Source organism: Desulfomicrobium escambiense DSM 10707 (genome assembly GCF_000428825.1).
Classification (GTDB): domain Bacteria; phylum Desulfobacterota; class Desulfovibrionia; order Desulfovibrionales; family Desulfomicrobiaceae; genus Desulfomicrobium; species Desulfomicrobium escambiense.
Genome location: NZ_AUAR01000015.1, coordinates 57,672 through 115,342 on the forward strand (window position 1 = coordinate 57,672; position 57,671 = coordinate 115,342).

The window sequence follows — 57,671 nt, forward strand, 5'->3', positions numbered from 1 at the left end:
GTCACCACAAGTGAACCGTCATCGCGAGCGCAGCGCGGCCTGGTCGGGCAACGCGCGAGATCCATCCTCGACGTGCGCTGGAATACAACCGGAAAAGATCTTGAAAAACTGGATTGCCGCGTCGAAGACTCCTCGCAATGACTGGCTTCCACATTGATTCATCCTGCTTGAACGCGGCCAGAGTTGACCTGTCGCGGCTCACAAGCTCATGGACGCTCAAACCCGGAAGAGCCTTTTCTTTTCCCCGCTTTTCCCGCACAGTCCCCGCGAACATTCTCCGCACCCCGAGACCGACATGGCCCCACGCACGTCCACCAATCCCGCCCCCGGCGGCAAGCCCCACAGGCAGGCCTTCGCCCTGCCCTGGCCCCTGCCGGCGCTGCTGACCTGGTCCGCGTGCTGGACGCTCTTCCTGATCCTGCACGACCTGCAGCTGCCAATGGGATGGTCCGCCGCCGGCGCCACGGTCGTGGGCGTCACGTCCGGCGCCTTTGCCCGCTCCTCGTGGCGCCGGCTGTTCATCGCCGCAGGCTTTCCCCTGTCCCTGGCCGCGTCGGGACTGGGCGCGGGTCTCCCGGCCTGGGGCTGGCTCCTGGCCCTTGGTCTGCTCGCGCTGCTCTATCCCATGAAGACGTGGCGCGACGCCCCACTTTTCCCGACCCCGCACGGCAGCCTCGCGGGCCTCGACACAGTCGCGCGTCTGCCCGCCGGGGGCCGCATCCTCGACGCGGGCTGCGGCCTGGGCGCCGGGCTGGCCGAACTGCGCGGCGTCTTTCCCGACGCGCAGCTCACGGGACTGGAGTGGAGTTGGCCCCTGCGCCTGGCCTGCGGCCTGCGTTGCCCCTACGCCCGCGTCCGGCGTGGCGACATCTGGAAGGAGGACTGGTCGGGCTACGACCTGGTCTACATGTTCCAGCGGCCCGAAAGCATGGGCCCGGCGGCGGACAAGGCGCGCCGGGAACTGCGACCCGGCGCGTGGCTGGTCAGCCTGGAATTCGAGGCCCCGTCCCTGCGCCCAGAGGCCGTGCTGCGCAACGTCCACGGCAAGCCCGCCTGGGTGTACCGCATGAAGTGAGCACTGTGGTGCTCGGGAAACGCGAATCGCGGGACGGAAAATGCCTGGATTCCCGCCTTCGCGGAAATGACGCATGCCCTTTTGCGCGAACAGTGCCCCTGAACAGACTTGCGCCCGGCGAGCAGCGTCGCGCAAGGCTGCATCGCGCAGGCGCAAAAAAACCCCATCACGGTCACGTGACGGGGTTTTGGCTGTTTTTGCGTCCGATCAGGGCGGAATCACTGCCGGCTGGCGACCTCGTGTCCCTTGTGCAGGGCCTTGGACAGGGGGATGATGTCGGAGGCGGAGCAGAACAGGCTTTCCCTGGTCGCGCCTTTCAGGGCCTCGCACAGCACGTCGTCCATGTTCTCGACGAGGACGATCTCCAGGTCCTTGAGCACGGCCTTGGGCACTTCCTTGAGGTCCCGCTCGTTCTCCTTGGGCAGCAGCACGCGGGTGATGAGCCCGCGGTGGGCGGCCAGGAGCTTCTCGCGCACCCCGCCGATGGGCAGGACGCGGCCGCGCAGGGTGATTTCGCCCGTCATGGCCACGTCGTTGCGGACAGGTATGTCCAGCAGGGCCGAGGCCAGGCAGGTGGCCAGGGTGATGCCGGCCGAAGGCCCGTCCTTGGGCGTGGCGCCCTCGGGCACGTGGATGTGGATGTCCACTTCCTTGTAGAAATCCCGGCGCAGGCCGAAGAACTCGGACCGCGAACGGATGTAGCTGATGGCCGCCTTGGCCGACTCCTGCATGACGTCGCCGAGCTTGCCCGTGATCTCGATCTTGCCGCCGCCGGGCATCAGCGCCACCTCGACGAAAAGGAGCTCGCCCCCGACCTGGGTCCAGGCCAGGCCCGTGGCCACGCCGACCTGGGCCTCTTCCTCGCGCTGGTCGTGACGGACCTTGGGAATGCCCAGGTAGGTGCCGATCATGGACTTGGACACGGTCACGGTCTTGTCCATGTCTCCGTCCTCAACCAAAGCGCGCGCCACCTTGCGGCAGATGGAGGCCAGTTCGCGCTCCATGTTGCGCACCCCGGCCTCGCGCGTGTAGCGGCGGATGATCTCGAGGACGGCGCCCTTGGACAGGCTCAGGTTCTCAGGCTTAAGGCCGTGCTGCTCCATCTGCTTGGGCAGAAGGAAGTCCGTGGCGATGCGCTCCTTCTCCGTCTCCAGGTAGCCGGGGATGTTGATGATCTCCATGCGGTCCTGCAGCGGCAGCGGGATGGTCTGCAGGGAGTTGGCCGTGGTGATGAAAAACACCTGCGACAGGTCGTAGTCCATGTCCAGGTAGTGGTCGTTGAAGGCGCTGTTCTGCTCCGGGTCCAGGACCTCCAGCAGGGCCGCCGAGGGGTCGCCCCGGAAGTCCATGCTCATCTTGTCCACTTCGTCCAGGCAGAAGACCGGGTTGTTGGAGGACACGCGCTTCAGGGACTGGATGATCTTGCCCGGCAGGGCCCCGACGTAGGTCCGGCGGTGGCCGCGGATCTCGGCCTCGTCGCGCACGCCGCCCAGGGACAGGCGCACGAACTCGCGCCCCGTGGCCCGGGCGATGGACTTGGCCAGCGACGTCTTGCCCACGCCGGGAGGGCCGACCAGGCAGAGGATGGGCCCGCGCAGCTTCTTCACCAGGGCCTGCACGGCCAGATATTCGAGGATGCGCTCCTTGGGCTTCTCCAGCCCATAGTGATCGTCGTCGAGGGTCTTCTGGGCCTGCTTGATATCGATGTCCACGTCGCGGAGCACGTTCCAGGGCAGGGCCAGGATCCAGTCCACGTAGTTGCGCAGCACCGCGTACTCGGCCGAGGACGGCGGGGTCTGGCGCAGCTTCTTCATCTCGGCCATGGCCTTGGCGCGTGCGTCCTCGGGCATGTCCTTGGTCTTGAGCTGGCTCTCCAGGTCGTCGACGTCGGCCTTGGGGTCGAAATCCCGGCCCATCTCCTTGTGGATGGCCTTCAGCTGCTCGCCCAGATAATAGTCCTTCTGGTTCTCCTCCATCTGCTTCTTGACGCGGCCCTTGATCTTCTTCTCCAGGGAGAAGACCTCGACCTCCTCCTGAATCAGCTCGTAGACCCGTTCCAGACGGCGCACCGGGTCGCGCAGTTCGAGCACGCCCTGCTTGCGGTCATAGGTGGCCTTGAGGTGCGGCGCGATGCTGTCGGCCAGGCGGCCGGGCTGGTTCACGCTGGTGATGGCCAGGACCGTCTCCTTGGCCAGCTTGCGGTTGACCTGGGCGTACTCCTCGACGGACTCGTGGGCGGCGCGCACCAGGGCCTCGCCCTCCACGGGGTTGCCGTCGACGTCGGGCAGGGCCGTGACACGCACCATCTGGATCTCGTCCTGGACCACCAGGCCGTAGGCCTGGTCCCAGGAGGCGCGGTACAGGCCCTCGAAGAGAACCTTGATGGTCCCGTCGGGTAGCCGCAGCATCTGCAGGACCTTGCTGACCGTGCCGACGTCATAGAGGCCGTCCACGTCGGGCCGTTCCTGGCTCGGGTCCTTCTGGGCCACGAGGAAGATGCGCTTGTCGTAGGTGTCCAGGGCCCGTTCGATAGCCTTGATGGAGGAATCGCGGCCCACGAAAAGCGGCACGATGGATTTGGGGAACATGACCACTTCACGCAGGGACATGACCGGCAGGGTCAGGCTCCCGGGGTGGTTCTTCTCGAAAATGATGGCATCGGACATGGCTGGTCTCGCTGGTTGCGCCCGAACGGGGTCAGGCGCTCTTGGCCTCGGGCTTGAAGAGGATGAGGGGTTCCTTGCCCTCCTCCACCACGGCCCTGTTGATGACGCACTCCGTCACGTCCTTCATGGACGGGATGGTGTACATGATGTCAAGCATGATGGATTCCATGACGGAGCGAAGGCCGCGGGCGCCCGTCTCGAGCTTGATGGCCCTGGCGGCCAGGGCCTTCAGGGCGTTGGTCGTGAACTTGAGCTCCACGTTCTCCAACTCGAACATCTTCTGGTACTGCTTGACCAGGGCGTTCTTGGGCTCCTGCAGGATGCGCATGAGGTCGTCCTCGTTCAGCTCCGTCAGGGATGTGATGACCGAGATGCGGCCCGTGAACTCCGGGATGAGACCGTATCGGATGAGGTCCATGGGGTGCACCTGGCGCAGGAGACTGCCGGTCGTGGTCTCCTCCTTGCGGCGGACCTTGGCCCCGAAGCCCATGCTCGAACCCTGCACGCGCTGCTTGACGATGTCCTCCAGGCCGATGAAGGCCCCGCCCACGATGAAGAGGATGTTGGAGGTGTCGAGGCGGATGAACTCCTGCTGCGGGTGCTTGCGGCCGCCCTTGGGGGGGATGTTGGCCACGGTGCCCTCGATGATCTTCAGCAGGGCCTGCTGCACGCCCTCGCCCGACACGTCGCGGGTGATGGAGGGGCTGTCGGACTTGCGGGAGATCTTGTCGATCTCGTCGACGTAGATGATACCCTTGGCAGCGGCCTCCAGGTCGTAGTCGGCGTTCTGCACGAGCTGGACCAGGATGTTCTCCACGTCCTCGCCCACGTAGCCGGCCTCGGTCAGGGTCGTGGCGTCGGCGATGGCGAAGGGCACCTTGAGGATGCGCGCCAGGGTCTGGGCCAGAAGCGTCTTGCCCGAACCCGTGGGTCCGATCAGGAGGATGTTGCTCTTGTCCAGCTCCACGTCGTCCTTGACCCGGGCATGGTACTTGATGCGCTTGTAGTGGTTGTACACCGCGACCGAAAGGATCTTCTTGGCGTCGTCCTGCCCGACCACGTAGTCGTCGAGGGCGGCCTTGATCTCCTGGGGCAAGGGGATGTCCGAGGAGTCCAGGTCTTCCTTGCGGTTGTCGTTTTTCAGAATGTCGTCGCACAGGGCGATGCACTCGTTGCAGATGTACACTTCGGGACCGGCGATGAGGCGCTGCACCTCGTCCTGGCCCTTGCCGCAGAAGGAGCAGCTCAAATCCTTGCCCGTCCTCTTCTTTCTTTCCGCCATGGGATACCTCGTAAAAACTCGATCAAACCTATTATTCCAGTTCCTTGCGCGAAGCCAGGACCTGATCGATGAGCCCGTATGTGCAGGCTTCCTCGCCGCTCATGAAATAGTCTCGCTCCGTGTCCTGCTCCACCTTCTCCAGGGACTGCCCCGTGTGGTTGGCCAGGATGCCGTTCAGCTCGCCGCGCAGGCGGATGATCTCCTTGGCCTGGATGGCGATGTCCGTGGCCTGGCCCTGGAACCCGCCCATGGGCTGGTGGATCATGATGCGCGAGTGCGGCAGGGAGTAGCGCATGCCCTTGGCGCCGGCGGCCAGGAGCACGGCGCCCATGCTCGCGGCCTGGCCGATGCACAGGGTGGCCACGGGCGCGGAGATGTACTGCATGGTGTCGTAGATGGCCATGCCGGCCGTCACGGAGCCGCCGGGGGAGTTGATGTACATGTTGATCTGCTTCTCCGGGCTCTCGGATTCCAGGAAAAGCAGCTGGGCGCAGATGGAGTTGGCGACGTGATCGTCGATGGGCGTGCCCAGGAGCACGATGCGGTCCTTGAGCAGGCGCGAATAGATGTCGTACATCCGCTCGCCGCGGCCGGTGTTCTCGATGACGAATACGGAATTGCTGACCATGAAAGCTCCTGAAACAAACGGGTGAATGCTGGTACCAAAGATTTGAAAAATAACGATCCGGGGCAGGGTGTCAAGGGCTGGGCGGAAGAGGACGCGGCCGTCCGGTGTCTGCCCGCGCATGGCCTGCCGGGACCGGACGCCGCACCGTAAGGAAAGGGCCGGGACAAGACCCGGCCCTTCGTGAGCTTATGCGTCCTGAGCGTCCTGGGCCGCCGGGGGGACCGGCGTGACCTTGGCGTTCTCGTAGATGAGGTCCATGGCCTTGTCCGCCAGAACCCGATCCTTGAGGGGGATCATCAGGTTGTGCTGTTCGTAGTAGTCCTTGATGGAGTGGAAGTCCTGGCCCGTGGAGGCGGCCATCTTCTGCAGGACCATGTCCACTTCCTGCGGCTCCACCGTCAGGCCCTCGGCCGTGGCGATGGCCAGCAGCACCAGGGAGGACTTGACCACGTCCTCGGCCGCGGGGCGGTTTTCGGCGCGCATTTCGGCGGGCGTCTTGCCCAGGGAGTCGAGGCTCTTGCCCTGGCGTTCCAGGCGGCCCTGCAGCTCCACGATCTGCTTGTCGATCTGCTCCTCGACGATGCTCTGGGGCAGCTCGAAGCTGACCTGTGCCTTGATGCCGTCCAGGAGCTTCTTCTGGGCGTCGCCCTTGACCAGCTGCTTGCGGGTCGAGAGGTAGGACTTCTCGATGGCGTCGCGCAGGTCCTGGACCGAGGAGTAGCCGCCGGCCAGCTCGGCGAAGTCGGCGTCGACCTCGGGCAGCTTGCGTTCCTTGATGGCGTGCAGGGTGACCTTCATGGTCACGGTCTGGCCGGCCAGCTTGTCGTTGATGAAGTCGGCCGGGAAGGTCAGTTCCTTCTCCACGGTCTCGCCCGGGGTCATGCCGATGACGATGTCCTCGAACTCGGGCAGGGAGTTGCCCTCGCCCAGGGGCAGCTCGAACTTGTTGGCCGCGATGCCTTCCATGTCCACGCCGTCCTGCATGGCCTGGAAGTCGATGACGGCGATGTCGCCGCTGACGACCTGGCGCTCTTCCCTGATGATCACGGTCTTGGCCATGTTCTGGCGGATGCGCTCGATGACGTCGTCAACCTGCTTGGGATCGACGGCCACCTCTTCCTCCTCGACTTCGAGGCCCTTGTACTCGGGCAGGTCGAAGGCCGGGGCGATCTCGAAGGAGAAGCTGTAGGAGAACTTCTCGTCGCGCTCCATCTCCTTGGCGTCCACGTCGATGCGCGACAGGGGGGAAAGCTTGGTTTCGCCCAGGATCTCGTTGATGTGGTAGTTGATGAGGTCCGTGGTGGCCTCGCCGTAAATCTGCTTGCGGAACTTGGCCTCGATCACGGACGACGGGACCTTGCCCTTGCGGAACCCCTTGATGTCCGCGCCTTTGCGGTACAGGGCCACGGTGGCGGACAGGGCGGCATGCACTTCCTCGACATCCACCTCGACGGTCACCTTGCGCTTGACCGGGGACAGTTCTTCGACTTTGTATTCCATGACTCCACTCCTTGATGATGGGCGCACCCTCGGGGGCCCGGATAGTCTTCTCTGGTGCGGGCGATAGGATTCGAACCTACAAGCTTTTGGCGCCAGCTCCTAAGGCTGGTGCGTTTACCGTTCCGCCACACCCGCAATCCGCAAAAGAGGGTCCATAGACGAGCCTTTGCGGGCCTGTCAACGCATCCATTGGGCGCAAAAGTCAGTTCTCGCCCCTCTTTCGCCCGTCTTTCCGGCCTGTTGAGCTATGTTTGGCTCTCTTTGGCCAGGCGCACGGCCAGGGACGTGTGGCGCAGCCGGCCGCGCTCGTTGCCCAGACCCATGTGCATGGCCCGGCGCGAACCCATGAGCACGGCCAGCTTCCGCGCCCGGGTCAGGCCGGTGTAGATGAGGTTTCTCTGCAGGAGCATGTAGTGCTGCGTGACCACGGGCATCACCACGGCCGGGTATTCGCTGCCCTGACTCTTGTGCACGCTGATGGCGTAGGCCAGGCCGATCTCGTCCAGCTCGTCGAAACCGTACTCCACCTCGCGGCCGTCGAACTCGGCCGTCAGCACCTCGTCCTGGGTGTCGATGCCGGTGATGCGGCCCAGGTCGCCGTTGAAGACGTCCTTGTCGTAGTTGTTCCTGAGCTGCAGGATGCGGTCCCCTTCCCGGTACGTCCGCTGCCCGCGCACGAGTTCCCGGCCGTCGGGGTTGAGGCGCTCCTGCAGGAGGCGGTTCAGGACGACGGTACCGACCTCTCCCTTGTGCATGGGCGTGAGCACCTGCACCTCGGTCATGGGGTCCAGTCCGTAGGCCTCGGGGATGCGTTCGCAGACCATGCGCAGGATAAGTGCCTGCAGCTCGGAAAGGTCCTCCTTCTCGACCCAGAAAAAATCGGCCTTAGGCGGCGCGTGGGGGCTGCCCTGCGGAAATTCGCCCTCGTTGATGCGGTGAGCGTTGACCACGATCATGCTCTCGCGGGCCTGGCGGTAGATGTGCGTCAGGCGCACGGCCGGGATGGTCCCGCTTTCGAGCATGTCGCCCAGGACGTTGCCCGCGCCGACCGACGGCAGCTGGTTCTCGTCGCCGACGAAGACCAGCCGGCAGGTCAGGGGCAGGGCCCGCAGCAGGGCCAGGCACAGCCCGCAGTCGAGCATGGAGACCTCGTCCACGACCATGACGTCGGCCGGGAGCTTCTTGTCCTCGTTGAACTCGAAGCCCGAGGCCGGCTGGTAGCGCAGCAGCCGGTGCAGGGTCACGGCCGTGAAGCCCGTGGCCTCGGACAGGCGCTTGGCCGCGCGGCCCGTGGGCGCGGCCAGGGAGATGCGCAGGCCCAGGGCCTTGAGCGCCCGCACCACCACCCGCGTGATGGTCGTCTTGCCCGTGCCGGGGCCGCCGGTGATGATGGACACCTTGTGTCCGCAGGCCGACTCCACGGCCAGGCGCTGCTCGTCGGACAGGGTCAGGGACTGCCGCTGCTCCTCGCGCTCCACGGCGGCGGAGATCTTCTTCGGGTCCATGCGGATGGCGTGGTCCAGCAGGGCCCGCAGGCGGGAGGCGATCTCGCGCTCTGTCTTGTAGAAATACGTCAGGTACACGGCCTCGGCCACGCCCTTCTCGGGCAGGGGCTCGATGACCAGACGCTTGCGCTCGACCAGGGCGTCGATCTGCTCCTCGATGAGCTCCAGGTCGTGGCAGCCCAGCAGCCGGGCCGCCTCCTCCGCCAGGACGGGCCGGGGCAGGAAGACGTGCCCGGCCCCTTCGGAGGTCTGGCGCAGGCAGTACTCGACGCCGGCCTCCAGACGCTGGGGCGCGTCCTCGGCGAAACCGAGCTTCAAAGCCATCTCGTCGGCCGTGCGGAAGCCGATGCCGTGGATGTCGTAGGCCAGGTCGTAGGGGTTGGCGCGCAGGCGCTGCACCGCGCCGGCGCCGTACTGCCGGAAGATGCGGTGGGCGAAGGTCGTGGCCACGCCGTGGGTCTGCAGGAAGAGCATGAGCCCGCGCACCTCGCGCTTCTCCTGCCAGGACACGACGATGCCCTTGAGCTTGGCCGGTCCGATGCCCTCGATCTCCAGCAGCCGCTCGGGGTCCGAATCGAGAATGTCGAGGATCTGGCTGCCAAAGCGGGCCACGAGCCGGTCCGCCATCTTCTCGCCGATGCCCTTGACCGCGCCCGAGGCCAGGAAGCGCCGGATGCCGCTCAGGGTGGCGGGCATGACGTGCTCGCAGCCCTCGGCCTTGAACTGCCGGCCGAACTTGGGGTGCTCGACCCACTCCCCCGTCAGGCGCAGGGACTCGCCCGGCGCGATGTCGCCCAGGGTGCCCACCACCGTGACCTGGCCCGGCCCGGCCGGGGAATCCAGCCGGGCGATGACGTACCCGTTCTCGGGGTTGTGGTAAACGACGGTGACGACTTCGCCCTGGACGGTGTACATGATCCTAGAGCGACTGCCGGTACTTGAGGGACTGTTTGAGGGTTTCGCGGTCCACGTACTTGATCTCGGAGCCCAGCGGGATGCCCTGGGCCAGGCGCGTCACGGAGACCTGGGGGAAGCCGCGCGTGACCAGGCCGTGCAGGTAGGTGCTCGTGGCCTCGGCCTCCATGGTCGAGCCAAGGGCCAGTATGACCTCCCGCACCTCCCCTTCGCGCAGGATGGATTCCAGCCGCGAGATCTCCAGGGAGCGGGCGTCGACCCCGTCCAGGGGCGAGAGCAGGCCGCCAAGGATGAGGTAACGCCCCTTGAATATCCCGGACTCCTCCATGACCACGAGGCTGTCCCATTCCGAGACCAGGCAAAGCTGTTCGCGGCTGCGCTTGGGGTCGGCGCAGATGTGGCAGGGGTCCGTGTCGGCCAGGGAGCAGCAGCGCGAGCAGATGTGCAGGGCGCTGCGCAGGTTCTCGATGTCCCGGCCGAAGGCGCGCACGGACTCCTCGGGCCACTTGAGCAGCGTCATGGCCATGCGCAGGGCGCTCTTGGGCCCCACTCCGGGCAGGGCCGAGAACTGGTCCACGATCTTTTGCAGGGGTGCGGGAAGTCGCTGCACGAGGGGGTTCCTAGAACAGGCCCGGGATCTTCATGCCGCCGGTGATCTGCGACATCTCGGCCTGCACCGTGTCCTTGCCCTTCTTGATGACCTCGTTGACGGCCGAGAGGATGAGGTCCTGCAGCATTTCCACGTCCTCGAGGACCGCAGGGTCGATCTTCACGGACAGAAGTTCGCCCGCGCAGGTGGCCTTGACCGTGACCATGCCGCCGCCGACGCTCGTCTCGATCTCCTTCTTGCCGGTCTCTTCCTGGGCCTTCAGCATCTTCTTCTGCATGAGCTGGGCCTGCCTGATCAGTTCGTTCATATCTCGTTCTCCTGTGCTTTTCCGTTGATCGGGGGCCGGACCTCGACGATCCTGGCCTGAAATTTCTCCTGGGCCTGCCGCACCACGGGGTCGGCCTGGGCCATCTCCTTGAGCTCGGCGCGGGTCTTGCGCACCTCGGCCACGGGCGTCTCCACCCGCACGTTCACGCCCGGGCCGTAGTAGGCCCGGGCCAGGTCCGTCAGCACGGGCAGGCCGGCCCGCAGGCGGTCGCAGAGGAAGGCGTGGGGGCTCGTCAGCACGAGATTCGCCCCGTTCAGCTCGCCGCGGGCCTTGTCCAGGGCGGGCAGGGGGCGGCTCCCGTCGGGCCGCGCGGCGCAGAAGGCCACGAAACCTGGCCAGGTGCGCGGCCCGGCCGGGGGCGCGGGCATGGACGGGCCGGCCTCGGGACGGGCGCCGAAAGCCGCGCCGTTCTCGCGGACCATGGTCGCCGGGGCCGCAGGCTCGCGCACGTCGCGCGGGGCCGCGGCGGCCTGGCGAGGCGGCGCCTGGACCTGCGGCTGGGCGGGCTGCTGGGCGGCGGGGCGCGGCGTGGGCGCAGGCCGTTGCGGCGCAGCGGTGGGACCGCGCGAAAACCCGTCGGCACGCGGCGCAGGGGACGGGGACGGAGTCTGCGCGGCGCGCGGCGGCGCGGCCTGGCCGGCGGACGCACCCTGGCCGGGCGCGGCGGAGCCCAAGGCCAGCAGGTCCGGCAGGCAGGCCAGGTTCAGAAGCAGAAGCTCCAGGGCCAGGGCCGGCTCCATGCTGGTCAGGACCTTGCGCTGGCTGTCCATGGTCATCTGCCAGGCCGCGTGCAGGTGCCCCAGGCTGAAGCGCGGCGCGAACTCCGCCCAGACGTCGATCTCCTCGGCCGGCAGGTCCATGAGGCCGCGCGCGGCGTCGCCCATCTGGTTCAGCAGAAAGAGGTTGCGCCAGCACCCGGCCAATTCCCGCAGGAAGAAGCCCAGGTCCGCGCCCTGGTCCAGGACCTCGGTCAGCAGGGCGTGGAGGCCCCGCAGGTCGCGGCCGTGCACGCACGCAACGAGGCGCGCGAAGATCTCGCCGCCGGCCAGCCCCAGAACCTCGCGCACGTCGGCCAGGGTCAGGCTTTCCGAGCCCAGGGCCAGCACCTGGCCCAGAAGCGACATGCTGTCGCGCACCGAACCCGCCCCGCGACGGGCGATGAGGGTCACGGCCGAAGGCTCGGCCGCAATGGCCTCGCGCTCCAGCACGCCGCCCAGGTGGCGCACCAGGTCGGCCTGGGGCAGACGCTTGAAGACGAAATGCTGGCAGCGGCTGACGATGGTCTGGGGAAATTTCTCGGGCTCGGTGGTGGCCATGATGAAAGTCACGTGCCCGGGCGGCTCCTCCAGGGTCTTGAGGAGCGCGTTGAAGGCCGCCTTGGAGAGCATGTGCGCTTCGTCGATGATGATGACCTTGTAGCGGCACTCCAGGGGCGCGTAGCCCACGTCCTCCTTGAGGCGGCGAACGTTGTCCACGCCGGTGTTGGAGGCGCCGTCAATCTCGACCACGTCCACGGCCGCGCCGAGGGTGATCTGGCGGCAGACCGGGCACTGGTTGCAGGGCTCCTCGGCCGGGCCGTTCTGGCAGTTGAGGGCCTTGGCGAAGATGCGGGCCAGGGTGGTCTTGCCCACCCCGCGCGTGCCGCTGAACAGGTAGGCGGGAGCCACCCGCCCCGTGGCCGCGGCGCGGGACAGGATGCGCTTGACGGAGTCCTGGCCGGCCACTTGGGCGAAACTCTGGGGGCGGTAACGGGCGGTGAGGCTTTCCTGGCTCATGGTGTGATCGGCGGGTGCGGAAATTGACGAAACGCCGGGCGCAGGCAGGCCGCGCCCGGCGGGCAATAACGGGAGGCTAGAAGCTGTAGCGGGCCAGCCACTGGCCGTACTTGGGGTTCTCGCCGCGCAGGACCTTGAAGTAGGCGTCCTGCAGGGCTGCCGTGACCGGGCCGCGGCTGCCCTGGCCGATGACGCGGCGGTCCACCTCGCGGATAGGCGTAATCTCGGCCGCGGTGCCGGTGAAGAAGGCCTCGTCGGCGCAGTACAGCTCGTCGCGAGTGAAGCGGTCCTCGACCACGGTGTAGCCCAGGTCCTCGGCCAGGATCATGACGGACTCGCGGGTGATGCCCGAGAGGATGGAGCCCAGCGGCGAGGTCTTGATGACGCCCTTGCGCACGATGAAGATGTTCTCGCCCGTGGCCTCGGACACGTAGCCCTCGGCGTCGAGCATGAGGGCCTCGTTGTAGCCGTCGGCCAGGGCCTCGCGCTTGGCCAGCACGGAGTTGACGTAGTTGCCGCAGGTCTTGGCCTTGGTCATCATGACGTTGACGTGGTGGCGCGTGAAGGACGAGGTCTTGACGCGGATGCCCTTCTCCAGGGCCTCGGCGCCGAGGTACGCGCCCCAGGGCCAGGTGGCGATGATGGTCTGGATGGGGTTGTCGCCCGGGTAGACGCCCATGACGCCCGCGCCGATGAAGGTCAGGGGCCGGATGTAGCCCTCGGACAGTCTGTTGACCTTGAGGGTCTCGATGATGGCCGCGCTGATCTGGTCCTGGGTGAAGGGGATGGTCATCTCGTTGATCTTGGCCGACAGGAAGAGGCGCTCCACGTGCTCCTGCAGCCGGAACACGGCCGAGCCGCCGTCGGTGCAGGCGTAGCAGCGAATGCCCTCGAACACGCCCACGCCGTAGTGCAGGGTGTGGGTCAGGACGTGGACCTGGGCTTCGTCCCAGGGCACGAGTTTGCCGTCGAACCAAATCTTGTCTGCTTTCTGAACCATGAAATCCTCCTCGCGGTGGGCGTCGTTGTGGCGCGGCGGGGCGCGCGGCCCCGAGCGTCGCGGAACACTAGGTCAAGGCGCAGGTCCCGGTCAAGGGAGCCCCCCCGCGACCGCGGGGCCCCTACGAATCCTTGTCGTGGCTGGAGCGGAAGATCATGCGGATGGGCGTCTTGTCCATGCGGAAGACCTTGCGCAGCTGGTTCTCCAGGTAGCGCACGTAGCTGCCGCCGAAGAGCTTCTCGTCGTTGACGAAGAAGACGAAGGTCGGCGGCCGGGAGTCGGCCTGGGTCATGTAGTAGATCTTGCCGCGCCGCCCGCCCATGACCGGCGGCTGGTGCCGCTCGGTGACCATCTTGACCAGGCGGTTCAGCTCGCCCGTGGTCACGCGCTGGCCGCACTGCTCCCAGAGCTTCTCAATGAGCGGCAGGAGCCCGCCCAGGCCCGCCATGGACACCGACGACGAATAGAGCACGGGCACGTGACCGCAGAATGCGAACTGGTCCACCAGGTCTTTCTTGGTCTTGGCCAGTTGATCCTTGGTCAGGAGGTCGATCTTGTTGACCACGATGATGAAGGGGATCTTCTCCGTGTCCAGAAAGGACAACAGCCGCTTGTCCTGCCCGACCACGCCGTCCATGACGTCGAGCACCAGCACGACCACGTCGGCCTGCTTGGCGGCCTGCATGGAGTGCACGACGCTGAAGTATTCCAGGGAATCGGTGACCTTGGACTTGCGGCGCACCCCGGCGGTGTCGACGAAGGTGTAGGTCTTGCCGCCGCGCTGCACGGTCACGTCCACGCAGTCGCGGGTGGTCCCGGCCTCGGCGCTGACCATGAGCCGCTTCTTGCCCAACAGCGCGTTGATGGTCGAGGACTTGCCCGCGTTGGGCCGCCCGAGCAGGGCGACCTTGAGACCGCCCTGAGGCTGCTCCACACCCTCGCACAGGTCCTTCGGCAGCGCGGTCTCGATCATGTCGCGCAGATCGCCCATGCCGAAACCGTGGGCCGCGGACACGCACTGCAGGGGAAAACCCAGCGCGTAGAAATCCGCCGCCAGAGCCTCCTCCTGTTCGGGGCCGTCGACCTTGTTTATGATGACGCGCACTTCCTTGCCGCTTTGGCGCAGATACTGCCCGACCTGCTCATCCTGGGGATGCAGCCCGGCGCGGCCGTCGACGATGAACAGGATCAGATCCGCCCCGGCCATGGCCTCCCGGGCCTGCTCGAAGATGCTGATCTCGATCTCGTCGCTGGAGTCGGGGACAAGTCCGCCCGTGTCGATGAGCATGTAGGCGCGCGTTTCGCCGCGCACCTCGCTGAAGATGCTGTCCCTGGTCACGCCGGCCATGTCGTGGGTGATGGAGACCCGCTTCTTGATGAGGCGGTTGAAAAGGGTGGATTTGCCCACGTTGGGACGCCCGATGAGGGCCACCATGGGAAGCTGCTGGTTCATGGTCTGCGTTCCTGGCCGATGATCTCGGCGATACTCGATGTGTATGGCGGGGAAAGCACCCCGCGTTCGGTGACGATGCCCGTGATCAGGGAGTGATCCGTGACGTCGAAGGCGTAGTTGAAAACCGGGACCCCGTCGGGCGTGATCTGGGTGCCCCCAACGTGGGTCACTTCCAGGGGCGTGCGGTCCTCGATGGGGATGAGGGAGCCCTCAGGCGTGGCCAGGTCGAAGGTGGAGCTGGGCGCGGCCACGTAGAAGGGAATGCCGTAGTGCCGGGCCAGGATGGCCACGCCGGACGTTCCGATCTTGTTGGCAACGTCGCCGTTGGCCACGATGCGGTCGGCCCCGACCACGACCTTCTGCACCAGCCCGCGCTTCATGAGCAGCGAGCAGGCGTTGTCGCAGGCCACGGTCACGGGGATGCCGTCCTTGTGCAGTTCGTAGGCAGTCAGGCGCGCGCCCTGCAGGAAGGGCCGGGTCTCGTTGGCGATGACGGAAATTTTCTTGCCCATGTCCACGGCCCCGCGAATGACGCCCAGGGCCGTGCCGTACCCGGCCGTGGCCAGGGCGCCGGCGTTGCAGTGGGTCATGACCGTGTCGCCGTCGGCCAGGAGTTCCCCGCCGAAGCGGCCCATGGCCTTGTTCATGGCGATGTCCTCGGCGTGGATCTTCTGCGCCAGGGCGAGCCAGACGTCGCCCAGCTCGCGCGGGTCGGCCACGCCGCTTGCGGCGCCGCGCATCTCGTTCACGGCCCAGGCCAGGTTGACGGCCGTGGGCCGCGCCTGGGCCAGGAGGCCGAGCAGCCGGCCGAGTTCGTTCGTCCAGTAGGCCCCGGCGGCCATGGCCTGCTTCAGGGCAATGCGGCAGCCGTAGGCCGCCGTCACGCCGATGGCCGGCGCGCCGCGTACGACCATGGTCTGCAGGGCGTAGATGACGTCCTCCACGGTGCGGCAGGCGTAGGTCTCCTCCACCAGAGGGAGCTTGCGCTGGTCGAGCAGAAGCAGGACGCAGGCCTCAGCGTCGAATCGGATGTGGTCTTCCATGAGAGTCCTTTTCAAGAGAGAATGGGAATTATGGGAGTCATGAGATGTATGGAGTTTTGTGCATAAGTCCCATGACTCCCACGATTCCCATCCTCTTTTCCCAAAAAAAACCGGGCCACCAAGCAGCCCGGTTTCCACAGACAGGGGCGGAGCCGCTTCTTCAGGAGCGCTCGGTCACTTCCACCAGGTGGTAGCCGAACTGCGTCTTGACCGGTCCGTGAACCACGCCCACGGCTTCGTTGAAGCAGACGTGGTCGAACTCGGGCACCATCTGGCCCGGGCCGAAGGTGCCCAGGTCGCCACCGCGGCGGCCCGACGGGCACTGGGAATAGTTGCGGGCGAGTTCGGCGAAGTCTCCGCCTTCCTCGGTGATCTTCTTCTTCAGAGCCTGGCAGACCTCTTCGGTCGCCACCAGGATGTGACGGGCACGTGCTTTGGCCATGGTGATCTCCTTGATTTTTTCGTGGCCCTAACCCGATGCCCGCCGCTTGGCAAGACGCCTCAGGCGTAGCTCAACATGTGCGCCGCGACCTTGTCCATGTCCACGGGGCGCCGGTACATGGCCCCGTCCCTGCACTGCGGCAGGAGCGTCTCCTTGGACGGCCGCTGCTCGCGGTAGATGACGCCGATGGGGATTTCCTCGCCGAAGACCATGGCCGTCTTCATGGCCTCGTCCCAGTTCGCGGGGTCGTGGGAGACCTCCTTGCAGCGGGACTTGTACCAGGCGAAGGTGTTGACCTTGTTGAAGGAGATGCAGGGCGAGTGCATGTCCACCAGGGAGAAGCCCTTGTGCTGCATGGCCGCGACGATGGTCGCGGCGGCGTGCTCCTTGAAGCCCGAAAAGGACCTGGCCACGAAGGACGCGCGCATGGCCACGGCCACGGCCACGGGGTTGAAGGGCTGGTCGAACACGCCCAGGGGGTTGTTCTTGGTCACGTGGCCCGTCATAGTCGTGGGGCTCGCCTGGCCCTTGGTCAGGCCGTAGATCTGGTTGTTGTGCACGATGAGGGTGATGTCCAGGTTGCGGCGGATGGCGGCCAGCAGGTGGTTGCCGCCCTCTCCGTAGGAGCAGCCGTCGCCCGACTCCACGACGACCTTGAGCTCAGGGTTGACGAGCTTCAAGGCCTGGGCCGGCGGCAGGGCGCGGCCGTGCAGGCCGTTGAAGCCGTTGCCGCGGACGTAGTGCACGATCTTGGCCGCCTGGCCGATGCCCGAAACCACGGCGAACCGATGCGGTTCGAGATCCTGCCGGGCCAGGGCGTCCTTCAGGGCCAGGAGCACGTCGTGGTTGCCGCAGCCCGGGCACCAGGCCGTGACGTGTTCGCCGTATATCTTGCTGTCGATCATAATGCCTCCAGGATGGGCGCCAGGCGCTCCAGGACGTAGCCGGCCGTCAGGGCCCGGCCGTCGTAGCGCAGGACGGAGTTGGCGATGTGGAAACCCGTGGTCTCGCGCAGCAGCCGCGCGAACTGAGCCGTGCTGTTGCCCTCCACGGCCACCACGCATTCCGCCGCGTGCAGGCGCTGCAGGAAGGTTTCGGGCGCCAGGGGCCAGACCTGGGTGAAGCACAGGCTCGCGGCTTTGACGCCCCGCCCCTGCAGAATTCCTGCGACTTCGCGCAGGACTTCGCCCGAGGAGCCCCAGCCCACCAAGAGCAGGTCGGACTCGTCCTCGCCCGTGAAGACGGGCGGCAGGACCTCCGCCTGCAGCACGTCCATCTTGGCCAGGCGCTTGTCCTGCATGCGCACGCGGATGTCCGCGGCCTCGATGATGTGCCCCTGCTCGTCATGCTCGTGGCAGTCGGCCAGGACCAGGCTCTTGCCGTGGCCCGGGATGCGGCGCGGCGAAACGGGCGCGGACCAGTCGTAACGGTGGTAGCCGTCCGGGTCCGCGTCGCTCAGGTCGGGCTCTGCCACGGACGGCAGGGAGCCGAGGTCGAAGGGCTCTACGGACCGCACGGCGCTGGCCAGGTACTGGTCCGAGAGGATGAAGACCGGCCCCTGGGATTTCTCGGCCAGGTCGAAGGCCTTGTGCGTGAGGTGAAAGCAGTCCGCAACATCGGCCGGAGCCAGGATGGCGCGGTGGAACTCGCCGTGGCCGGCGCGCAGGACCAGCTCCAGGTCGGCCTGCTCCGTGCGCGTGGCCAGGCCCGTGGCCGGGCCGGGACGCTGGGCCACGGCGAAGACCACGGGCATCTCCATAACCCCGGCCAGGCTGACCGCCTCGGTCATCAGGGCAAAGCCGCCGCCCGAAGTGGGCACGATGCTGCGGGCCCCGCCAAAGGACGCGCCCAGGGCCATGTTGGCCGCCGCGATCTCATCCTCGGCCTGCTCCACCACCACGCCCATGTCCACGGCCACCTGCGCCAACCCCTCGGCGATGGAGGTGGCCGGCGACATGGGGTAGTAGCCGCAGAAGCGCACCCCGGCGGCCAGGGCGCCCAGAACCAGGGCCTGGTTGCCGTCCATGGCCAGCCGGGTCACGGAGTCGCCCTCGCCCGGCAGGGGCAGAGACGGCGTGTTGTCCGCGGCCCACCGCATGGACGCGGCCAGGACATCCAGGTTGCTGGACACGATCTGGTCGCCCTTGGCCCGGAAGTTGTCCGCCACAAGCTCCCGCAGGATGTCCGCCTCGATGCCGAGCATGGCGCCGAGCACGCCCATCAGGGCCACGTTGCGGAATACCGGCCGTGCGGCAAGCTCAGCGAAGGGAACGCCTATGAGGCCGGGTTCGGGCGCCATGTCCCAGCCGCCGTCGACGAGAATGACGGCCCCCTCGGCGAGCCTTTCCCGGTGCAGGTCCACGCTCTCGCGGCTCATGGCCGCCAGCAGATCGAAGGTATCGGGAGGACCCTGCACCGGCCGCGACGCCAGGCGCATGCGAAAATTGTTGTGCCCCCCGCGCACGCGGGACATGACGTGCTGCACGGTCAGCAGGTGGCGTCCGGAACGGACCACGGCCTTGCCCAGGAGTCCGGCCACCGTGTCCAGGCCCTGGCCGGCCTCTCCCCCCAGTATCAGATGAAGTTCTTCGCGCACGAATCTCTCCTTGGTTTCCCGTGGCCGCGACAACGCCGCACGGAAGTGAGCATGATGGCCCCTTTCGTTGCACATTTCGGCCATGGAGACAACCGCGGCCTGCCGTTTGTCACGAAAACGATCAGGCACAGGCTTTACGCCACAGCGCGAAATCCTTAATGCAGACCCGTCCGCACACCTTTCAAGGAAACGATCATGTCCTCAGAGCATTTCGTCATCGGCATCGACACCGGCGGCACCTACACCGACGCCGTGGTCCTCGACCGGCGCACCGGCCGGGTCGTGGCCTGCGCCAAGGTGCCGACCACGGCCCACGACCCGGCCCTGGCCATCGGCCGCGCCCTCGCGGACGTCCTGGCCGCTTCGGGCGCGGAACCGGAACGGATCGGGCTGGTCACGGTGTCCACCACCCTGGCCACCAACGCCCTGGTGGAGGACAAGGGCGCCGAGGTCGGACTCTTCGTCATCGGCCACGACAAACGCCTGCACGTCCCGGCGGCCGACTCGCGTTTCATCCCCGGCGGCCACAAGGCCCGGGGCGTGGAGGTCGAACCCCTGGGCATGGAGTTTCTGCTGAAGGGTATCTCCGCCATGCGCGGTCATGTGGACGCCTACGCCGTCTGCGCCCTGCTGGCCTTCGACGACCCGACCCACGAGCTCGTCGCGGCCAAGGCCATCGAACTGACGGACCCCAAGCCCGTGTTCTGCTCCCACCAGGCCAGCAGCCTGCCCGGCATCGAGGAGCGCGCCTCCACGGCAGTGCTGAACGCCCGCCTGCTGCCCGTCATGCAGGACTTTCTGCAGAGCATCGCCCGCTCCATGCAGCGTCTGGGCCTCTCCTGCCCCGTGCGCATCGTGCGCGGCGACGGCAAAAGCATGGACCTGGACCAAGCCCTGCGCAACTCGTCGTCCACCGTGGCCAGCGGCCCGGCGGCCACGGCCCTGTTCGGCGCCGACGCTGCGGCCGGCGACACGGCCGTCATCGTCGACGTGGGCGGCACCACCACGGACATCACCCTCATCCGCGACGGCCGTCCCGTCATCCGCGAGGAGGGCATGACCATCGGCGCCTGGCGCACCCATGTGCAGGCCGTGGAGATGTACACCGTGGGCCTGGGCGGGGACAGCGTGGCGCAGGTCTCGAACGGACTGATCTCCCTCGGTCCGGCCCGGGTCGTGCCCCTGTCCCAGGCCGGGCTGCATCTGGAAGGTGCGGCCCTTGACGCCGTGGAGAATCCGGCGGACTGGCTTGGGACGGACATGCGCGGGCAGTGCGTGCACCTGGCCCCGGGGACCGTCCCCGGCGACGACCCGATCCTGCGCCGGCTGGCGGAACGCGGCCCGGCCACGCCCTGGCAGCTGCGCCGGGACATCGGCATGGCCGAATCCAGCCTGGAGAAGGCCATCGCCCGGCTGCAGGCCGCACGAAGGGTCGTGTCCTGCGGCTTCACGCCCACGGACGCGCTGCACGTGCTGGGGCGCCTCAGTCTCGGCAACGCGGACGTGTCCCTGCGGGGGGCGAAGGTCCTGGCGGAACTGTGCGGCATGGCCCCCGAGGAGTTCTGCCTCCGGGTGCTCGAAAAGGCCGAAGGAACCATCGCCGCCACCATCCTCGAAGCCCTGAGCACGCGCGAGGTCGGGCCGGCCCTGGCCAGGTTCATGGGACAGTCCGGACAGAGCCCCCTTCTGGACATTTCCATCCGCCTCAAGGCGCGGATCATCGGCATCGGCGCGGCCGCGCCGTTCCTGCTGCCGGCGGTGGCCAGACGCCTGGGCACAGAAGTCGTCTTTCCGGACCATTACGAAGTCGGCAACGCCCTGGGCGCGGCCGTCATGGACAGCATCAACGCGGAGGCTTGAACATGCATTTCAGGGAACAGTGTTTTGCGGCGGCCATGGAAATCTGCAGCGAGAGCGAAGCGGCCGAGGTCGTCCACGGCTGGGTGCCCGGCGGACCCGGGTTCGTGGTCCACGCCTGGGCCGAGATCGAGGGCGGCGTCTACGACCTGACCGAAAGCGACCAGCCCATGCGCAAGGCCGACTACTACGCCCGCATGGGCGTGCGCCCGGAGCTGACCCGCCGCTACTCCCGGGTCGAGTACTTCACCCTCATGGCCGAGACCGGGAGCCTCGGGCCCTTCGACAAGGACCTCTTCTTCGCCAACGAAACGACCACACTGGCCCGGGGATGACCCTGCCCTTCGCCGGTGAGGTCGCGGCCCTGGCCGCGGCCTTCATCTGGTCCGTGGCGACCTTCCTCTACACCCGCACGGGCAACCGCGCCCCGGCCGTGTTCCTGAACCTGGTCAAGGGCGCCGTGGCCGTGGCCATGCTCACGGCGACCATCCTGGTCCTGGACGACGCGGCGCCGGACCTGACGGCGTCGCAGTGGCTGTGGCTGGCCGGCAGCGGCGTCGTGGGCATCAGCATCGGCGACAGCGCGTATTTCTCGGCCATCAAGCGCATCGGCCCCAGCCAGACGCTCCTGATCGAGTCCCTGGCACCGCCGCTGACGGGGGTGCTCGGCATGTTCTTCCTGGGCGAAGCCATCGGCCTGACGGCCTGGCTCGGCATCTTCCTGACCATGTCGGGCATCCTGTGGGTGGTCACGGAGCACCGGCCGCGCCAGCGCCCGAACCTCCCCGGCCTGGCCTTCGCCGCTCTGGCCGCCCTGTGCCAGGCCCTCGGCATGATCCTTTCCCGGCAGGTCATGGTCACCTCCGAGGTCACGCCCCTGTGGGCCGCCCTGGTCCGCCTGGGCGCCGCCAGCCTCGTGCTGTGGGCCGTCATGCCCGTGATCAGGCCGGGGCTGGTGCTGAACCGCGAAACCTGGCGGGACGTGGGCACCGCGCGCCACGGCTGGGCCCTCTTCACCCTGGCCGTGTTCCTGGGCACGTTCCTGGGCATCTGGCTGCAGCAGGCCTCCCTTAAGCTGACCAGCGCGGCCGTGGCCCAGACCCTCATCTCCGTCAGCCCCCTCTTCGCCCTGGGCCTGGCCAGGCTTGGGGGGCACCCCGTGTCCCGGCGCAGCGTCGTCGGCGCCCTGGTCACCCTGTGCGGGGTGGCCCTCTTCTTCCGCTGATCCGCCCCCTTCCCCCGTGGCGGCGCACTGGCGGAGCGACGGGCGGCAGGGCTTGCGTTTTGGCTTCGTCCTGCTATTTCTGACGGCTCCGGACCCGGACATTCATCCCCAGGGGAGCCCCATGACAGATCAGTTTTCCTGTCCCGTGCAGACCCAGGCCGACCCCGTCAGCCTGGTCGTCTTCGGCGCCACCGGGGATCTGGCCATGCGCAAGATCTACCCTGCTCTGGCCTCCCTGTGCCGCAACCAGCTCCTCAGCCACGACACGCGCATCCTGGCCGTGGGCCGCACGGAGATGGACACGGAACAGTACAGAAACCTGCTCGGCGACAGGCTGGCCGGAGCCGTCCCCTCCTCGTGCCTGGCGGATCTCGCCCCCAGGGTGAGCTACCTGCGCATGGACCCTGAGGACCCCGCCTCGGCCCGCTTCCTGGCCCTGGCCCTGAACGAGCTGGACGGCGGCGCCAAGGACCGCCTCTTCTACCTCGCCGTGCCGCCGTCGGCCTACATCCCCCTGGCCACGGCCATCGGCGAGGCCGGCCTGGCCCGACAGGACGAGGACCGGCGCGTGCGCATCGTCGTGGAAAAGCCCTTCGGCCGCGACCTGCCCACGGCCCGTGAGCTGGACGATGTCCTGCACCGCTATTTCCGGGAGAGCCAGATCTTCCGCATCGACCACTACATGGCCAAGGAAACGGTGCAGAACGTCCTGCTGCTGCGCTTCGCCAACGCCCTTTTCGAGCCCGTCTGGAACCGCCGCTACATCGACCACATCCGCATCACCGCGGCCGAGGACCTCGGCATCGGCCACCGCGCCGGGTTCTACGACCAGGCCGGGGTCCTGCGGGACATGTTCCAGAACCACATGATGATGCTCCTGGCCCTGTGCGCCATGGAGCCGCCGTCCCTGTTCGACGCCGAACTGGTCCGCGACGAGCGCTCCAAGGTCTTCCGCTCCCTGCGCCCCCTGGACCTGGAGCGCCTGGACGAGCAGCTGATCCTGGGCCAGTACGGGCCGGGCATGGTCGACGGCAAAACCGTGCCCGGCTACCTGCAGGAGCCCGGCGTGCGGCCGGACTCGACCACGCCGACGTTCGCCTGGATGAAGGTCTATCTGGACAACTGGCGCTGGCAGGGCGTGCCCTTCCACCTCTGTTCGGGCAAGCGCCTGGCGGCCAAGCACACCGAGATCTCGGTGCAGTTCAAGAGCGTGCCCGTGTCCATGTTCCGCAAGACCCACGGCGGCGCCATCCCGCCCAACAGACTGGTCATCGGCATCCACCCGCACGAGGTGGTCCGCCTGGAGGTCCAGACCAAAGGCCAGGGCTCGCGGCTGTGCCTGCAGGGCCAGTCCATGGAGTTTTCCTATGGCGCGGCCTCGGACCTCGGGCGCCTGGACGACTACGCCAAGGTGCTGCTGGACTGCATCACCGGCGACCAGACCCTCTTCTGGCGCCAGGACGCCGTGGAGCTGTGCTGGGGCTTTCTGACCCCGGTTCTCGACCGCTGCGACTGCGCGGATGACGCCTTGCCCCTGCACACCTACGTCGCCGGAGGGCCCGGACCAAGGGAGGCGGACCGCGCCACGCCCTAAAGGGCCACAATTTTCAGCACAACGGACGCACCACCCGCAACCATCAACCCGACACGCATCAGGAGGACCCATGGCCGGTTTCGAAGGCATCAAATGGGCCGGTTCCCAGGCACGCTACACGCTCCACGACAAGGCCTTCGCCATGGTGCCCACGGCCGACAAGGTCCCGGCGGTTTCCCGCTCCATCCACTACGGGATCTGTCTGGCTTTCGAGGGCATCCGCTACTTCATCGGCCCGGCCGAGGACGGCAGCCTGCACATCCAGTTCCTGAACCTGCACAAAAACCTGCAGCGCTTCCGCCGCTCCATCTCCTTCAATCTCGGCACGGCCCAGCAGGCCATGGTACCGACTGAAGAGGAGCTCGAAGGCCTGATCCTGCACTACCTGCGCAGCCCCGAACTGGCGGATTTCATCAGGGACATGGGCGAGACAGGCGGCCAGGGCTACCTGCGCCCCTTCACCGTGGACGAGTCCCAGTCCATTGGTGTGACCTTCCCCGAACGCCCGTCCATCCGCATGGTCACCTGCACCTACGACCGCTACCTGGGCGAGCCCTTCAGCGGCGTGGTCGTGCCCAACCTGGTGCGGGCCGTGGGCGCCAACGGTACGGGCAACCTGAAGCTCGGCGTGAACTACCTCCTGAGCGTCAAGGCCGTGGACGAGGCCAAAAGCATCCTGCCCGAGGCCAGTTCCGCCCTGTTCCTGGACGACCGACTGGACCTGCCCCTGCGCGACCGCCGCATCACGGAATGGGACTCGTCCTGCTGCCTCATCGCTCTGGCGGACGGCACGGTGGTGAAGATTCCCGAGAGCCCGCTCATCCTTCCTTCGGTGACCATCCAGGGCATCTGCGCCATCCTGCGCGAGGACGGCGTGACCGTGGAGGAGCGGGACATAACCTACGGCGAGTTCATGGCCCGGGCCGAGGCCGGGGAGATCGCGGCCATCGCCTCCATCGGCACGGCCGGCATCCTGAACCGGGCCCAGCGCCTGATCATGATCGACGAGAACAACGCGCCCTGCTGCGAGCTGCGCGCCCAGACCGGCCACCCCATGTACCACGCCCTGGGCAGGGCCAGGCAGACCTACTGGGACATCTACCAGGACAAGGCCCCGGTACCGGCGGGAATGACCCTGCAGAGCTACCTGATCTGAAAGCGCCGAACGCCTGAAAAGCGTTCTGGCAAGGCGCGCTCGTGCCCAGCATGGGTAAACCGATTTTGAAGGGCGAAGTGTAGCCGACTACATGAACCCTTCAAAATCGGTGAGCAACGCAGTCCAGAACGCTTTTCAGGTGTTCGGCTGTTGACAACCGGGCCCGGACCCCATATCAGGCTTCCCACACGTGGGGATGTAGCTCAGCTGGGAGAGCGCTGCGTTCGCAATGCAGAGGCCAGGAGTTCGATCCTCCTCATCTCCACCACAGGAAAAATCAGGGTCTGGATGTAAAAATCCGGGCCCTTTTCTCATTTCCTGTCCCCAGGACACCGACTCCAATCCATTCTATCGCCTATAATTCTTGACACTTCAAAGTTGATCGGGCTTAGGTACCAGGCTGCAACACATAGAGCTTCCTCGAACCGGAAGCCTCCTGCCTCTGTAACCAAGACACGATCATGGCACTCAAGAAATCCGAACTCTACTCCTCGCTCTGGCAATCCTGCGACGAACTGCGCGGCGGCATGGATGCCAGCCAGTACAAGGACTACGTCCTCGTCCTCCTGTTCATCAAATACATCTCTGACAAATACGCGGGCCAGCCGTACGCGCCCATAACCATCCCGCAAGGCGCGAGTTTTGCCGACATGGCCGCCATGAAGGGCAAGAGCGATATCGGCGACCAGATCAACAAAAAGATCCTCGCGCCCTTGGCAGCCGCCAACAAGCTCTCGGACTTCCCGGACTTCAACGACGCCACCAAGCTCGGCACCGGCAAGGAGATGGTCGACAGGCTGACCAACCTCATCGCCATCTTCGAGAATCCGGTCCTGGATTTTTCAAAGAATCGGGCCGACGGCGACGACATTCTGGGCGACGCCTACGAATACCTCATGCGCCACTTCGCCACCGAAAGCGGCAAGAGCAAGGGGCAGTTCTACACCCCCGCCGAGGTCAGCCTGATCATTGCCCAGATCCTGGGCGTCCGCGAGGCCCAAACCTCCGCCAACACCTCGGTCTATGACCCGACCTGCGGTTCGGGTTCGCTCCTGCTCAAGGTCGCCCACGAAGCGCCCACACCCGTGACCCTCTACGGGCAGGAGAAGGACGCCGCCACCAGCAGTCTGGCGCGCATGAACATGATCCTGCACGACAACCCCACCGCCCTCATCGTGCAGGGCAACACCCTGGCCGACCCGAAGTTCACGGACAACGGGGCCCTCAAGACATTCGACTACGTAGTCGCCAATCCGCCCTTTTCCGACAAGCGCTGGACCAGCGGGCTCGATCCGGAAAACGACGCGCACGGCCGCTTCCAGTCCTTCGGCGTGCCCCCGGCCAAGCAGGGGGATTACGCCTATCTGCTGCACATCGTGCGGTCGCTGAAAAGCACCGGCAAGGGTGCGTGTATCCTGCCCCACGGCGTGCTCTTCCGGGGAAACGCCGAGGCCGACATCCGCCGCAATCTGGTGCGCAAGGGCTACATCAAGGGCATCATCGGCCTGCCCGCCAACCTCTTCTACGGCACGGGCATCCCGGCCTGCATCATCGTCATCGACAAGGCCGAGGCCGCAAGCCGCAAGGGCATCTTCATGATCGACGCCAGTTCCGGCTTCATGAAGGACGGTCCCAAGAACCGCCTGCGCGCCCAGGACATCCACAAGATCGTGGATGTGTTCACCAAGGGGCTGGAATTTCCCAAATACTCGCGCATGGTCAGCCTGGAGGAGATCGAGAAGAACGACTTCAACCTGAACCTGCCGCGCTACATCGACAGCCAGGAGCCCGAGGACCGTCAGGATATCGAAGGCCATCTGCGCGGGGGCATCCCCCAGGCCGACGTGGACGCCCTGGCCCGGTACTGGGAGGTCTGCCCCGGCCTCAAGTCCGCGCTCTTCGCGCCCAATCGGCCGGGATACCTGAATCTCTCGGTGGACAAGGCCGGCATCAAACCCGCCATCTACGAACATCCCGAATTCGCGGCGTTCATCGCCGACATGCAGGCCCACTTCACGCGATGGCGAGACGCGGCCTGCGCCACTCTCAAAAACCTCGTGCCCGGCTTCGCGCCCAAGGATCTGGCCGTGCGCCTGTCCGAAGAACTGCTGTCCCACTACACCGGCCGCGCGCTCATCAAGCACTACAACGTGTACCAGCACTTCATGGACTACTGGGCCGCGACCATGCAGGACGACTGCTATCTCATAGCGGCCGACGGCTGGAGTGCCAGGACCTACCGCATCATCGAGACGGACAAGAAGGGCAAGACCAAGGACAAGGGCTGGACCTGCGACCTCGTTCCCAAGCCCCTGATCGTGGCCCGCTACTTTGCCAGGGAACAGGCCGCGCTGGACGCTCTGACGGCGGATTTGGAAACCGTGTCCGGCCGCATGGTCGAACTGGAAGAGGAACACGGCGGGGACGAGGGCGCATTCGCCGAGCTGGACAAGATCAACAAGGCCTGCGTCAGCGTCCGGCTCAAGGAGGTCCGCTTCGACGCAAACTCCAAGGAAGAAACCAGGATTCTGAACGCATGGCTCAAACTCTGCCAGCAGGAAGCGGACCTCAAAAAGAAGGTCAAGGAGGCCGAAGCCGACCTCGATACGGCGGCCTACCGGCACTACCCCAAACTGACCGAAGCCGAGATCAAAACCCTGGTGGTGGAAGACAAATGGCTGGCCAGTTTGGAAGCCGCCATCCACGGCGAAATGGACCGCATCAGCCAGGCTCTGACCCGACGTGTGCGGATGCTGGCCGAACGCTACGCCAAACCGCTGCCGCAGCTGGTGGGAGAAGTGGAAGCACTGGCGGCCCGCGTCGATGCGCACCTCCGACGAATGGGGGTAGCATGAAGACAAACTCGCCCACGCTTCCCGCAGACTATGCACAGTGGCTGGCCGACCTCAAACGTCGTATCGCCGGAACCCGGCAGCGCGTCGTGCTGGCGGCCAATGCCCAGCAAATTCAGCTTTATCACGAACTCGGCCGCGACATTCTCGCGCGTCAGGCCCAGGAAGGCTGGGGGGCCAAGGTCATCGACCGTCTCTCCGTCGATTTGCGTAGCGCCTTTCCGGACATGAAGGGGCTGTCCAGCCGCAATCTCAAATATATTAAGTACTTTGCAGAGCTGTGCCCGGACGGTCATTTTGGGCAGCAGTCTGCTGCCCAAAATGACCGTGGTTCCATGAGAAAGCCTGTCCTCACGATCTGGAAGGAGGCGCGCAACCATGAAACCCGGCAATAAATGCCCGCAAGGGTATAAACAGACCGAAGTTGGCGTTATTCCGGAGGATTGGGAGACAAGGCCATGCTCGGAAGTGAGCGAACGCATCATGGTTGGTATCGTGATTCGTCCGACTCAGTATTACGTCAGCAACGGGGTGCCAGCTTTTCGTTCGGCAAATATCCGCGAGGACGGGATAAACGACTTAGACCTCGTTTTTATCAGCGAAGAATCCAATGCCCTCTTAGCAAAAAGCCAGACTCGGACCGGTGACGTTCTCACGGTCAGAACCGGCTATCCGGGAACGAGTGCCGTCGTTTACAGCCGACATGAAGGATGTAACTGCATTGATCTTCTCATCACTCGGCCATCCAAAAAATTAGACTCTGAATGGTTGGCCATTTGGGTCAATTCACCGTCCGGTAAGGAGCAAGTTCTTCGCAATCAAGGCGGGCTCGCTCAAAAACATTTCAATGTTGGCGATATGCGGAATCTCGTTGTCGCTCTTCCCCCTCTCCCCGAACAACGCGCCATCGCGGAGGCGCTCTCGGATGTGGACGAGCTTCTGGATGCACTGGACCGACTCATCGCCAAGAAGCGCGACATCAAACAGGCCGCCATGCAGCAACTCCTCACCGGCCAAACCCGCCTGCCGGGGTTTAGTGGGAAGTGGGAGGTGAAGCGGTTAAACGCACTTGCGGATATTCATAGCGGGGGGACTCCCAGCACGGGCGAATCTTGCTTTTGGGATGGTGAGATTCCTTGGTGCACACCGACGGACATTACGGCGCTCGACGGACACAAATATCTTGGTGAAACCGCTCGAAGGATTACGCAACTCGGGCTCAAAGCGAGTTCAGCTGAATTGATTCCAGGCAATTCAGTCATCATGACATCACGGGCCACAATCGGCGAATGCGCCATCAATGTTGTTCCGGTCACAACCAACCAGGGCTTCAAGAACTTCATTCCATTCAAGACAACTAACGTTGAGTTTCTTTACTATCTGCTCGGAACGCATAAACAAGGATTCATCAGCCTTTGTGGCGGCAGTACCTTCCTGGAGATTAGCAAGACCCAACTTGCCGCATATGAGGTGCGGCTACCCCCCACCCAAGCCGAGCAAACCGCCATCGCCGAAGTCCTCTCGGACATGGACGTCGAACTTGCCGCCCTGGAACAGCGGCGGAACAAGACCCGCCGGCTCAAGCAAGGCATGATGCAGGAACTGTTGACCGGGAGGATACGTCTGCTGTGAAAGAAAGCCAGAATATCGAATGGAAACAATCATGGCGTGATGAATACCTCAAGTGGATCTGCGGCTTTGCCAATGCTCAGGGTGGGACGTTGATCATCGGCAAGAATGATCGGGGCGAAGTGCTGGGTCTCGCCAATGCCGCAAAACTGATGGAAGACATCCCCAACAAGGTCCGCGATGTTCTGGGCATGGTGGTGCCGGTCAACATCCACAACGAGGGCGGAAAAGAGTGGCTGGAAATTATCGTGGAGCCCTATCCCAGCCCAATCAGCTACAAAGGCGAATACCACTACCGCAGCGGCAGCACAAAGCAGGAGTTGAAGGGAGCGGCGCTGGACAAATTTCTACTGCAAAAACAGGGCAGGCGTTGGGATGGCGTGCCGGTGCCGGGCTTTGGCGTGAACGACTGCAGCTTCGCTGCGTTCAAACTGTTCAAAGCCAAGGCCGCCAAAAGTGGACGCATGAGCGAAGAGGTCTTGCAAGATGACAACGACCAGTTGCTGGACAATCTGCAGCTCAAGGACGGCCGTTATCTCAAAAAAGCCGCGACATTGCTGTTTTTCGATCAGCCGGAAAAATTTGTCGGCGGTGCCTACATAAAAATCGGTTTCTTCGTGACGGATGATGATCTGCGCTATCAGGATGAAATCCACGGCAATGTCTTCGAGCAGGTCGAAAAAACTCTGGAAATCTTATATTTCAAATATCTGAAAGCCTACATCCGCTATGAAGGCATACAGCGGGTTGAGGAATTTCTGTTCCCTCGACTAGCCTTGCGTGAGGCCTTGCTCAATGCGGTGGTGCACAAGGATTACAGCAGCGGCATCCCGATCCAAATCAGTGTGTACGATGATAAAATTGTGATGTGGAGCCCCGGACAATTACCGCAAGACTGGACCATCGAACGGCTCTTAGGCAAACACCCATCAGCTCCGTACAATCCTCTTCTAGCCAATGCCTTCTTTCGCGCAGGCTATATTGAATCGTGGGGTCGAGGCATCGAAAAAATCAACCGCGAATGCAAAGAATATGGCATCGCACCACCCCTCTACGACTACAGCATGTCCGGACTGATGCTCACATTCATAGCCAATCCTGAACACGTGAATGCAGCGCTCAGAGAACACGCCTCAAATCAGCACCGGGGTGACACACCGCAAAAAAAGCTGGTGAAAACGCCGGTGAAAACGCCGGTGAAAACGCCGGAAAAAATTCTCCGGCTTCTGGCGGCAAAGCCATCCATGACTCTGAACGAGGTCGCCGCCGAAATTCAGAAATCACTCAGCGCGGTTGAGCGCGCCAGTTCCAAGCTGGTGAAAGAAGGGCGAATGAAATATGTCGGTCCTCAAAAAGGTGGTCATTGGGAAGTGTTGGAAGAGTATGATGAATAACATCGGCCAGCCGGAACGCCACACCCAGAACCGGGTCATCGCCCTCTTCCGCCAGGAACTGGGCTACCGCTTCCTGGGTGACTGGACCGATCGCCACAACAGCAACATCGAAGAACATCTTCTTTCCGACTGGCTGGTAAAATCCGGCCACAATCAAGCCCAAATCAGCCGGGCTCTCCACATCCTGCGCACCGAAGCATCCAACCCCAATCGCAGCCTCTACGAGAACAACAGGATCGTGTACGGGCTGCTGCGCTACGGCGTGCAGGTCAAAACCGACGCCGGGAAGGTCACGAATACGGTCCAGCTCATCGACTGGGACGCCCCGGAGAACAACGACTTCGCCCTGGCCGAGGAAGTGACCCTCAAGGGCAGACACGAACGCCGCCCCGATCTTGTCCTGTATGTCAACGGTATTGCCGTGGGCGTCATCGAACTCAAGAACAGCCGCGTATCCATCGGCGACGGCATCCGGCAGCTTCTGTCCAACCAGAAGCCCGAATTCAACGCCTGGTTCTTCTCCACGGTCCAGATCGTTTTCGCGGGCAACGACACCGAAGGGCTGCGCTACGGCGCCATCGGCACGCCCGAGAAATTTTTCCTCCGCTGGAAAGAGGATGACATTGACCAGGGCCGCTTCCTGCTCGACAAGTACCTGCTCAAGATCTGCCGCAAGGACCGCCTCATCGAGCTCATGCACGATTTCGTGCTCTTTGACGGCGGCGTGAAAAAGCTCCCCCGCGTGCATCAGTATTTCGGCATCAAGGCGGCGCAGGAGCACGTGCGGGCCTACAAGGGCGGCATCATCTGGCACACCCAGGGCAGCGGCAAGAGCATCGTCATGGTCCTGCTGGCGCGTTGGATTCTGGAATACAATCCGCACGCGCGCGTGGCCATCATCACGGACCGCGACGAGCTGGACAAACAGATCGAGCGGGTCTTCACGGACAGCGGAGAGCCGATCAAAAGAGCCTCCAGCGGACGGGACCTGATGACGCAGCTCGGGCGTCCCCTGCCGCGTCTGCTCTGCTCGCTGGTGCACAAGTTCGGACGCCGAGACGTGGACGATTTGGAACGCTTCATCGCCGACCTGGAAGCAAGCCCAAGCCAGACAGTGGGCGAAATCTTCGTCTTCGTGGACGAGTGCCACCGCACCCAGAGCGGCAAGCTGCACCGGGTCATGAAGGCCATGCTGCCCAGCGCCGTCTTCATCGGCTTCACAGGCACCCCGCTTCTGAAGCAGGATCGCCAAACCAGCCTCGAAGTGTTCGGCGGGTACATCCACACCTACAAATTCGGCGAGGCCGTGGAAGACGGGGTGATCCTCGATCTGGTCTACGAGGCGCGAGACATCGACCAACGGCTCGGTTCGCAGGACAAAGTCGACGCCTGGTTCGAGGCTAAAACCAAGGGTCTGAACGACTGGCAGAAGGATGAACTGAAAAAGCACTGGGGGACCATGCAGAAGGTCCTCAGTTCCCGGTCCCGCATGGACAAGGTGGTGGCGGACATCCTGTTCGACTTCAGCGTCAAGCCCCGGCTTTCCAGCGAGCGCGGCAACGCCATCCTCGTGGCATCGAGCATCTACGAAGCCTGCAAATATTTCAGCATGTTCCAAAAGACACCGCTCAAAGGCAAATGCGCGGTGGTGACCTCCTACAACCCGCAGGCGGGCGACATCAGCAAGGAGGACGTCGGCGAGAATTCCGAGACGGACAAGGAATTCATCTACGCCACCTACACGGACCTGCTGCGGGATGTGCAGCCCAAGCCGGGCAAGACCAGGACCGAGACCTACGAAGACGAGGCCAAGCGGCTCTTTGTCGACGAACCGGTCAACATGAAACTCCTCATCGTCGTGGACAAGCTGCTGACAGGCTTCGACGCCCCGCCATGCACCTACCTCTACATCGACAAATCCATGCAGGACCACGGCCTGTTCCAGGCCATCTGCCGCACCAACCGCCTGGACGGGGATGACAAGGATTTCGGCTATATCGTCGATTACAAGGATCTCTTCAAAAAGGTCGAGAACGCCATCGCCGTGTACACGTCGGAACTGCACAGCGCCCCCGGCGAAGCCGATCCGCAGATCCTGTTACGGGACCGCCTCAAGACAGGGCGGGAAGGCTTGGACCGGGCGCTGGAAGACATTCGGCTCCTGTGCGAACCGGTCGAGCCGCCCAAGGGAGAGCTTGAACACATCCGCTATTTCTGCGGCAATTCCGAAAACCCCGACGACCTCCAGGAGCGCGAGCCGCAACGGGTCGCCCTGTACAAGGCCACGGTGGCCCTGATCCGAGCCTACGCCGGCATCGCCGACGAACTGGAAGCGGCTGGCTACTCCTCCAAGGAGGTCGAGCGCATCAAAACGGACGTGAAAACCTATACCGACCTGCGCGAGATCATCCGCAACGCAAGCGGCGAAACCCTGGACCTGAAGCCCTACGAGGCGGACATGCGCCACCTCATCGACACGTACATCGAGGCGGATTCCTCGCGCGTCATTTCGCCTTTCGCGAACATGCCCCTCTTGGACCTGATCGTGAAGACCGGCATCGCCGACGCCATCGCCCAACGCCTTGAAGGCTTGAAGGGGAACAAGAACGCCATCGCCGAATCCATCGAAAACAACGTCCGCCGCAAAATCATGCAGGAGTACCTGAACAATCCCGCCTTCTACGACAGGATGTCGGCCCTGCTGGAAGAGATCATCGCGGCCCGGAAGGCCAGAGCCGTGGAATACGAGGAGTATCTGCGGCGGATCGCCGAACTGGTACGACAAGCCACCGCCGGGCACGGCGGCGCTGCGCCCAAGACGCTCGACACCCCCGGCAAACGCGCGCTTTACGACAACCTGAGCGAGGACGAGGAGCTTGCCCTGCGTGTCCACTCCACTCTGCGGGAAACATGTCCGGACGGCTGGCGCGGAGTTATGCCCCGAGAGCAGACCGTCAAAAGCGGACTGTATGGCGTCCTGCAGGATGAAGACGACGTGGAGCGCATCTTCCAGGTCGTGTTCAACCAAAAGGAATATTGATGGCCTCGCGCATCGATCTGAGCGACATTTCCATCGACGTCATCCGCAAGGATATCAAGAACATCCATCTGAGCGTGAATCCGCCTGACGGCCAAGTTCGCATTTCCGCGCCCGAACGCATGAGTCTGGACGCCGTCCGCGTCTTCGCCATTTCGAAGATAGGCTGGATCAGGAAGCAACAGATGAAGATTCGCGAACAGGAGCGTGAGACGCCGCGCGAATATCTGGAGCGGGAGAGTCATTACGTCTGGGGCAGACGCCACCTTCTGACCATCCAGGAGACCGATGCCGCACCGGTGGTCAGGCGCAGGCCCGGCAAGCTCATCCTCCAGATCCGCCCCGGCGCGGACGAAAAAACGAGGCAAGCCGTGCTGGATGACTTCTACCGCGAACTGATCAAACACGAAGCCCCGGCCATTGTCGCCAAATGGGAACCGGTGCTTGGCGTGCAGGTCAAACGCCTTTTCGTACAGCACATGAAAACCAAATGGGGCAGCTGCAATCCGGTTGCGCGGACCATCCGGCTCAATACGGACCTGGCCAAAAAGCCGACGGAGTGTCTGGAATACATCGTGGTGCACGAGATGACGCATCTCCTTGAGCCGACGCACAACGCGAAATTTGTCACCCTGATGGACCAGTTCATGCCCTTATGGGGGCAGTATAAAGATCAGCTAAATCGGCTGCCGGTACGGCATGAGGAGTGGGAATACTAGATGGCTGTCTGCAGCTACGTTTACAAAATCTGTCCTTAAACTTCATCATTACATAACGTTATCCTTCTGAATCCTGACGAAATCACCTCGATGATTCAGGCGTGTTGCACTCCCCGCGATTCTTCAGCTATGGTTCATGCCTGACCCGGCCATCCGCACGATTGCCCCCCCTTCATCGGACGGAACCTCAACCCCGGAGGCATCATGGAACTCTCGACGAAAACGAAAATCGGCGACCTGCTCGACGCCTACCCTTTCCTGCTCGAATACCTGGTCAAGCAGTCGCCGAAGTTCTCCAAGCTGGAAAACCCATTCCTGCGCAAGACCGTGGCCGCCGTCGCCTCGGTCTCCAAGGCCGCGGCCCTGGGCGGACTCGATCCGGACGATTTTCTCGCCGGCATCGCGGTGGAGATATTCAGGAAGTCCAACGACTCCGTCACCCTGGTCAACAGCGGCGGGCGGGCGGAGCACGCGCGGAGCGTGTCGCGCGAGGAGCGGATCGAGGCCTTCAAGGGCATCGTCATGCGCCTGCACGGGGGCGAATCCCTCGACAGCCTGCGGCAGGAATTTCACGCGCTGCTGAAGGACGTCTCCCCGGCCGAGGTCGGCGCCATGGAGCAGCGCCTCGTGGCCGAGGGCATCCCGGAGTCTGAGATCAAGAAAGTGTGCAACCTGCACGTCGAGCTCTTCACCGCCGACGCCGACAAGCCCGAGCTTCCGCTCCTGCCCGACGGGCACCCCATCCGCACCTTTCAGGCCGAGAACGCCCTGGCCGAGGAAAAGGCGGCGAATCTGTCCACGATCCTGGGCGGCGTCCGGGACGAGCTCGGGTATTCGGGGGCGCGAAATGCCCTGAAGAACGGGGTCGCGGACCTGGCCGCCATCGTCCGCCATTATGAGCGCAAGGAAAACCAGCTCTTCCCCATCATGGAGGCCCACGGTCTGACGGCCCCACCGCAGGTCATGTGGGAGATCCATGACGACATCCGGGCCATGTTCAAGAAGGCCCAGGCCTGCCTGGGGTCCGCGCAGCACGCACCGGCCGTGGAGGCCGTGTCCGAGCTGGTCCTGGCCGTGCGCGACATGGTCTTCAAGGAGGAGCGCATCCTCTTCCCCATGGTCTTCGAGGCCTTTTCCGAGGAGGACTGGCGCAAGGTCAGGCGGGGGGAGGCGGAGATCGGCTTCGCCTGGGTGGACCCGGGGAATGCCTGGCTGCCGGCCGAAGGGACGGCTGCCGTCGGAGGAGCCGCAGGCCTGATACCGCTCGACTGCGGACGCATGGAGCCCGAGGTGATCAATTCCCTGCTCAAGCATCTGCCCGTGGACATGACGTTCGTCGGCCCCGACGACCGCGTGCAGTACTTCTCGCAGACAGACGAGCGGATCTTCCCCCGCAGCGAGGGCATCATCGGCCGCGAAGTGTCCAAATGCCATCCCCCAAAGAGCGTGCATATGGTCGAGGAGATTTTGGCCCGATTCAAGAGCGGGGAGCGCGACACGGCCGAATTCTGGATCGAACTGGGCGGACGCTTCATCCACATCCGCTATTTCGCGGTCAGACGCGATGGCCGGTATCTGGGCTGCCTCGAAGTCAGCCAGGACGTCACCGCCATCCGCGCCCTGGAGGGACAACGGCGTCTCCTGGACTGGACGTGACGACTGCACCGCGGGAAGCCCGGACAATCTTTCGAACCAGTGCTCGTGACGCGACAAGACCTTTGCCTGCGCGCCAATCCGTAATTCCACTCTGACCATTGCCGGGCGGCGTTTTTTTCGTGGGACGCTGCCCGTTCCGGCACACGTCCGATCATCCGGGACGCAAGGCACGCGACGTCGTGCGCCCTTGCGCTTTGTCTTCCGACTCGCGTAAGAAATATCCAGGGCGACGACGCCCACGAGAATCCACCCCCGTCCACACCAGCGAGGCCCAATGTCCCGGAAGCGAAAGGCCAGCATCCCCAGCGCGTTTTTGCGCTTCACATCGATCATCTCGACCGCGAGCCTGCTGCTCCTGGGCGCCTTGTGGGTCTGCGACGACATCTACCATTTCGAGAAGGACAGCGCCGAATACCGGCAGGAATTCCTGGAGACGCGCAAACGCGAAGTCCGACACGAGGTCGACGCCTTCCTGGCCGAAATCGCGGAACGGCGCGGCAACCTGGAAGAGTCCCTGCGGCGGAACATCCGGAACCGGGTCGATGAGGCCTGGTCCGTGGCCGACAACCTCTACCGGCACAATTCGGAGCGCATGGGGCGGGAGGAACTGGCCGGGATGATCCGCGAGGCCCTGCGCCCCATCCGCTACAACGACGGGAGGGGCTATTTCTTCGCCACGGGCCTCGACGGGGTGGAGCAGCTCTTCGCCGACCGGCCGGAGTTCGAGGACCGGAACCTCATGGACATGATGGACCCGTCGGGAAAACCCGTCATCCGGGACATGATCCGCATCGCCCGGGAACGGGGCGCAGGTTATTACGAATATTTCTGGACCAAACCCGGCAGCCCCGGGCGCGACCACCGCAAGCTCGCCTACATCCGCCACTTTCCCGCGCTCGAATGGCTCATCGGCACCGGGGAATACCTCGAAGACGTCGAGAACGACCTCAAGGCCGAAATACTGTGCTTGCTGGAACGGGAACATTTCGGAGAAGGCGGGTACCTCTTCGCCGGCACCCTGGACGGCATCGGGCTGGCCGGTCCGGCCAAGGGCAGGAACATGCTCGCCATGACCGACGCCAACGAGCTGAAGGTCGTCCAGGAACTCGTCGCCGCGGCCAAGGGAGGCGGCGGCTTTGTCGAATACGTCATGCCGCCCGTCGAGGGCATCACCCCGCACCGCAAACTGAGCTACGTGGCGCCGGTCAAGGATTGGGGCTGGTTTGTCGGCGCTGGCGTCAACCTTGACGTCGTCGAGGCGGACATCGCGCGCAAACGGCACGTCATCATGACCAACAGCATCAAGCACACCGCCATGCTGCTCGGTCTGCTCGGCCTCATCTTCCTCATCCAACACATCGCGGCCCGACGCGCTACGGCCAGGCTCCGGGAAGGTCTGGCCGCCTTCATGGACTTTTTCAGCCAGGCCGGCAGGTCCGAAGCGACCCTCGCCCCCGGCTCGCAGCCCTACATCGAACTGGAAAAGCTGGCCGCCACGGCCAACTCCATGATCGACGGACGCCTGCGCGCCGAAAAGGCCCTGCACGACAGCGAGGCCCGGTATCGGCGTCTGGTGGACAACGCCCTGGACGCCATCTTCCTGGCCGACCGGTCCGGCCGCATCATCGACGCCAACAACGAGGCCTGCCAGAGTCTCGGATACACGTTTACGGAACTCACGGCCCTGAACGTCTGGGATGTGGACATCCATGCCTCGGCCGAAGGTTTCGGGCAACTCCTCGACATGCTGAACGAAAAGGGAGCCGCGATGCTCCAGAGCGCCCACCGCAAGAAGGACGGCACCGTGTTTCCGGTGGAGATTCAGACCACCGTCTTCCAGGAGAACGGCGACCTGCTCGTCCTCGGCGTGGCCCGCGACATCTCCGCGCGGATCGAGGTCGAAGAGAAGCTCCGGCAGTCCGAAAAGACGTTCATCCAGCTCTTCCAGTCCTCGCCGGAAGCCATCTTCCTCGTGCAGACGGAGAGCGAGCGCATCAGGGAGGTCAACGAGGCCTGCGTGCGCCTCTTCGGCCATGCCCGTGAGGACCTGCTGGGTAAAACCGCCATGGAAGCGGGCCTGTACGCCCGCCAGAGCGATCGTGACACGATTCTCGGCCAGTTGCGCCGGGGCGGGGAGATCAAGGACTACGAACTGCAGATGCGGCACAGGGACGGGCGCATCCTGGACTGCGTGCTCTCGATCCAAGTCCTGAACATCGGGGGCGAACGCCATCATCTGGCGTCCTACCACGACATCACGGAACAGAAGAAAATCCAGGAAATGCTGATCCAGTCCGAGAAAATGATTTCCGTCGGCGGCATCGCAACGGGCATCGCCCACGAGATCAACAACCCGTTGGGCATCATCCTGCAGGCGGCCGAGAACCTGGCGCTCAGGACGCGGCCCGATTTCCCCAAAAACCTGGAAGCCGCCGAGGCCGTCGGTCTCGATCTCGGGCTCATGGACCGCTACATGAAAGTCCGCAAGCTCGACGTCTTCATCCAGGACATCCGCGAGGCGGGCATCCGGGCGGCCTTCATCGTGCGCAACATGCTCGACTTCAGCCGGCGCGGCGAATCCAGACGCAGCATGTGCCGCATGCGCGACATCGCGGAAAAGGCCCTGAACTTGGCCCGCAGCGACTACGACCTGAAGAAGCACTACGATTTCCGCAACATCCGCATCGAAATCAAGGAGGATTCCGATATCCCGGCCGTTTTCTGCAGCGAGACGGAGATGGAGCAGGTTTTCCTCAACCTCTTCCGCAACGCGGCCCAGGCCATCGCCTCCGCCGACATCCCCGCGGGCGAACCGCGCATCGAGGTCCGCATCTCCGTCCCGGCCGAAGGCTGGGTCCGGGTGGAGGTCGAGGACAACGGCCCGGGCATCCCGCCAGAAGCGCGCAGGCGCATCTTCGAGCCCTTCTTCACCACCAAGAAACCGGGGGAGGGAACAGGCCTGGGCCTGGCCGTGAGCTACTTCATCGTGACCAGCGGACACCGCGGAAGAATCCACGCCGCGCAGGGCTCCGCGGGCGGGGCCTGCTTCACCGTGGAATTGCCGGTCCAGCCCGGGAGCACCACGCAGAACGTGGAGCGCTAACGCGCGGGAACACCGCCTTCCGGCTGGCGCTCGAAGATGCGCATGGGCAGGCCTGCCGCGTAAAATGCGGCAGGCCGATCCGCTCCCGACATTTTTCTTTGCAGAACAAAAAAACCGCGTTAGCGTCCGGTCAGCCCCGCGAGGGCCTTCTCCAAAGAACACTCAGACAGAGCACCGAACATGCGTCCCAAGCTCAGAACGGGTTACCCCGTGACCATCCACGGCCAGACCTTCACCAAGGTCGGCATCGTCTGCGACGTTTCGACCTACGACCTCGACGGCGCCTTGCAGGTCGTCTATGTGGACGCGGCCTTCAAGGCCCGGCGCACGGTCGTGGTCTGGCGGGACGGCCGCTTCGAGTGGGCCGACCCGTCCACCCCCGGCATCGACGCCGAAAACGACCCCGCCCTCGAAACCTACGTGACCACGGTCAAGAACGGCCGCTACTAGGCCCCCTCCAGGCGGCAGTGCTGCTCGTAGAAGGCGCTGCCCCCGCCCATGTCCGTCTCCACCGCCCGGATGATGCGGTTCACCCCGCCCCCGAACCTGCCCCACGGCCCGCGCCTGTAGACGACGCAGTCCGGGTGAACGGCCGCGTCCGCAGTCAAATCCACATCCAGGAACCCGAGTTCCGTGACGATGCGTCCCGGACCGGGCCCCAGCCCCAGGACGCGTAGCGTGTCCGGGTGCACGGCGACCGCGGGCCGCACGGCGTGATCCTCGGGCAGGATCTGGGAATGGACGAAGCGGCGGTTGATGAGGGTCAAAAGCTGCAGCGGGTACCCGGCCGGCGGGTCCAGGGGCAGGTCTAGGCGGGCGGGCAGACGATACAGGCCGTCGGCGTGGCCGAAGCGCAGGCCCTCGAAGGCCACGGCCGGATGGGTCGAGCGGGCGTAACCCGCGGCGCGCAACTCCTCCAGGGTCGTGTCCAGGGTGCGCGAACACAGGGCCCGGCGCAGGGCCTCCTCGGGCTTCGGCAGCTCCAGACCGAGCCGGCGCCCGAGGTCCGAGAGAATGTCGTAGTCCGTGCGCACGCCTGCCGGGGGCTCGACAGCCTTGCCGCTCCACTGCACGTACTCGTGCATGAAGGAGCCCACGGCGTCGTCCTGTTCGAGCATCAGCGCCACGGGCAGGACCAGGTCCGCGACCTCGGCCGTGTCGGTCATGAAGGCGTCGCAGACCACGACGAAATCGAGGCCGTCCAGGGCACGGGCCACCGCGCCGGCCTCGGGGAACTGGTTGGCCGGGTTGATGCATTCCACCCAGGCCATGCGCACGGGCGGGTCGGCGCGGCCGATCTCGCGGGCCAGGTCGGGCATGAGCAGCGTGCGGCCGTAGCTCGTGGACGCCTTCCAGGGCACGTCGAAGTTGGCCATGGAACTCAGGTTGTAGTAGGCGCCCCCGCCGCTGCGGCCCACCTGCCCAGAGAGCATGGCCAGGGCGTTGACGAAGCGCACGTTCTGCCCGCCGAAGCGGTAGCGCTGCATGCCCCAGCCCAGAAGAGAGGCCACGGGCGAGGGGCCGGCGTACAGCCCGGCCAGGAAGTCCGCGTCCTCGCGAGACGCCCCGCACCACCGAAGCGGTTCATCCCCGCAGCCGTCCAGGAGCGCCCGGAAGGCGGGCAGGTCGCGGCAGGCCGCCGCCACCTCCGGCGCCACGCCCTTGCGGCGCAGCACCTCCCGCAGCACGGCCGAGGCCAGGAAACGGTCCGTGCCGGGGCGGATGCGCACGAAGCGGTCGGTGAACCCCTCGGCCGTGTCCGCGCCCGGCGCGATGGTCACCACGGGCACGCCGCCCTTGCGCAGCTGCCGGACCATGGCCGCCGTGTGCACGGAGCCCCGCTTCAGGTCGCGGCCCCAGTTGACCAGGGCCGACGTGCACAGGATGTCCGTGATGTCGTTGTGGCGCAGGGCCCCGAAGTCCTCGACGCAGGCCGATATCCCGGCCTCGTCGCACAGGGAGCCGTGCAGGCCCGAGGCGCCGAGGCTGCGAAAGAAAAGGGTCGAGAGGAACTTGACCACGCCCCGGTTGCCCGAGCCACGCACGTGCAGGATGGAGCGGGGCTCGTCGCGGTACAGGTTCATTTTCTCGGCGCACAGCCCCAGGGCCTCGTCCCAACCGATGTCCCGCCACGCGCCGTCAACCTTGAGGCGAGGGGAGCGCAGGCGGTGCGGGCTTGCGAGCCTGCGGCGGTGCACGTCGAGCTTGGGGCAGACGAAGCCGCGGGTGAAGGGGTGGTCGGGGTTGCCGCGCAGGCGCAGGCCGCCGGGGCCGTTTTCGGCCACGATGGAGCAGGCGTCGGGGCAATCAAGGGTGCAGGCGGTGATAGTCATGTATTCTCCACAAGGGCCCAGTACCAATGGGCATTTATGCGTGTTCGTCCGATTGTCAGGAGTCGTTCTAATCCCGGCGTTGACGGAAGCCAAGGCCGGCGGCAAGGTCGGACCATGTCGAACATTCTGAACCTGAACCAGACCAGCCGCGACCGGGTCGAGATCCTGGGCCGGGCCGTGAACGAATCCGGGGGGGCCACGCCCCTGTACCTGGAGCGCATCTCCGCCGGCTTCCCCTCCCCGGCCGACGACTACATCGAAACGGCTCTGGACCTGAACACCTACCTGGTCCGTAACCCGGCCGCCACATTCATGGTCAGGGTCAGCGGCGACTCCATGTCCGGCGCGGGCATACACGACGGCGACATCCTCGTCGTGGACCGCTCCGAGGAGCCCGTTCCGGGCAAGATCGTGGTCGCGGTCCTCGACGGCGAACTGACGGTCAAACGCCTGGTCCGCAAGGACGGCCAAATTTTCCTCGCCCCGGAGAACCCCCGCTACCGGCCCATCGCCGTGGCCGCCGAACAGGACCTGCACGTCTGGGGCGTTGTCTCGGGAGTGGTGCGGAGGCTCTGATGCGCGATTTCTACCTCATGGTGGACTGCAACAACTTCTACGCATCCTGCGAACGGGTCTTCGACCCGTCCCTGGAAGGCAGACCAGTGGTCGTGCTGTCCAACAACGACGGCTGCGTCATCGCCCGCTCGAACGAGGCCAAGGCCTTGGGAATAGCCATGGGCGAACCGGCCTACAAACGCGAGGACTTCTACGCCCGTAGCGGCGTGCGCGTCCTCTCCTCCAACTACGCCCTCTACGGCGACATGTCGGCCCGCGTCATGCGCACTTTGGGCCAGTTTTGCGCCGAGGCCGAGATCTACTCCATCGACGAATGCTTCCTCATGCTGCGGGGCCTGGACAGCGCGAGCCTGCTCGACACGGCCCGCGAAATCCGCGCCACGGTGAAAAAATGGACGGGCATCCCCGTAGGCGTGGGCATCGCCCGGACCAAGACCCTGGCCAAGGTCGCCAACCGCCTGGCCAAGAAGGGCGACGGCGCGCGGTTGCTGGAGGACGAGGACGACATCGACCGGGTCCTGCACTCCACGGAACCCGGCGACGTGTGGGGCATCGGCCGCAGGAGCGCGCGCTTCCTGGCCGCCTGCGGGGTGCGCACCGCCCTGGACCTCAAGCGCCGCCCCGACGACTGGGTCCGCCGCCATCTGACCGTGACGGGCCTGCGCACGGTCCTCGAACTGCGCCAGATCCCGTGCATCGCCCTGGAGGACGCCCCGCCGCCGGCCCGCTCCCTGGTCTGCTCCCGCTCCTTCGGCACGCGCGTCGAGAGCCTGGAGAGCCTGGAGGAGGCCGTCTCGGCCTATGTGCAGCGGGCCGCGGAGAAGCTGCGCCGCAAGGGCCTCGTGGCCGGGACAGTGCAGGTCTTCCTGGAAACCAACCGCTTCCAGCCGGGCCCGCAGTACTGCGCCAGCCGCGGCCGCGCCCTGCCCGCTCCCACGGCCGACACATTGGTCCTGCACGGGCCGGCCCTGCAGATTCTGCGCGAGATCCACAAGCCCGGCTACAAGTACCAGAAGGCGGGCGTGATCCTGTTGGACCTCGCCCCGGCCGGCCAGCGCCAGCTGTCCTTCCTGGAGCCGAGCGGCGAGGAGAAGACGCGGCGCGACGCCCTCATGCGGGTCATGGACCGCGTCAACACCATGCACGGCCAGGGCACCCTGACCCTGGCCGCCTCGGGCCTGGGCAGGAAGGAATGGCACATGCGCCAGGAGCGCCGCTCCCCCCGCTACACCACGTCCTGGGCCGAACTGCCCGTCGTTTGCTGAAACCGCCACACATCACTTCTGGACTGCGTTGCTCACCGATTTTGAAGGGCTCATGGAGACGGCTACACTTCGCCCTCCAAAATCGGCTCTCGCCTTGCCAGAATTGATTTGTGAACGGTTTCGAAGTGATGAGTCGTTATGAATCTTCCAAACTTCAACCTGCTTCCTCAAGGACGAGTATGCGCTTCGGACTGTGCTGCCTCTTCGTGGCCGAACCCGTGACCTTCCGCACCACCACGGCCAAGGCCCTCTCGGCCCTGAGCCGCCGCGACGCCCTGGCCAAGGCTTCGGGCGTCTGCCTGCACAACGCCCAAAACCTCCTGCTGGCGGTGCAGGCGGCGCACCGGCTGGGCATCGGGGCCTTCCGCATCATGTCGCCCCTCTTCCCGCGCATGACCCACCCCGAGGTCGGCTACAATCTGGAGGACCTGCCCGATGCCGAGGCCATCGCCCGCAACATGGCCGATGTCAGGGACTTTGCTCGGGTCCGCGACATCCGCCTGAGCTTCCACCCGGACCAATTCGTGGTCCTGTCCTCGCCCCACGCCCATGTCGTCGAAAGCTCCGTGCGGGAACTGGAGTACCAGGCCTTCCTGGCGGACCTGACCGGGGCCGACGTCATCAACATCCACGCCGGCGGGGCCTACGGCGACAAGGCGGCCGCCCTGAAACGCCTGGCCGCCGTGGTGCGGGACCTGCCCGAAGGCGTGTCCTCCCGCCTGACCCTGGAGAACGACGACGTGACCTACTCCGTGCGCGACCTGCTGCCCGTGTGCGGGGAACTTGGCCTGCCGCTGGTCTATGACGTCCATCACCACCGCTGCAACCCGGACGGCCTGGGCGAGGCAGAGGCCACGGACCTGGCCGGGGCCACCTGGAGGGGCCGGGAGCAGTACTGCCACATCTCCTCGCCGCGCGAAGGCTGGCAGGGCAACCCCAAGCCCCACGCCGACTACATCGACCCCGCGGACTTCCCGGCCTGCTGGCAAGGCCGCGCCATGACCGTGGACGTGGAGGCCAAGGCCAAGGAGTTGGCCGTGGTCCGCCTCATGCGCGATCTCGCCCCGACCGCCTGAGCGAGGCAAACGCGGAGCGCAAAGGCGCGCCGCGAACATTCTCCCGCCGGCAGCCGTCGGCAGCTTCCGAACATGCGGCACAAACGCGACATGGCAAAATATTTGTCATACGAATCTGGACAAGATTCCGCGCCTGACTTATATGTAAGACAGCCGTTTTTTTCGCCGAAACGGAAGGAGACACGCCATGACCGAAAAACGAAGCGCCCCCCGCAAGGCCAGCCTGGAACCGTGCAGCATCGAACTATACGCCGACGGCAAGGGGCCCCTGCCGTCGCGGGTCATCAATTACAGCCCGGGCGGTCTGATGATCGAACTTGACCACCCCCTGACCAAAGGCGAACCCGTCAAGATCCGTTTCCGTCCCGGCATGGAAAACGCCCAGCGCCTCGGCGAAACCCACTGCGTCGGCATGGTCCGCTGGTGCGCGCCGCAGGAGGGCCTGTACTCCGGCCGGTACGGCGTGGGCGTGCAGATGCCTCAGAGCGTGAGGACAATCAAGGCGGCGTAATACCTGCCAAGATCATCTTTCCCGAAATTGCCGGCCCAGGCGGATTCGTCCGCTTGGGCCTTTTTTTGCCCGCCGTCCCGGCAGGTCGCACACCTCGCGCGACCAAGGCCGCTCAACCGCCAGGGCATTCCGCCTCGCGATCACGCCATCTTTGCATCCCGGACAAAACGTACTAGGGTCGCAGCGTCCTTCCCCACACTCCCGGAGCCGCGGCCCATGAAAACCTATCAGGAACTGGCTCGTTCGGCCGGAGGCGGCAGCAAAACCGCCTTTTGCGAGCTCGTGCGCCGTTTCTCCGACATGGCCAAAGCCGTGGCCCTGCGCCGGCTGCGCGATCCGGCCCTGGCCGAGGACGCGCTGCAGGATGCCTTCCTGACCGCCTGGCTGCATCTGACCGGCCTGCGCAACCCCGACGCCTTCCCGGCCTGGCTGCGCGGCATCGTGACCAACAGCTGCCGCCGCATGCTCCGCGCCCACCCGCCGGACATTCTGACCTCCGACCTGGACAACATCGAGGACTTGCCCTCCGACGACCTGGACCCATGGGAACACTACGCCCGCTTCCAAACCCGCGACATGATCCGTTCCCTTCTCGCCTCCCTGCCGGGAGTCTATCGGGAAGCAGCCGTGCAACGCTACCTGCTGGGACGCTCCTACGAAGACATCTCCTCGGCCCTGGGCGTGCCCGTGGGCACAATCAAGCGCCGTCTGCACGATACCCGCGAAAGGATGATACGCGCCATTGCCGGCCATGACGCGCAGGCCATCCGCGTCGGCTGCCTTCCCATCTCCGACCACCTCCTGCCCATGATCGCCCAGCAGCGCCACGACCAGACCGCCTTTCATGTCAGCCTGCGCAGGTTCACGTCCTGGTCGGAGCTGGCCAAGGCCATGGTCAACGAAGCCCTGGACGCGGCCATGATGATGGCTCCCCTGACCATGGTCCTGCACAACCGGGGCGTTCCCCTGAAATGGGCCCTCGACGGACACCACGAGGGCAGCGCCATCACCATGCAGAAATCGATGATCAGGGACGGGGGCAGCCACGGCTTCCCGGGCCGCGATCTTGCCGGGGCAACAATGGGGCTGCCCCACCCTCTGTCCACGCATGGCATGCTGCTACGATCCGTCCTGGGCCTGGGGCCAGGGGGCAGGCCCTTCCGTCCCGTCTATCTCAGCCCCTCCTGCATGGCCCTCCCCCTGGCCCGCAGAAACCTGGACGGTTTCTTCTGCTCCGAACCCTGGGGGCTCATGGCCGAAAACGCCGGGACGGGCACCGTCCTCATCCGCTCCCATGACCTGGCGCCGGACCATGTCTGCTGCATTCTCGCCGTCCGCAGCGATTTCGCGCGCGGCAAGCCGGAACTGCTAGACGGCTATCTGAAGCTGCTGACGGCCGCCGCTGGCTACGTCCATGCGCACCCAACAGAGAGCGCGGCCATCCAGGCCCGTTTCACCGGCGTGAACAGGGACGCGGCCGCCCTGGTCCTAGAGCGCGGCTTCGTGACATTCCGCGATCTCTCCCCGGACAGCGCCAGGGCCCGGCAGGTCATGGGCATGGCCCTGCAGAGCGGCATCCTCGACCGCCCCTGCGACCTGGACGCCCTGCTCCTCCCCCGGGCCAACTGATCCCCCGCAAGAACTACGTCCGAACCTTTTGTCCGCTTTCAGGCACTCTCTTCTAACGGACATGCGCATGGCATGCCCGCGCCAACCGGCTACGACGCAACAACGGGGAGACTCCATGATCGAAATACGGCTGGTCCGGCCAAACCGGCGGGAATTCAGACGGGACGTGTATCGTCCGGGGGTCATCTCCCTGTCGCGCATCCTGTGGGGCTCCATGGGGGGCGGGATATTCCTGGCCCTCATCGCCCTGGCCAGCTCGGCCACGGGCGTCGGCGTGCTCTATCCTCCCCTGGCCGCCACCTGCTTCATCGGCGCCACATGCACCTACCTGCGCGTGGCGCGGCCCAAGTCTGTCATCGTCGGGCACTTCATCGCCACGGTGGGCGGTCTGCTCGGCGTGGCCGCCGGCAACCTGCTTCTGGAGGGCGCCGCCCTGAACGTGCCCGTGAAGCTGGGCCTCGCCGTGCTCATCTCGGCGGCGCTGATGCAGATCCTCGACGCCGACCATCCCCCGGCCGCGGCCACGGCGGCCATCCCGGCCCTCCTGCCCCTGCCCGCCCCCGCCTTGGTCCTGCCCCTGCACATGGCCTGGGGCGCCGTCCTGGCCGTACTCTTCGGCGTGATCTGGAACCGCTTCTGGTTCGAATGCCCGCCCCCCGAAGAGGGCTGCGGACGCACCTGGTTCAACCTGGGCATGGACAGGGCCGACATCGCCGGCACGGGCACATGCGCCCTGGCCACGCTGCTCATGTGCGCAAAGCCGTGGAGTCAGGTCACGTACGAGGCGGGCCTGTGGGTCATGCTCGCGGGGCTGGCCGTCATGTCCCTGCACCATTTCTTCGGAGCGCGGGTGCTCGTCTCGCGGACGGACGAGACGTGCCCCCTCGCCGCACCGCCACGAACGGGCGGACCCGGCCCGGATTCAGGGTCAAAGGAGGTAACGCGATGAACAGTCGATGGATTCCCACCATGTGCTACCAGTGCAAGGCCGAATGCGCCATCCTGGCCAGGGTGGAGGACGGCGTGCTGAAGGAGGTCCGCGGCAATCCCAGGGCCCGCGGCAAGGCCTGCGTCAAGGGCATGGCCGGGGTCTCCCTGGAGTACAGTCCCGACCGCCTGACCCACCCCCTGAAACGGGTCGGCCATCGCGGCGAGGGAAAGTTCGAGCCCTGCTCCTGGGACGAGGCCTTGCACGCCATCACCGCCAAGCTCAGGGAACTGCGCGACCGCGGCGAAGCCCACAAGCTCACGGCCAGCTTCTTCCCCCACTCCATCACCGATCCCAAGTGGCGCTTCCTGAACGCCTACGGCGGCTTCATCAACACCGCCCTGCCCCACTGCGACTCGGCCAAGATCGTGGCATGCATCAAGGCCATGGGCGGAGTGCCCAACCACCACATCCCGCCGAACTTCGCCTCCGTGCCCAAGGGCGGGGTCATCATCCTGGCCGGGCGGCACGCCATGGGCTGTCTGGACGACGCGGCCGTGCCGCGGGACATCCTGGACGCCAAGGCGCGCGGCGCCATCCTCGTGGTCATCGACCCCGTCTTCACGGCCGACGCGGCCAAGGCGGACTGGTGGATCCCGGTCAGGCCGTCGGGAGACACGGCCCTGTTCACCGGCATGACCCACCACATCGTCATGAACGGCCTCCACAACAAGGCCTTCGTGGAGAACTGGATACGGGAAGGCGACTTCGAGAAGCTCAAGGACTATCTCGCCGACAAGACGCCCGAAGCCATGAGCGCCATCTGCGACGTCCCGACCCGGGACATCGTCAAGCTGGCCGAGATGTGCGCCTCGGCCCCGTCCGTGGGCGTGGACAGCTTCAAGGGCATCATGCTCGGCCAGGCCCTGGACTTCGGCCACGCCTGGACCAACTTCCTGGCCGTGACCGGCAACATCGACAACCCCGGCGGACAGCCCCTGCCCGACCTGACGCCGCTCTCCCCCGTCCTGCCCGCGCCGGCCGGCCCGAGCCTGGCCGAAAAGGGCTGGCACCGCACCGGGCCCGACAAGGGCAAGTTCGGCAAGTACTCCTTCATCATGGAGCCGACCTGGTACGAGGCCCAGGCCATCAAGAACGGCGACCTCAAGGTGCTCGTCACGGCGGAATGCAACCCGGCCCTGACGGAAATGGGGCAGGAGGAATGGCGCAAGGCCGTGACCATGACGGACGAAAAGGGTCAGTATCAGCTCGAAATGCTGGTCAGCTACGAGATCATGCTCTCCGAAACCTCAAGATACGCCGACTACGTGCTTCCGGACAAAAGCTACTTCGAACGATGGGAGCTCCTGTACATGCCGTGGTGGTACAACTTCGGCCACGGCGTGGCCCTGCGCCAGCCCGTGGTCGAGGCGCCGGGAGAATGCCGCCACTCCAACGAGGTCTTCATCGAACTGGGCAAGCGGCTCTGCCCGGAGTACTTCGCCTTCAAGGACGACCTCGAATACTATGACATCCAGTTGGCAGGCCTGGGCCTGTCGGTCGGGAAGCTGCAGGACATGGGCGGCTTGTGGTCGCCCGGCACGACGGGTTTCCGCAAGTACGAACACGGCGGCTTCGGTACGCCGAGCAAGAAGATGCACCTCTACTGGGAGGATTTGGAGGATGCGGACCAAGCCCTGCCGCGCGTCTTCCTGGCGCCCGAATACGACGCCGACGCCGACGCGTTCCCCTTCTTCCTCATCTCCTACCGCACCATCTTCCATCAGGGTTCGGGCCAGTGGACCCACAACAACCCGCAGCTGCGCGACCCGGTCGGCGGCTTTCTGGACAACCCGGTGCTCATCAACGCCGCCACGGCCAGGAGGCTCGGCATCGAGGACGGGGCCGTGGTCACCCTGCGCTCCCGCACGGGCAGCCTCAAGGCGCGCGCCAAATGCACCGAGCGCATCCGGCCCGACTGCCTGGGCCTGCACCACGGCTTCGGCTCCACCGTGGGACGGGTCGCCGTGCTGGGCGGAGGGGTCAGCGACAACGCCCTGATTCCGGACTCGGGCATGACCCTCGACTGGCAGGACCTCGTCGGCGGGGAGTCGCACGTCTCGACCCGCGTCACCGTGGAAGGATAAGGAGGCACGCCATGAAACAACTCAGTCTCGCCATAGACCTGGACCGCTGCATCGGCTGCAAGACCTGCGTGGCGGCCTGCCGCAACGCCAAGGGCCTGGTCGACCATGCATCGGCCCTGCCCGGAGCGATCCCCTATTACCTGCGCGTGGAGAGCGACCGTCAGGGCGTTTACCCGGACATCTCCATCCGTTCCTGGGTCATGCCCTGCCAGCACTGCAAGAACGCCGCGTGCATCAAGGCGTGCAAGGCCGAAGCCATCGTCAAGGACGAACAGACCGGCATCGTGCGCATCCTGGCCGAGAAATGCACGGGCAGCCGGGCATGCATCGAGGCCTGTCCCTACGGGGTCATCCAATTCGACGCGGCCCGGAACAAGGCCCACAAGTGCGACCTGTGCTGGGACCGGGTGCACACCGGACAGAAACCCGTCTGCGCCGAGGTCTGCCTGACCGACGCCATCCGCTTCGGGGAAAAGGAACTCCTGAAGATGGAACTCGAAGCCGAGGGCAAGGAAATCGTGAAGAAGATGAGCGCCCAGTCCATGCTCTACTTCCGCACGCCCGGATAGAAACCGAGAAGCGCAACGGCGGGCCGGAAGCGTTCGCCTCCGGCCCGCCGCTGCTTCGTGAGAAATCGCCGCCCCGCATTGACCATGCCCCGCCCTCGCCGCTAGGCTGCAGTCCCGGCCGGACCGTCCCGGCACCGACGTCAACCTGCGCGAGCACCATGAACATTTCTACCATCCGACACATCCTCTCCACCGGCCAGCAGCTGTGCTTCGACGCCGCAGGCAACCCCGTGGACTGCAAGGGCAGCGGCCAGGACGGCGAGTTCCGGAGCGGACAGCCCTGGCCCGATCCGCGTTTTGAGCTACAGGACCGCGACCTGGCCCTGGACCGGCTGACGGGCCTGGTCTGGCCGCGCATCGCCGCCCTGGGGGATTTTCCCATGTCCTGGCCCGAAGCCCTGGCGGCGGTAGCTGACATGAACCGAGACCAGGCCTTCGGCCACGCCGACTGGCGCCTGCCCAACCGCCGCGAGCTTCTGAGCGTGGTCAGCCACGACCACCACCGCCCGGCCCTGCCCGCGGGGCATCCCTTCACGGTGCAGCAGACATGGTACTGGACCGCTACGACGGCCGTCATCGCCCCCGACTGCGCCTGGCGCGTGCACCTGGAGGGCGGGCGCATGTTCTACGGCGACAAGACGCGCGACGCCATGGTCTGGCCCGTGCGCGGCGAAAGCGGGCTGCTGGCGCAAACCGGGCAGATCCGCTGCCGTGACGTGGCGGGGAACGTCGTGGACTGCGCGGGGACGGGGCAGGACGGGGAGCTGCGCTGCGGGGCGCCGTGGCCCGACCCGCGCTTCGCCGTGGAGGGGGAAGGAGTGCACGACCGCCTGACGGGTCTGCTCTGGACCCGGTCGGCGGACCTGCGTGGAATGTGCACCTGGGAGGAGGCTCTGCGGGCGGCGCGGGAGCATCGCGCGGGAGGGCTGGCCTGGCGGCTGCCGAACATCAGGGAGCTGGAGTCCCTGGTGGACGCCGAGCGCCACGACCCTGCCCTGCCGGGCGGGCACCCTTTCGAGAACCCGCAGGAGGCCTACTGGTCATCGACCAGCAGCGCCTACTCGCACGACTGGGCCTACTGCTTGTACCTGCACAAGGGGGCCGTGGGCGTGGGCTTCAAGGCAGGGGCCGAGTTCTCGGCCTGGCTCGTGGCCGTGGAATCTACTCCGGGGTGACGCGCACCGCGCAGGCCTTGAATTCCGGGATGCGCGCCAGGGGATCCAGGGCCGGGTTGGTCAGGACATTGGCCGCAGCCTCGGCGAAGTGGAACGGGATGAAGACGTGCCCTTCGGCCACGCGCTCCGTGACCTGGGCCCTGACCGAAATCTCCCCGCGCCGCGAGGCCACCTGCACCCGCTGACCGTGGATGACGCCCAGACGCGCGGCGTCGGCGGGGTTCATCTCCACGAAGCATTCGGGCACGATGCGGTTCAGACCCTCGCTTTTGCGGGTCATGGTTCCGGTGTGGTAGTGCTCCAGCACCCGGCCTGTGCCGAGGGTCAAGGGATAGGCCGCGTCGGGCGTCTCGGCCGGCGGCTGCGGGTGCACGGGCACGAAGCGCCCCTTGCCGCGCGGGAAACTCTCGCGGTGCAGGATGGGCGTGCCCGGATGGGTCTTGTCCGGACAGGGCCAGACCAGCCCTTGCCCCTCAATGCGGCGGTAGTCGATGCCGCCGTAGATGGGCGCGGCCTGGGCGATTTCGGCCATGACGGCCTCGGGCGAGTCCGGCCCGGGACCCAGGCCCAGGCGTTCGGACAGCATGTTCAGGATGCGCCAGTCGGGCAGGGCCTGCCCCGGGCAGGGCACGGCGGCGCGCACGCGCTGCACGCGGCGGTCGGTGTTGGTGAAGGTGCCGTCCTTTTCGAGCGCGGACGCCGCAGGCAGCACCACGTCGGCAAGGCCCGCCGTCTCGGTCAGGAAGATGTCCTGCACCGCCAGGAAATCAAGACCTTCAAGCCGCTTCCGCACATGCGCGACATCCGCATCCGACACGGCGGGGTTCTCGCCCATGATGAACATGGCCCGGACCTGCGGGGAGGCGAACATCTCCGTGGCCGTCAGGCCGGGGGTTCTGGACAGGGAGGTCATCCACAGGCTTTCCATCCGGCCCAGGGCCGCTTCGTCGTCCACCCGTCCGTATCCGGGCAGGAAGCCCGGCAACCCGCCCATGTCGCAGGAACCCTGCACGTTATTCTGCCCCCTGAGCGGGTTGATCCCCGCTCCGGGCCGCCCCACTTGCCCGCAAAGCAGGGCCAGGTCGGCCAGGGCCAGGACCGTGTCCGTGCCGCAGGCATGCTGGGTGATGCCCATGCAGTACAGGATGGTCGCCGCCCCGGCGCGGGCGTATAGGCGGGCCGCCCGCTCCAGGTCGGCGGACGGAATTCCGGTCGCGGACTGCACGTATTCGGGGGTATAGGGCTCCAAGGCAGCGCGCAGCTCTTCGAACCCTTCGGTGCGGCTGTGGATGAAAGCCCGGTTCTCCAGGCCCTCGCGCAGGATGACGTGCATGAGGCCGTTGATCCAGGCGATGTCGGTGCCCGGCGCCGGGCGCAGCCAGAGATGGGCGTGCCGGGTCAGGGCGACGGCGCGCGGATCGACGACCACGAGTGTCGCCCCGGCGCGCACGGCACGCTTGACGCGTGCCGCGAAGACCGGATGCGTCTCGGTGGTATTGGAGCCGGTGACCAGAATCACCTCGGCGTTGCCCACATCGGCCATGATATTGGTCGGCGAGGCGCTGCCGAAGGCCTGCACCAGGGCTTCGAGGGAAGAGGCGTGGCACAGCCGCGCACAGTGGTCCACGTTGTTGGTACCCATGCGCCGCGCCAGCTTCTGAAACAGGTAGTTTTCCTCGTTGGTGCAGCGGGCCGAGGCCAGAAAACCCAAGGCGTCGGGCCCGTGGGCGTCGCGGGAGGCCAGAAGGCGGGCGGCGACCAGCTCGATGGCCTCGTCCCACCCGGCAGGGACCAGCGCTCCATCGCGTCGGACGAGCGGTGTGGTCAGGCGCTCGGGGTGGGCGGTGAAATCCAGGGCGAAACGCCCCTTGACGCACAGGCTCCCTTCATTGTGGCCGTCCTCGGCCCCCAGCACATGCCGGATGCGGCCGTCCTGAACATACACGTCCATCTGGCAGCCCACCCCGCAATACGGACACGTGGTGCGCACCGGGCGGGTCTCGCACAGGCGCGGTTTGCGGCGGGCGTCCACCATGCTCAGCGCTCCCGTGGGGCAGACCTGCAAACACTCGCCGCAGAACACGCAGTCGGACTCGGCCAGGGCCGTGTCGCACCCGGCCACGATCTTGGCGGCCGCGCCGCGGTAGCCGTAATCGATGGCCTCGTTGACCTGGATCTCGTTGCAGGCCTGCACGCATCGCCCGCAGAGGATGCACTTGGAAAAGTCGCGCACGATGAACGGGTTGCCCGTCTCGGGCCGGTAGCGGGGCCTCGGCCGTTCGAAGGAGCCCGTGCCCACGCCGTAGCGGTAGGCCAAGCTCTGCAGGGCGCAGTCCCCGGCCGCCGGGCAGAGCAGGCAGTCGTGGTTGCCGGAGTCGAGCATGAGCCGCAGGATGGTCCGGCGGGCCCGCAGCACACGGTCCGAGTCGGTGTGCACGATCATGCCCTCGGCAGCCGGGGCCGCGCAGGACGCCACTAGGGTGCGGGCGCCCCAGACCTCCACCACGCAGATGCGGCAGGCGCCCGTTGGCGCGCAGTTCGGCAGGTGGCACAGGGTCGGGATGAAGATGCCGTGGGCCTTGGCCACTTCAAGAATCGTCTGGCCGGACGTGAAGACGCACGGCGTGTCGTTGATGGTCAGTTCCATGGCGTCCCCGTCAGTCGATACAGTCGAAAGGGCAGGCCTGAAAGCAGGCCAGGCATTGCACGCATTTTTCGCGGTCGATGCGGGCAGTCTGTTTTTTGGCCCAGATCACCGCCCCGGCCGGGCAGGCCTTGAAGCACAGCCCGCACTTGCGGCAGCGCGACTCGTCCACCTCGAACTTGAGCAGGGCCACGCAGCGCTTGGCCGGGCAGCGCTTTTCGGCGATATGCGCCTCGAATTCGTCCCGGAAATGGCGCAGGGCCGAGAGGATCGGGTTGGAGGCCGTCTGGCCCAGGCCACACAGGGACGCGTCGGTGATGACCGCGGCCAGGTCCTCCAGGGCGCGCAGGTCGCAGGGCTCGCCCTTGCCTTCGCAGATGCGGGTCAGGATCTCGAGCTGCCGCCTGGTCCCCTCGCGGCAGGGCGTGCACTTGCCGCAGGACTCGTCCTGGATGAAATCCATGAAGAAGCGGGCCATGTCGACCATGCAGGTGCGGTCGTTCATGACGATGACCCCGCCCGAGCCCATGATGGCCCCGGCCTTGGTGATGGCCTCGTAGTCCACGGGCGTGTCCAGCAGGTGCGCCGGGATGCTTCCGCCCGACGGGCCGCCGAGCTGCACGGCCTTGCACTTCCTCTTGCCGGGCACCCCGCCGCCGATGTCGTTGACCAGCACGGACAGGGGCGTGCCCATGTCCACCTCGACCAGCCCGATGTTGTTCACGTCGCCGGACAGAGCGAAGACCTTGGTTCCCGTGCTGCCCTCGGTGCCCACGCCGGCGTGGCAGGCCGCGCCCAGGCGGATGATGGCGCCGACGCCGGCCAACGTCTCTACGTTGTTCAGGACCGTCGGCTTGCCCCACAACCCCTGCTGCGCCGGGAACGGCGGCCGGGGGACGGGCATGCCGCGGCGGCCCTCGATGGAGCGCATGAGGGCCGTTTCCTCGCCGCAGACGAAGGCCCCGGCTCCCTGGTAGATCTCGAGGTCGAAGGAAAAGCCGCTGCCCAGGATGTTCTCGCCCAGCAGGCCCAACTCCCGGGCCTGGGCGATGGCGACCGTCAGGCGATGGATGGCCAGGGGGTATTCCGAACGGCAGTAGATGTAACCATGGCGCGAACCGATGGCCACGGCCGCGATGAGCATGCCTTCGAGCACGGCGTGGGGGTCGGACTCGAGGATGGAACGGTCCATGAACGCGCCCGGGTCGCCCTCGTCGGCGTTGCAGAGCACGTACTTGACGTCGCCGGGCGAAGCGGCCGCGAACTTCCATTTGAGGCCCGTGGGGAACCCGGCCCCGCCGCGCCCGCGCAGGCCCGAGGCCCGCACCTCCTCGACGACGCCCTCCGGGGTCATGTCGAACAGGGCCTTGGCCAGGCCCTGGTAGGCTTCGTGAGCGATGGCGTGGCCGATGTTCTCGGGGTCGATGCGACCCTTGTTGCGCAGGATCCACGGCCGCTGCAGGGCGAAGAAGGGGATGGAGTCCATGCCCGCCACGGCGTTGCCTTCGGGGTCGCGGTACAGCAGCCTCTCCACGGGCCGCCCCCCGGCCGAGGCGATGACCTCGGCGGCGTCCTGCGCGCGCACCTTGCAGTACAGAACGCCGCCGGGCTGCATGATGACCACCGGCCCCAGGGCGCAGAAACCGTTGCAGCCCGTCTCGATGACCTGCACGGCGCCTCCCTGCCGCGCGGACTCTTCGCGCAGGGCCGCGATGAGCGGGATGGAGCCTGTGGCGTGGCAGCCGGTGCCGCTGCAACAGAAGACGCGCGGGGCAAAGGTTTCGAGGGCGGCCCGCTCAAAGTCGCGCATGGCCGTCAGTGCGGCTCGGTCGAGACGGGCGCTCATTCGTACCCCTCCAATATCTTGCAGGCCGAATCGGGCGTGACCCCGCCATGGACGTCGCGGTCCACGACCATGACCGGGGCCAGGCCGCAGGCGCCCAGGCAGCGCACGGGCTCCAGGCTGAAGCGCCCGCTCCCGCAGGTACCGCCGGCCTTCACGCCGAAGCGCCGCTCCACCCGGTCCAGGACCTCGCGCACCCCGCGCACGTAGCAGGCCGTGCCCGTGCAGACGCGGACCTGATGCCGTCCCTTGGGTTCAAGAGAAAAAAGCGAATAGAACGACACGACGCCGTACACCTTGGCGACGGGAAGGTTCATGCCGCGTGCGATGCGCTCGATGAGTTCCGGCGGGAAATGCCCCGCGATGTCCTGGCACAGCCGCAGGACCGTGATGAGGGAGCCGGGCGTGCCGCGGTGTTCGGCCACGACGGCGTCGGCCAGGGCGAGTTGTTCGGGGGTGAGTGCGTTCAATGGGGCCACGCTGGTTGAAGGTTTGTGCGGTGTTGGGCTTGGGAAAGTCATAGTGCAGGGGGCGGTGATGCGCAAATCGGTTTTGGGGGCATGGGCGGCGGGGTGGACGGTATGGACCGGATGGACGTAATGGACGGTATGGACTGTGACGAATACGGGCCACGGGCCAAACCGTGGACAGGAGAACAGCATGCATGCCGACGATCCCTTTGACCTGAGCCGCTTCGTGCAGGCCCAGGAAGGCGTTTACGCCTCCGCCCTGGCCGAACTTTGCGCCGGGCGCAAGACTTCTCACTGGATGTGGTTCGTTTTCCCGCAGATCGACGGCCTAGGCCGCAGCCAGACGGCCCGGTTCTTCGCCGTGAAGAGCCTGGCCGAGGCCCGGGCGTACCTGGCGCACCCGGTCCTGGGAAAACGTCTGCGCGAATGCACTTCCGCCGTGCTGGCCGTCGCCGACCGCACGGCATCCGAAATTTTCGGTTACCCGGATGAGATCAAGTTCCGTTCCTCCATGACCCTGTTCGAACGGGCGGATTCGGACTGCGCCCTCTTTTCCGACGCCCTGAACAGGTTTTTCGGAGGCGGACGGGACCCGATGACGCTGGAAATACTGGCAGGCATCGGTTCCTGAGCATCGGGCGAATGCCTGGAGGGCCCCTGAAACGCCGTTGCCGTCGGAGACAAGTTTGCATAGGGATGCCCTCTGCGTTTCAAAGCCCCCGACAACGCCACCGTTCTCGCCCGGCCACACAGTCGCCAAACCGCCAACGGCGCGACCACATCAGGTCCGCCGCCACGCCAAGGACACGCACGCTATGGCATTCATCGACCCCGACTCGCACCAGGCCATGATCCGCCACGGCCTGAAAACCGGCATCGCCGCGGTGCTGGCCTACGGCGCGGCCCGGCTCTTGGACCTGGAATTCGGCTACTGGGCCGCGCTGTCCGCGGTCATCGTCATGCAGGTCTACGTCGCGGATTCCGTCCAGATGTGCCTCTACCGCTTCTCCGGCACCGCCGTCGGCGCGCTCATCGGCATGGCAGCCATATCGGTCTTTCCGGCAACACAGGCCATGACCGTGCTGGCCCTCTTCCTGTCAGTGACCTTCTGCGCCTACATGACCCGCTACAACGCCCGGTACCGCATGGCGGCCATCACCGTGTGCATCGTCATTTTGGCCAGCCTGAACCAGGAGGACAGGCTCGTCTTCGGCCTGCTGCGGGTTGCGGAGATCGGCATCGGCGTGGCCGCGGCCTTCGCGGTCAGCATCACCCTGTGGCCCGTGCGGGCCGGCAGCGCCCTCAAGGCCCGCCTCATGGAACGCTTCACCGAGTGCGCCCGCAGCTACGAAACCATCATGGAGTCGTTCCTGGCCCTGCAGACGGGCCTCGACCCGCATCTGCTCGCCGGACTTCAGGCAGACATCCTGAAGGACCGCGCCCTGTTCCAGAAAGTCCTGCATCA

Annotated in this window: 44 protein-coding genes and 2 tRNA genes (1 of these 46 only partly in view); 27 read left to right on the plus strand and 19 right to left on the minus strand. The window is 65.6% G+C overall.

What is annotated here, in order from left to right; translation table 11 throughout:
• Positions 1 to 295: 295 nt before the first annotated feature.
• Entirely contained in the window at positions 296 to 1,075 is a 780-nt protein-coding gene (locus tag G394_RS0112575; RefSeq protein WP_211226274.1) for a class I SAM-dependent methyltransferase, read from the plus strand.
• Between the two features lie 218 nt (positions 1,076 to 1,293).
• Here G394_RS0112575 and lon read toward each other — a convergent pair whose 3' ends face one another.
• The 15 genes from lon to G394_RS0112650 form a co-directional block, all read right to left on the minus strand.
• A complete protein-coding gene (lon, locus tag G394_RS0112580) occupies positions 1,294 to 3,741 on the minus strand; it encodes an endopeptidase La (RefSeq protein ID WP_051307172.1) in 2,448 nt (815 codons plus the stop codon).
• 31 nt (positions 3,742 to 3,772) lie between these two features.
• Positions 3,773 to 5,023, minus strand: a complete 1,251-nt coding sequence (gene clpX / locus G394_RS0112585) for an ATP-dependent Clp protease ATP-binding subunit ClpX (protein ID WP_028577950.1) — start codon at positions 5,021 to 5,023, stop codon at positions 3,773 to 3,775.
• 31 nt (positions 5,024 to 5,054) lie between these two features.
• Complete coding sequence (clpP, locus tag G394_RS0112590) at positions 5,055 to 5,651, minus strand: ATP-dependent Clp endopeptidase proteolytic subunit ClpP (RefSeq protein WP_028577951.1); 597 nt, start codon at positions 5,649 to 5,651, stop codon at positions 5,055 to 5,057.
• Positions 5,652 to 5,837: 186 nt separating this feature from the next.
• On the minus strand, positions 5,838 to 7,151 hold the full coding sequence (gene tig, locus G394_RS0112595) for a trigger factor (RefSeq protein WP_028577952.1): 1,314 nt from the start codon (positions 7,149 to 7,151) through the stop codon (positions 5,838 to 5,840).
• Between the two features lie 52 nt (positions 7,152 to 7,203).
• A tRNA-Leu gene (locus tag G394_RS0112600) sits at positions 7,204 to 7,286 on the minus strand.
• A 110-nt stretch (positions 7,287 to 7,396) separates the two neighbouring features.
• On the minus strand, positions 7,397 to 9,571 hold the full coding sequence (recD2, locus tag G394_RS0112605; protein WP_028577953.1) for an SF1B family DNA helicase RecD2: 2,175 nt from the start codon (positions 9,569 to 9,571) through the stop codon (positions 7,397 to 7,399).
• Positions 9,572 to 9,575: 4 nt separating this feature from the next.
• Positions 9,576 to 10,181, minus strand: coding sequence for a recombination mediator RecR (gene recR / locus G394_RS0112610; protein ID WP_028577954.1), 606 nt, complete (start codon positions 10,179 to 10,181; stop codon positions 9,576 to 9,578).
• Positions 10,182 to 10,191: 10 nt separating this feature from the next.
• The gene (locus tag G394_RS0112615) at positions 10,192 to 10,488 is read right to left on the minus strand and encodes a YbaB/EbfC family nucleoid-associated protein (RefSeq protein WP_028577955.1); all 297 of its coding nucleotides are present in this window, start codon (positions 10,486 to 10,488) and stop codon (positions 10,192 to 10,194) included.
• Positions 10,485 to 12,284, minus strand: a complete 1,800-nt coding sequence (gene dnaX / locus G394_RS0112620) for a DNA polymerase III subunit gamma/tau (RefSeq protein ID WP_028577956.1) — start codon at positions 12,282 to 12,284, stop codon at positions 10,485 to 10,487. Before dnaX ends, G394_RS0112615 begins: the two co-directional genes overlap by 4 nt.
• Before the next feature lie 76 nt (positions 12,285 to 12,360).
• Positions 12,361 to 13,284, minus strand: a complete 924-nt coding sequence (locus tag G394_RS0112625) for a branched-chain amino acid transaminase (RefSeq protein WP_028577957.1) — start codon at positions 13,282 to 13,284, stop codon at positions 12,361 to 12,363.
• Between the two features lie 121 nt (positions 13,285 to 13,405).
• Positions 13,406 to 14,737 carry a ribosome biogenesis GTPase Der gene (gene der / locus G394_RS0112630; protein WP_028577958.1) on the minus strand — a complete coding sequence of 444 codons (1,332 nt, stop codon included), beginning with the start codon at positions 14,735 to 14,737 and terminating at the stop codon, positions 13,406 to 13,408.
• A complete protein-coding gene (gene mtnA, locus G394_RS0112635) occupies positions 14,734 to 15,780 on the minus strand; it encodes an S-methyl-5-thioribose-1-phosphate isomerase (RefSeq protein ID WP_028577959.1) in 1,047 nt (348 codons plus the stop codon). The genes der and mtnA overlap by 4 nt, the downstream gene beginning before the upstream one ends.
• A gap of 160 nt (positions 15,781 to 15,940) precedes the next feature.
• A complete protein-coding gene (locus tag G394_RS0112640) occupies positions 15,941 to 16,222 on the minus strand; it encodes a peptidylprolyl isomerase (RefSeq protein ID WP_028577960.1) in 282 nt (93 codons plus the stop codon).
• Positions 16,223 to 16,281: 59 nt separating this feature from the next.
• Positions 16,282 to 17,127, minus strand: a complete 846-nt coding sequence (locus G394_RS0112645) for a 2-oxoacid:ferredoxin oxidoreductase subunit beta (protein ID WP_028577961.1) — start codon at positions 17,125 to 17,127, stop codon at positions 16,282 to 16,284.
• A complete protein-coding gene (locus G394_RS0112650; RefSeq protein WP_028577962.1) occupies positions 17,124 to 18,818 on the minus strand; it encodes a 2-oxoacid:acceptor oxidoreductase subunit alpha in 1,695 nt (564 codons plus the stop codon). The genes G394_RS0112645 and G394_RS0112650 overlap by 4 nt, the downstream gene beginning before the upstream one ends.
• A 195-nt stretch (positions 18,819 to 19,013) precedes the next feature.
• Between G394_RS0112650 and G394_RS0112655 the strand changes: the two genes are divergently transcribed.
• The 15 genes from G394_RS0112655 (at position 19,014) to G394_RS0112725 (ending at position 39,490) form a co-directional block, all read left to right on the plus strand.
• Complete coding sequence (locus G394_RS0112655; RefSeq protein ID WP_028577963.1) at positions 19,014 to 20,678, plus strand: hydantoinase/oxoprolinase family protein; 1,665 nt, start codon at positions 19,014 to 19,016, stop codon at positions 20,676 to 20,678.
• A gap of 2 nt (positions 20,679 to 20,680) precedes the next feature.
• A complete protein-coding gene (locus G394_RS0112660) occupies positions 20,681 to 21,010 on the plus strand; it encodes a hypothetical protein (protein WP_028577964.1) in 330 nt (109 codons plus the stop codon).
• Positions 21,007 to 21,900 carry a DMT family transporter gene (locus G394_RS0112665; RefSeq protein WP_051307173.1) on the plus strand — a complete coding sequence of 298 codons (894 nt, stop codon included), beginning with the start codon at positions 21,007 to 21,009 and terminating at the stop codon, positions 21,898 to 21,900. Before G394_RS0112660 ends, G394_RS0112665 begins: the two co-directional genes overlap by 4 nt.
• Before the next feature lie 121 nt (positions 21,901 to 22,021).
• Positions 22,022 to 23,494 carry a glucose-6-phosphate dehydrogenase gene (gene zwf, locus G394_RS0112670; RefSeq protein ID WP_043775827.1) on the plus strand — a complete coding sequence of 491 codons (1,473 nt, stop codon included), beginning with the start codon at positions 22,022 to 22,024 and terminating at the stop codon, positions 23,492 to 23,494.
• A 70-nt stretch (positions 23,495 to 23,564) separates the two neighbouring features.
• Positions 23,565 to 24,650 carry an aminotransferase class IV gene (locus G394_RS0112675; RefSeq protein WP_028577967.1) on the plus strand — a complete coding sequence of 362 codons (1,086 nt, stop codon included), beginning with the start codon at positions 23,565 to 23,567 and terminating at the stop codon, positions 24,648 to 24,650.
• A 192-nt stretch (positions 24,651 to 24,842) separates the two neighbouring features.
• Positions 24,843 to 24,918, plus strand: a tRNA-Ala gene (locus G394_RS0112680).
• 193 nt (positions 24,919 to 25,111) lie between these two features.
• A complete protein-coding gene (locus tag G394_RS0112685) occupies positions 25,112 to 27,505 on the plus strand; it encodes a type I restriction-modification system subunit M (protein WP_028577968.1) in 2,394 nt (797 codons plus the stop codon).
• Positions 27,502 to 27,897, plus strand: coding sequence for a DUF1016 N-terminal domain-containing protein (locus G394_RS19125; RefSeq protein ID WP_211226275.1), 396 nt, complete (start codon positions 27,502 to 27,504; stop codon positions 27,895 to 27,897). The genes G394_RS0112685 and G394_RS19125 overlap by 4 nt, the downstream gene beginning before the upstream one ends.
• A complete protein-coding gene (locus G394_RS21415) occupies positions 27,881 to 29,134 on the plus strand; it encodes a restriction endonuclease subunit S (protein ID WP_084435618.1) in 1,254 nt (417 codons plus the stop codon). The genes G394_RS19125 and G394_RS21415 overlap by 17 nt, the downstream gene beginning before the upstream one ends.
• Entirely contained in the window at positions 29,131 to 30,525 is a 1,395-nt protein-coding gene (locus G394_RS0112700) for an ATP-binding protein (protein ID WP_028577969.1), read from the plus strand. Before G394_RS21415 ends, G394_RS0112700 begins: the two co-directional genes overlap by 4 nt.
• Positions 30,515 to 33,565 carry a type I restriction endonuclease subunit R gene (locus G394_RS0112705; protein ID WP_211226277.1) on the plus strand — a complete coding sequence of 1,017 codons (3,051 nt, stop codon included), beginning with the start codon at positions 30,515 to 30,517 and terminating at the stop codon, positions 33,563 to 33,565. Before G394_RS0112700 ends, G394_RS0112705 begins: the two co-directional genes overlap by 11 nt.
• Positions 33,565 to 34,281: a M48 family metallopeptidase gene (locus G394_RS0112710; RefSeq protein ID WP_028577971.1), complete on the plus strand. Its 717-nt coding sequence runs from the start codon at positions 33,565 to 33,567 to the stop codon at positions 34,279 to 34,281. The genes G394_RS0112705 and G394_RS0112710 overlap by 1 nt, the downstream gene beginning before the upstream one ends.
• A 204-nt stretch (positions 34,282 to 34,485) precedes the next feature.
• Positions 34,486 to 35,937 carry a DUF438 domain-containing protein gene (locus tag G394_RS0112715; protein WP_028577972.1) on the plus strand — a complete coding sequence of 484 codons (1,452 nt, stop codon included), beginning with the start codon at positions 34,486 to 34,488 and terminating at the stop codon, positions 35,935 to 35,937.
• A gap of 274 nt (positions 35,938 to 36,211) precedes the next feature.
• Positions 36,212 to 39,040: a cache domain-containing protein gene (locus tag G394_RS20315; RefSeq protein ID WP_051307175.1), complete on the plus strand. Its 2,829-nt coding sequence runs from the start codon at positions 36,212 to 36,214 to the stop codon at positions 39,038 to 39,040.
• A 180-nt stretch (positions 39,041 to 39,220) separates the two neighbouring features.
• Positions 39,221 to 39,490, plus strand: coding sequence for a hypothetical protein (locus G394_RS0112725; RefSeq protein ID WP_028577973.1), 270 nt, complete (start codon positions 39,221 to 39,223; stop codon positions 39,488 to 39,490).
• Here the strand turns inward: G394_RS0112725 and G394_RS0112730 are convergent.
• Positions 39,487 to 41,373, minus strand: coding sequence for a molybdopterin-dependent oxidoreductase (locus G394_RS0112730; protein WP_028577974.1), 1,887 nt, complete (start codon positions 41,371 to 41,373; stop codon positions 39,487 to 39,489). The two genes, G394_RS0112725 and G394_RS0112730, sit on opposite strands and share 4 nt — an antisense overlap.
• Before the next feature lie 114 nt (positions 41,374 to 41,487).
• Between G394_RS0112730 and G394_RS0112735 the strand changes: the two genes are divergently transcribed.
• The 9 genes from G394_RS0112735 (at position 41,488) to G394_RS0112775 (ending at position 51,249) form a co-directional block, all read left to right on the plus strand.
• The gene (locus G394_RS0112735; protein ID WP_028577975.1) at positions 41,488 to 41,949 is read left to right on the plus strand and encodes a LexA family protein; all 462 of its coding nucleotides are present in this window, start codon (positions 41,488 to 41,490) and stop codon (positions 41,947 to 41,949) included.
• Positions 41,949 to 43,214, plus strand: coding sequence for a Y-family DNA polymerase (locus G394_RS0112740; protein ID WP_028577976.1), 1,266 nt, complete (start codon positions 41,949 to 41,951; stop codon positions 43,212 to 43,214). Before G394_RS0112735 ends, G394_RS0112740 begins: the two co-directional genes overlap by 1 nt.
• A 179-nt stretch (positions 43,215 to 43,393) precedes the next feature.
• On the plus strand, positions 43,394 to 44,290 hold the full coding sequence (gene uvsE, locus G394_RS0112745) for a UV DNA damage repair endonuclease UvsE (RefSeq protein ID WP_028577977.1): 897 nt from the start codon (positions 43,394 to 43,396) through the stop codon (positions 44,288 to 44,290).
• Between the two features lie 187 nt (positions 44,291 to 44,477).
• Positions 44,478 to 44,801 (plus strand): PilZ domain-containing protein, encoded by a 324-nt coding sequence (locus G394_RS0112750; RefSeq protein ID WP_028577978.1) that lies wholly within the window; start codon positions 44,478 to 44,480, stop codon positions 44,799 to 44,801.
• Positions 44,802 to 45,017: 216 nt separating this feature from the next.
• On the plus strand, positions 45,018 to 46,430 hold the full coding sequence (locus G394_RS0112755) for a sigma-70 family RNA polymerase sigma factor (protein ID WP_028577979.1): 1,413 nt from the start codon (positions 45,018 to 45,020) through the stop codon (positions 46,428 to 46,430).
• 115 nt (positions 46,431 to 46,545) lie between these two features.
• Entirely contained in the window at positions 46,546 to 47,379 is an 834-nt protein-coding gene (locus G394_RS19140) for an HPP family protein (RefSeq protein ID WP_043775830.1), read from the plus strand.
• Positions 47,376 to 49,505: a molybdopterin-containing oxidoreductase family protein gene (locus G394_RS0112765; protein ID WP_028577980.1), complete on the plus strand. Its 2,130-nt coding sequence runs from the start codon at positions 47,376 to 47,378 to the stop codon at positions 49,503 to 49,505. Before G394_RS19140 ends, G394_RS0112765 begins: the two co-directional genes overlap by 4 nt.
• A gap of 11 nt (positions 49,506 to 49,516) precedes the next feature.
• A complete protein-coding gene (locus tag G394_RS0112770; RefSeq protein ID WP_028577981.1) occupies positions 49,517 to 50,074 on the plus strand; it encodes a 4Fe-4S dicluster domain-containing protein in 558 nt (185 codons plus the stop codon).
• A gap of 158 nt (positions 50,075 to 50,232) precedes the next feature.
• Positions 50,233 to 51,249, plus strand: coding sequence for an Lcl C-terminal domain-containing protein (locus G394_RS0112775; protein ID WP_028577982.1), 1,017 nt, complete (start codon positions 50,233 to 50,235; stop codon positions 51,247 to 51,249).
• Here G394_RS0112775 and fdhF read toward each other — a convergent pair.
• Genes fdhF through G394_RS0112790 form a run of 3 tightly spaced genes read right to left on the minus strand, consistent with a single transcriptional unit; the run spans position 51,236 to position 56,206 of the window.
• Entirely contained in the window at positions 51,236 to 53,896 is a 2,661-nt protein-coding gene (gene fdhF, locus G394_RS0112780; RefSeq protein WP_028577983.1) for a formate dehydrogenase subunit alpha, read from the minus strand. The genes G394_RS0112775 and fdhF overlap by 14 nt on opposite strands.
• A 10-nt stretch (positions 53,897 to 53,906) precedes the next feature.
• On the minus strand, positions 53,907 to 55,739 hold the full coding sequence (nuoF, locus tag G394_RS0112785; protein WP_084435620.1) for an NADH-quinone oxidoreductase subunit NuoF: 1,833 nt from the start codon (positions 55,737 to 55,739) through the stop codon (positions 53,907 to 53,909).
• Positions 55,736 to 56,206, minus strand: coding sequence for an NADH-quinone oxidoreductase subunit NuoE family protein (locus tag G394_RS0112790; RefSeq protein ID WP_245578336.1), 471 nt, complete (start codon positions 56,204 to 56,206; stop codon positions 55,736 to 55,738). Before G394_RS0112790 ends, nuoF begins: the two co-directional genes overlap by 4 nt.
• A 190-nt stretch (positions 56,207 to 56,396) precedes the next feature.
• On the opposite strand from G394_RS0112790, the gene G394_RS0112795 reads away from it, so the two are divergent.
• Positions 56,397 to 56,837, plus strand: coding sequence for a DUF1810 domain-containing protein (locus tag G394_RS0112795; protein WP_028577986.1), 441 nt, complete (start codon positions 56,397 to 56,399; stop codon positions 56,835 to 56,837).
• A gap of 184 nt (positions 56,838 to 57,021) precedes the next feature.
• Positions 57,022 to 57,671, plus strand: the 5' portion of a protein-coding gene (locus tag G394_RS0112800) for an FUSC family protein (protein WP_028577987.1). The gene runs 403 nt beyond the window's last position; the window shows 650 of its 1,053 coding nt (coding positions 1-650); it begins with the start codon at positions 57,022 to 57,024; its stop codon lies beyond the right edge, outside the window.

Coding starts and splice junctions, on each gene's coding strand:
- G394_RS21415 (WP_084435618.1), top strand. CDS start 27,881: ATGAAACCCGGCAATAAATGCCCGCAAGGGTATAAACAGACCGAAGTT.
- G394_RS0112770 (WP_028577981.1), top strand. CDS start 49,517: ATGAAACAACTCAGTCTCGCCATAGACCTGGACCGCTGCATCGGCTGC.
- clpP (WP_028577951.1), bottom strand. CDS start 5,651: ATGGTCAGCAATTCCGTATTCGTCATCGAGAACACCGGCCGCGGCGAG.
- G394_RS0112775 (WP_028577982.1), top strand. CDS start 50,233: ATGAACATTTCTACCATCCGACACATCCTCTCCACCGGCCAGCAGCTG.
- G394_RS0112765 (WP_028577980.1), top strand. CDS start 47,376: ATGAACAGTCGATGGATTCCCACCATGTGCTACCAGTGCAAGGCCGAA.
- G394_RS0112740 (WP_028577976.1), top strand. CDS start 41,949: ATGCGCGATTTCTACCTCATGGTGGACTGCAACAACTTCTACGCATCC.
- nuoF (WP_084435620.1), bottom strand. CDS start 55,739: ATGAGCGCCCGTCTCGACCGAGCCGCACTGACGGCCATGCGCGACTTT.
- G394_RS0112735 (WP_028577975.1), top strand. CDS start 41,488: ATGTCGAACATTCTGAACCTGAACCAGACCAGCCGCGACCGGGTCGAG.
- G394_RS0112705 (WP_211226277.1), top strand. CDS start 30,515: ATGATGAATAACATCGGCCAGCCGGAACGCCACACCCAGAACCGGGTC.
- uvsE (WP_028577977.1), top strand. CDS start 43,394: ATGCGCTTCGGACTGTGCTGCCTCTTCGTGGCCGAACCCGTGACCTTC.
- clpX (WP_028577950.1), bottom strand. CDS start 5,023: ATGGCGGAAAGAAAGAAGAGGACGGGCAAGGATTTGAGCTGCTCCTTC.
- dnaX (WP_028577956.1), bottom strand. CDS start 12,284: ATGAGCCAGGAAAGCCTCACCGCCCGTTACCGCCCCCAGAGTTTCGCC.
- G394_RS0112710 (WP_028577971.1), top strand. CDS start 33,565: ATGGCCTCGCGCATCGATCTGAGCGACATTTCCATCGACGTCATCCGC.
- G394_RS19140 (WP_043775830.1), top strand. CDS start 46,546: ATGATCGAAATACGGCTGGTCCGGCCAAACCGGCGGGAATTCAGACGG.
- G394_RS0112730 (WP_028577974.1), bottom strand. CDS start 41,373: ATGACTATCACCGCCTGCACCCTTGATTGCCCCGACGCCTGCTCCATC.
- recD2 (WP_028577953.1), bottom strand. CDS start 9,571: ATGTACACCGTCCAGGGCGAAGTCGTCACCGTCGTTTACCACAACCCC.
- G394_RS0112675 (WP_028577967.1), top strand. CDS start 23,565: ATGGCCGGTTTCGAAGGCATCAAATGGGCCGGTTCCCAGGCACGCTAC.
- G394_RS0112660 (WP_028577964.1), top strand. CDS start 20,681: ATGCATTTCAGGGAACAGTGTTTTGCGGCGGCCATGGAAATCTGCAGC.
- G394_RS0112685 (WP_028577968.1), top strand. CDS start 25,112: ATGGCACTCAAGAAATCCGAACTCTACTCCTCGCTCTGGCAATCCTGC.
- G394_RS19125 (WP_211226275.1), top strand. CDS start 27,502: ATGAAGACAAACTCGCCCACGCTTCCCGCAGACTATGCACAGTGGCTG.
- zwf (WP_043775827.1), top strand. CDS start 22,022: ATGACAGATCAGTTTTCCTGTCCCGTGCAGACCCAGGCCGACCCCGTC.
- lon (WP_051307172.1), bottom strand. CDS start 3,741: ATGTCCGATGCCATCATTTTCGAGAAGAACCACCCCGGGAGCCTGACC.
- G394_RS0112715 (WP_028577972.1), top strand. CDS start 34,486: ATGGAACTCTCGACGAAAACGAAAATCGGCGACCTGCTCGACGCCTAC.
- G394_RS0112795 (WP_028577986.1), top strand. CDS start 56,397: ATGCATGCCGACGATCCCTTTGACCTGAGCCGCTTCGTGCAGGCCCAG.
- G394_RS0112615 (WP_028577955.1), bottom strand. CDS start 10,488: ATGAACGAACTGATCAGGCAGGCCCAGCTCATGCAGAAGAAGATGCTG.
- G394_RS0112575 (WP_211226274.1), top strand. CDS start 296: ATGGCCCCACGCACGTCCACCAATCCCGCCCCCGGCGGCAAGCCCCAC.
- tig (WP_028577952.1), bottom strand. CDS start 7,151: ATGGAATACAAAGTCGAAGAACTGTCCCCGGTCAAGCGCAAGGTGACC.
- G394_RS0112625 (WP_028577957.1), bottom strand. CDS start 13,284: ATGGTTCAGAAAGCAGACAAGATTTGGTTCGACGGCAAACTCGTGCCC.
- G394_RS0112645 (WP_028577961.1), bottom strand. CDS start 17,127: ATGATCGACAGCAAGATATACGGCGAACACGTCACGGCCTGGTGCCCG.
- mtnA (WP_028577959.1), bottom strand. CDS start 15,780: ATGGAAGACCACATCCGATTCGACGCTGAGGCCTGCGTCCTGCTTCTG.
- G394_RS20315 (WP_051307175.1), top strand. CDS start 36,212: ATGTCCCGGAAGCGAAAGGCCAGCATCCCCAGCGCGTTTTTGCGCTTC.
- G394_RS0112640 (WP_028577960.1), bottom strand. CDS start 16,222: ATGGCCAAAGCACGTGCCCGTCACATCCTGGTGGCGACCGAAGAGGTC.
- der (WP_028577958.1), bottom strand. CDS start 14,737: ATGAACCAGCAGCTTCCCATGGTGGCCCTCATCGGGCGTCCCAACGTG.
- G394_RS0112750 (WP_028577978.1), top strand. CDS start 44,478: ATGACCGAAAAACGAAGCGCCCCCCGCAAGGCCAGCCTGGAACCGTGC.
- G394_RS0112755 (WP_028577979.1), top strand. CDS start 45,018: ATGAAAACCTATCAGGAACTGGCTCGTTCGGCCGGAGGCGGCAGCAAA.
- G394_RS0112655 (WP_028577963.1), top strand. CDS start 19,014: ATGTCCTCAGAGCATTTCGTCATCGGCATCGACACCGGCGGCACCTAC.
- G394_RS0112725 (WP_028577973.1), top strand. CDS start 39,221: ATGCGTCCCAAGCTCAGAACGGGTTACCCCGTGACCATCCACGGCCAG.
- G394_RS0112665 (WP_051307173.1), top strand. CDS start 21,007: ATGACCCTGCCCTTCGCCGGTGAGGTCGCGGCCCTGGCCGCGGCCTTC.
- fdhF (WP_028577983.1), bottom strand. CDS start 53,896: ATGGAACTGACCATCAACGACACGCCGTGCGTCTTCACGTCCGGCCAG.